45 protein-coding genes and 2 pseudogenes are annotated in these 44,622 nt (G+C 58.9%); 17 read left to right on the forward strand and 30 right to left on the reverse strand.

Annotated features, from left to right (window positions below):
* Nucleotides 1–468, forward strand: a pseudogene (locus tag AS026_RS41885) (hypothetical protein); the annotation flags it as partial.
* Nucleotides 469–845: 377 nt separating this feature from the next.
* Here the strand turns inward: AS026_RS41885 and AS026_RS41575 are convergent.
* The 7 genes from AS026_RS41575 to AS026_RS00455 form a co-directional block, all read right to left on the reverse strand.
* Nucleotides 846–1,040: a KUP/HAK/KT family potassium transporter gene (locus tag AS026_RS41575; protein WP_131815260.1), complete on the reverse strand. Its 195-nt coding sequence runs from the start codon at nt 1,038–1,040 to the stop codon at nt 846–848.
* Between the two features lie 22 nt (nt 1,041–1,062).
* Nucleotides 1,063–1,296 (reverse strand): DUF6429 family protein, encoded by a 234-nt coding sequence (locus AS026_RS00425; protein ID WP_062368289.1) that lies wholly within the window; start codon nt 1,294–1,296, stop codon nt 1,063–1,065.
* Between the two features lie 1,057 nt (nt 1,297–2,353).
* Entirely contained in the window at nt 2,354–3,178 is an 825-nt protein-coding gene (locus AS026_RS00435) for a hypothetical protein (RefSeq protein WP_062368291.1), read from the reverse strand.
* Nucleotides 3,179–3,478: 300 nt separating this feature from the next.
* Nucleotides 3,479–3,733, reverse strand: a complete 255-nt coding sequence (locus tag AS026_RS00440; protein ID WP_062368292.1) for a DUF2934 domain-containing protein — start codon at nt 3,731–3,733, stop codon at nt 3,479–3,481.
* A 111-nt stretch (nt 3,734–3,844) separates the two neighbouring features.
* A complete protein-coding gene (locus AS026_RS00445; protein WP_062368293.1) occupies nt 3,845–4,258 on the reverse strand; it encodes a VOC family protein in 414 nt (137 codons plus the stop codon).
* Nucleotides 4,259–4,261: 3 nt separating this feature from the next.
* The gene (locus AS026_RS00450; RefSeq protein ID WP_062368331.1) at nt 4,262–5,359 is read right to left on the reverse strand and encodes a Gfo/Idh/MocA family protein; all 1,098 of its coding nucleotides are present in this window, start codon (nt 5,357–5,359) and stop codon (nt 4,262–4,264) included.
* A gap of 10 nt (nt 5,360–5,369) precedes the next feature.
* Nucleotides 5,370–6,380 (reverse strand): Gfo/Idh/MocA family protein, encoded by a 1,011-nt coding sequence (locus AS026_RS00455; RefSeq protein ID WP_062368294.1) that lies wholly within the window; start codon nt 6,378–6,380, stop codon nt 5,370–5,372.
* 1,223 nt (nt 6,381–7,603) lie between these two features.
* On the opposite strand from AS026_RS00455, the gene AS026_RS00460 reads away from it, so the two are divergent.
* Nucleotides 7,604–7,855, forward strand: a complete 252-nt coding sequence (locus AS026_RS00460; RefSeq protein WP_062368295.1) for a helix-turn-helix domain-containing protein — start codon at nt 7,604–7,606, stop codon at nt 7,853–7,855.
* A gap of 434 nt (nt 7,856–8,289) precedes the next feature.
* Here AS026_RS00460 and AS026_RS00465 read toward each other — a convergent pair whose 3' ends face one another.
* From AS026_RS00465 to dgoD, 4 genes are all read right to left on the reverse strand, one after another.
* Nucleotides 8,290–9,051: a FadR/GntR family transcriptional regulator gene (locus AS026_RS00465; protein WP_062368296.1), complete on the reverse strand. Its 762-nt coding sequence runs from the start codon at nt 9,049–9,051 to the stop codon at nt 8,290–8,292.
* A gap of 110 nt (nt 9,052–9,161) precedes the next feature.
* Nucleotides 9,162–9,941, reverse strand: coding sequence for an SDR family oxidoreductase (locus AS026_RS00470; protein ID WP_062368297.1), 780 nt, complete (start codon nt 9,939–9,941; stop codon nt 9,162–9,164).
* 94 nt (nt 9,942–10,035) lie between these two features.
* On the reverse strand, nt 10,036–10,926 hold the full coding sequence (locus AS026_RS00475; RefSeq protein ID WP_062368298.1) for an aldose 1-epimerase: 891 nt from the start codon (nt 10,924–10,926) through the stop codon (nt 10,036–10,038).
* A gap of 76 nt (nt 10,927–11,002) precedes the next feature.
* Nucleotides 11,003–12,151 carry a galactonate dehydratase gene (gene dgoD / locus AS026_RS00480; protein ID WP_062368299.1) on the reverse strand — a complete coding sequence of 383 codons (1,149 nt, stop codon included), beginning with the start codon at nt 12,149–12,151 and terminating at the stop codon, nt 11,003–11,005.
* A gap of 187 nt (nt 12,152–12,338) precedes the next feature.
* Here dgoD and AS026_RS00485 point away from each other — a divergent pair, with 187 nt between their 5' ends.
* The 10 genes and pseudogenes from AS026_RS00485 (at nt 12,339) to AS026_RS00530 (ending at nt 21,456) form a co-directional block, all read left to right on the forward strand.
* Nucleotides 12,339–13,322: an arabinose ABC transporter substrate-binding protein gene (locus tag AS026_RS00485; protein ID WP_025660836.1), complete on the forward strand. Its 984-nt coding sequence runs from the start codon at nt 12,339–12,341 to the stop codon at nt 13,320–13,322.
* 65 nt (nt 13,323–13,387) lie between these two features.
* Nucleotides 13,388–14,914 (forward strand): L-arabinose ABC transporter ATP-binding protein AraG, encoded by a 1,527-nt coding sequence (araG, locus tag AS026_RS00490; protein WP_062368300.1) that lies wholly within the window; start codon nt 13,388–13,390, stop codon nt 14,912–14,914.
* Nucleotides 14,915–14,916: 2 nt separating this feature from the next.
* Nucleotides 14,917–15,867, forward strand: a complete 951-nt coding sequence (gene araH / locus AS026_RS00495; protein ID WP_062368301.1) for an L-arabinose ABC transporter permease AraH — start codon at nt 14,917–14,919, stop codon at nt 15,865–15,867.
* 453 nt (nt 15,868–16,320) lie between these two features.
* Complete coding sequence (locus AS026_RS00500) at nt 16,321–17,193, forward strand: LssY C-terminal domain-containing protein (RefSeq protein WP_062368302.1); 873 nt, start codon at nt 16,321–16,323, stop codon at nt 17,191–17,193.
* A gap of 167 nt (nt 17,194–17,360) precedes the next feature.
* The gene (locus AS026_RS00505) at nt 17,361–17,687 is read left to right on the forward strand and encodes a hypothetical protein (protein ID WP_062368303.1); all 327 of its coding nucleotides are present in this window, start codon (nt 17,361–17,363) and stop codon (nt 17,685–17,687) included.
* Nucleotides 17,688–18,128: 441 nt separating this feature from the next.
* Nucleotides 18,129–18,413 carry a helix-turn-helix transcriptional regulator gene (locus AS026_RS44105; protein ID WP_062368304.1) on the forward strand — a complete coding sequence of 95 codons (285 nt, stop codon included), beginning with the start codon at nt 18,129–18,131 and terminating at the stop codon, nt 18,411–18,413.
* Nucleotides 18,403–18,576, forward strand: a pseudogene (locus tag AS026_RS00515) (type II toxin-antitoxin system HipA family toxin); the annotation flags it as partial. The gene AS026_RS44105 and the pseudogene AS026_RS00515, both read left to right, overlap by 11 nt.
* Nucleotides 18,577–18,913: 337 nt before the next feature.
* A complete protein-coding gene (locus AS026_RS00520; RefSeq protein ID WP_245307276.1) occupies nt 18,914–19,480 on the forward strand; it encodes a TadE/TadG family type IV pilus assembly protein in 567 nt (188 codons plus the stop codon).
* Complete coding sequence (locus tag AS026_RS00525) at nt 19,467–20,060, forward strand: TadE/TadG family type IV pilus assembly protein (protein WP_062368307.1); 594 nt, start codon at nt 19,467–19,469, stop codon at nt 20,058–20,060. Before AS026_RS00520 ends, AS026_RS00525 begins: the two co-directional genes overlap by 14 nt.
* 22 nt (nt 20,061–20,082) lie before the next feature.
* Complete coding sequence (locus tag AS026_RS00530) at nt 20,083–21,456, forward strand: Tad domain-containing protein (RefSeq protein ID WP_062368308.1); 1,374 nt, start codon at nt 20,083–20,085, stop codon at nt 21,454–21,456.
* Between the two features lie 277 nt (nt 21,457–21,733).
* Here AS026_RS00530 and AS026_RS00535 read toward each other — a convergent pair whose 3' ends face one another.
* The 3 genes from AS026_RS00535 to AS026_RS00550 form a co-directional block, all read right to left on the reverse strand.
* Entirely contained in the window at nt 21,734–22,027 is a 294-nt protein-coding gene (locus tag AS026_RS00535; protein ID WP_025660846.1) for a type II toxin-antitoxin system RelE/ParE family toxin, read from the reverse strand.
* Nucleotides 22,027–22,281 carry a type II toxin-antitoxin system ParD family antitoxin gene (locus AS026_RS00540; protein ID WP_062368309.1) on the reverse strand — a complete coding sequence of 85 codons (255 nt, stop codon included), beginning with the start codon at nt 22,279–22,281 and terminating at the stop codon, nt 22,027–22,029. Before AS026_RS00540 ends, AS026_RS00535 begins: the two co-directional genes overlap by 1 nt.
* Nucleotides 22,282–23,094: 813 nt before the next feature.
* Nucleotides 23,095–23,547, reverse strand: a complete 453-nt coding sequence (locus AS026_RS00550; RefSeq protein WP_062368332.1) for an MEKHLA domain-containing protein — start codon at nt 23,545–23,547, stop codon at nt 23,095–23,097.
* A 208-nt stretch (nt 23,548–23,755) separates the two neighbouring features.
* Here AS026_RS00550 and AS026_RS00555 point away from each other — a divergent pair, with 208 nt between their 5' ends.
* Complete coding sequence (locus tag AS026_RS00555; protein WP_245307279.1) at nt 23,756–24,040, forward strand: hypothetical protein; 285 nt, start codon at nt 23,756–23,758, stop codon at nt 24,038–24,040.
* Nucleotides 24,041–24,275: 235 nt separating this feature from the next.
* On the opposite strand, the gene AS026_RS00560 is transcribed toward AS026_RS00555, so the two are convergent.
* From AS026_RS00560 to AS026_RS00625, 14 genes are all read right to left on the reverse strand, one after another.
* On the reverse strand, nt 24,276–25,016 hold the full coding sequence (locus AS026_RS00560) for an MOSC domain-containing protein (RefSeq protein WP_062368312.1): 741 nt from the start codon (nt 25,014–25,016) through the stop codon (nt 24,276–24,278).
* A complete protein-coding gene (locus AS026_RS00565) occupies nt 25,017–26,030 on the reverse strand; it encodes a GlxA family transcriptional regulator (RefSeq protein ID WP_062368333.1) in 1,014 nt (337 codons plus the stop codon).
* 16 nt (nt 26,031–26,046) lie between these two features.
* Entirely contained in the window at nt 26,047–26,898 is an 852-nt protein-coding gene (locus AS026_RS00570) for an ABC transporter permease (protein WP_062368313.1), read from the reverse strand.
* On the reverse strand, nt 26,895–27,743 hold the full coding sequence (locus tag AS026_RS00575) for an ABC transporter permease (RefSeq protein ID WP_062368314.1): 849 nt from the start codon (nt 27,741–27,743) through the stop codon (nt 26,895–26,897). Before AS026_RS00575 ends, AS026_RS00570 begins: the two co-directional genes overlap by 4 nt.
* A gap of 23 nt (nt 27,744–27,766) precedes the next feature.
* Nucleotides 27,767–28,858, reverse strand: a complete 1,092-nt coding sequence (locus AS026_RS00580) for a quaternary amine ABC transporter ATP-binding protein (protein ID WP_062368315.1) — start codon at nt 28,856–28,858, stop codon at nt 27,767–27,769.
* Between the two features lie 83 nt (nt 28,859–28,941).
* Nucleotides 28,942–29,793 carry a glycine betaine ABC transporter substrate-binding protein gene (locus tag AS026_RS00585; RefSeq protein ID WP_062368316.1) on the reverse strand — a complete coding sequence of 284 codons (852 nt, stop codon included), beginning with the start codon at nt 29,791–29,793 and terminating at the stop codon, nt 28,942–28,944.
* An 81-nt stretch (nt 29,794–29,874) separates the two neighbouring features.
* Entirely contained in the window at nt 29,875–31,221 is a 1,347-nt protein-coding gene (locus AS026_RS00590) for an NAD(P)/FAD-dependent oxidoreductase (RefSeq protein WP_062368317.1), read from the reverse strand.
* Entirely contained in the window at nt 31,218–32,735 is a 1,518-nt protein-coding gene (locus AS026_RS00595) for an aldehyde dehydrogenase (RefSeq protein ID WP_062368318.1), read from the reverse strand. The genes AS026_RS00590 and AS026_RS00595 overlap by 4 nt, the downstream gene beginning before the upstream one ends.
* The gene (locus tag AS026_RS00600) at nt 32,728–33,642 is read right to left on the reverse strand and encodes a dihydrodipicolinate synthase family protein (RefSeq protein WP_062368319.1); all 915 of its coding nucleotides are present in this window, start codon (nt 33,640–33,642) and stop codon (nt 32,728–32,730) included. Before AS026_RS00600 ends, AS026_RS00595 begins: the two co-directional genes overlap by 8 nt.
* Nucleotides 33,639–34,355, reverse strand: coding sequence for a GntR family transcriptional regulator (locus tag AS026_RS00605; protein ID WP_062368320.1), 717 nt, complete (start codon nt 34,353–34,355; stop codon nt 33,639–33,641). The genes AS026_RS00600 and AS026_RS00605 overlap by 4 nt, the downstream gene beginning before the upstream one ends.
* Nucleotides 34,356–34,741: 386 nt before the next feature.
* Nucleotides 34,742–36,088, reverse strand: a complete 1,347-nt coding sequence (locus AS026_RS00610; RefSeq protein WP_062368321.1) for an NAD(P)/FAD-dependent oxidoreductase — start codon at nt 36,086–36,088, stop codon at nt 34,742–34,744.
* A 1-nt stretch (nt 36,089) separates the two neighbouring features.
* The gene (locus AS026_RS00615; RefSeq protein ID WP_062368322.1) at nt 36,090–36,977 is read right to left on the reverse strand and encodes a dihydrodipicolinate synthase family protein; all 888 of its coding nucleotides are present in this window, start codon (nt 36,975–36,977) and stop codon (nt 36,090–36,092) included.
* Between the two features lie 155 nt (nt 36,978–37,132).
* Nucleotides 37,133–37,840, reverse strand: coding sequence for a GntR family transcriptional regulator (locus AS026_RS00620; RefSeq protein WP_062368323.1), 708 nt, complete (start codon nt 37,838–37,840; stop codon nt 37,133–37,135).
* A gap of 244 nt (nt 37,841–38,084) precedes the next feature.
* A complete protein-coding gene (locus AS026_RS00625) occupies nt 38,085–38,972 on the reverse strand; it encodes a LysR substrate-binding domain-containing protein (protein WP_192303475.1) in 888 nt (295 codons plus the stop codon).
* 108 nt (nt 38,973–39,080) lie between these two features.
* Between AS026_RS00625 and AS026_RS00630 the strand changes: the two genes are divergently transcribed.
* From AS026_RS00630 to AS026_RS00645, 4 genes are read left to right on the forward strand one after another with little or no spacing between them, the layout of a single operon-like run.
* Nucleotides 39,081–40,334 (forward strand): aromatic ring-hydroxylating oxygenase subunit alpha, encoded by a 1,254-nt coding sequence (locus AS026_RS00630; RefSeq protein ID WP_062368325.1) that lies wholly within the window; start codon nt 39,081–39,083, stop codon nt 40,332–40,334.
* On the forward strand, nt 40,324–41,412 hold the full coding sequence (locus tag AS026_RS00635) for an FAD-binding oxidoreductase (protein ID WP_062368326.1): 1,089 nt from the start codon (nt 40,324–40,326) through the stop codon (nt 41,410–41,412). Before AS026_RS00630 ends, AS026_RS00635 begins: the two co-directional genes overlap by 11 nt.
* Before the next feature lie 51 nt (nt 41,413–41,463).
* Nucleotides 41,464–42,738 (forward strand): M24 family metallopeptidase, encoded by a 1,275-nt coding sequence (locus tag AS026_RS00640; RefSeq protein WP_062368327.1) that lies wholly within the window; start codon nt 41,464–41,466, stop codon nt 42,736–42,738.
* Nucleotides 42,739–42,796: 58 nt separating this feature from the next.
* Complete coding sequence (locus AS026_RS00645; protein ID WP_082728398.1) at nt 42,797–43,291, forward strand: DUF1643 domain-containing protein; 495 nt, start codon at nt 42,797–42,799, stop codon at nt 43,289–43,291.
* A 43-nt stretch (nt 43,292–43,334) separates the two neighbouring features.
* Here AS026_RS00645 and AS026_RS00650 read toward each other — a convergent pair whose 3' ends face one another.
* Both AS026_RS00650 and AS026_RS00655 read right to left on the reverse strand, forming a co-directional pair.
* Nucleotides 43,335–44,276: an electron transfer flavoprotein subunit alpha/FixB family protein gene (locus tag AS026_RS00650; protein WP_062368328.1), complete on the reverse strand. Its 942-nt coding sequence runs from the start codon at nt 44,274–44,276 to the stop codon at nt 43,335–43,337.
* A 25-nt stretch (nt 44,277–44,301) separates the two neighbouring features.
* Nucleotides 44,302–44,622, reverse strand: a 321-nt coding sequence (locus AS026_RS00655; RefSeq protein WP_425349738.1) for an electron transfer flavoprotein subunit beta/FixA family protein, incomplete at its 5' end; no start/stop codon positions are given.

The raw sequence follows: 44,622 nt of genomic DNA on the forward strand, positions 1-44,622 counted from the left end.
AACGACAATCCCGGCAAGGACCACCAGGGCGACAGCGGCCGCCATCGCGGCAACGACAATCCCGGCAAGGACCACCAGGGCGACAGCGGCCGCCACCGCGGTAACGACAACCCCGGCAACGACCACCAGGGCGACAGCGCCCAGGGTAACGATACTGCAAGCGGCGGCAATTCCAGCGAAGGCAACAGCAACAGCAACGATGGAAATTCTGGAAACGGAAATGCTGGCGGCGCGGATGCGGGCAACGGAACCTCAAGCGGCGGTGGCAGCTCTTGCGGAGGCAACTGCGGCAATGGAAACGGGAACGGTGGCGGCAACGGTACCGGGAACGAAGGAAACGGCCAGGGTCCGAGCGACAATAACGGGAACGGAAATTCCGGGAACGTCAATTCGGGTAATGGCAACTCAGGAAACGCTAATTCCGGCAATGGAAACAGCGGCAACTCGGGCCACAAGGGCAATCATTAGCGCCTTTCGCTATACCCGCCATTCAAGGTGAAAAGGGGCCGCTCCAGGCCTCTTTTTTAATATTCCGACCTGGGTCAATACATGATCCCGAGATCACACAACTAGTTGGCACTCGGCAAGAACCTTTTGCCATCCGACCGGCGTCGGAAGAAAGAACAAACCACCTCCAGCCGGTCGCGATAGCCACGATATACGGTCAGGATCCCAAGGGCGAGGAAGACGAGATTGACGCCGACGTAAACGAAGGTGTCCCACCACAAAAGGACCTTGATCGGGACGATCCCCGTTCCGGCCCCTCAGATATCGAAACAACAACTCCAACCCGTCCTTACAGTTTCCGCGACAGTTTGAATGATACGAACGGGTATGCAACGATCTCAGATCAACATCTGCTCGCCGAGCTTCACAACGCGGTTGGCCGGAAGCTGAAAGTGTTCAGAAGGCTCGATGGCGAAGCCGGCCATGGTGATGAACAGCTTGTCCTGCCAATGCGGCAGACCGGTGTTCGGATCTCCGGCGAGCTTTCGCCCGTGATGAGCCAAACCAGAGCCCCAGCCAGCACGAACTGGCAATGGAAGTCGCTCAAAGGGACCGCTATTGCGGCGGTCGCGTAAACAGCTCCCGGAACAATGCTTCCGAACGCTCCAAGCCTTCGTCGGTCAGGATCAATGACTTCGACTTGTTGACTGGGTCGCCGATCATGCCCTTCTTGTGGAGCCGATCCGTCGCTGCCCAGTCGAAACCCTTCCAGGCACAACGCTCGTTATGCAGCGTCAGCCATAACAGCGCCAAAACGGCATCGTCGATCTTGTCCTCATCGATTTCCATGAACCTACCCTACCACGCGCGGCGCCCAAAATCCCGCGGCTCCGCTGGTATGGGTACTCTATTCCGGCACAGCACTCCGGAAGGCGGATTGGTTCATGGATTATAACGAAATTCATCCCCGTTAAGCGCGGAAAATTGCGTCCCCAAGGTCGTCAAAGCATTATCTCAATATCTGAACTGGTCGGGGAAATGGGGCGTTTTGCCACCCAACGTCGGTGAGACTGCGGTAGGATTGTCGCCCGCCCTCTCCTGCGCGGTATGGCTTGCGCAAATACGAAATTACCCAAAAGCCTCTGGCCTCGGTCGCGTCGATCTTGGAGCCGCGCCCCAGCCCTTCCGAGGTAATGAGCGTTCGGAGTTCTAGGCGAATTTTCTCCGGTCTGCGCTCCCGAGGCGAACGTACGCCTCGCCCAGACTATGTTTCATCACGTGGGTTCCTGATAGCCAATTGTCGCTGCAGCCGAGCGCTGGCCCCATCGCCGTCCTCGATCGCAACAATTTCGACGGTTTGACCGTAGCGGGACACGAAAAATGCGCGCTCCCTCTCTGCTTTTGCGAGAGAGTCGGAAACCATGCATACGTCAGACCCTTTTAGTAATGCGTATCGCATAAGTCTGCCCTCAATTGCCGGCTTCACAATCATAGATTGGCATTCCGGAAAATCAACTCTAGTCAGCACTGCTGGCGAACTTTGACGCAGCGATCCGCTCAGTTCTCTCCAGGACCCCATTCGAAGAAAAGAGGCACAGAGAAAATCAGCTCCCCTATGCCGATGGCAATGCATACGAGAGAAATCGCGATCAGGAGCTTTTCCATGCGCGACCTTAACCGCTAACCCGCACATGTGCGAGCAGAAGATTCCGCGCCCGTCTGCTGTTATCCTGAAAAGGAGAGAACCATGACCGATCCCCGGACCAATTTTCTCGACCTGAGCTTGGACGGCAATGATCGTCGGCGAGAGTGGCATTTCTGGCATTCAGAAGATGACAAGCCGATCGAGATCGAGACGCTGGCTTTTGAATGGCAGAAGGTGCTTGGGTGGCTCTCTCCACAGGCATCACCGCCAGATACCGAAATGCTCCTGCAAATACTCAATGCATCGACGGTTGGCTTCGGCGCGATTTGCACCCTCAATCGTTGCCCTGTAGAGCGAAGAAACCTCATGGGCGCCGGTCGAAAATGGCTCTGCGAGCCCGGCAGGAAGATAAATCGCGATCCCCTTGACCGCGAGCATGCCGGACAGCCAGTAGTCGTCGACCGTCCAAAGAACGTTTGGAATGTCGTAGGCGAGATCGCCGAAGAACTCGGGCCGGACGACAACACCGCCGAGGCCCTGGAAAATATCGGCATACCCGCCCCTTTCTATGAGGGTCGGCATCGGCCGGCGCACCTCAGCCCCGAAAACCTTCGTGGCGACCTTGTAGTGAAGCCTGCGGGCTCGAAGCGCCAACGTTAGCTTTCGCTTGCGCACTGCCCTAGGCAAAAACGGGGTCGAGGTTGCAAAGGCTTTCGGAACATCTTTACCGATCAGCGCGACACACTCGTTCGGCCGCTCTTTCTGCGCCAGGAACAGTCGCGAGGCCCAGTCGGGCTCGAAGACCTTATCGTCGTCGCAAAATAGGATCTGTGCGTCCTTCCCGCGAAATTCACGGGTAGCAAAAAGCACCTTGGACGCCGGCCCCATGTCATCGTCGGGCCGCACAATCGTAATCCCGTCAGGAACGGCAGGAAGTGACCCGTCATACTCCGGAAACCGCCGATATCGCTTTGGAATGTAGAGCCGTATTTCGTTGATCGGGCCGATCTGATCAACGAGACTCTTTAGGGTCGGAGCGAGCTTGGCGAACCGAGGGGGAATGCTGGAGAGTGATATGATCCGCAATGGGTGCTCGATGAAAATGTAACCCGCTGATCAAATTCAGGTGTCGCTACCGTGCCATTTCCGGTCACGGCTAGTCAAGATCAGAACACCTGTGAAGCGTCATATGCGGATCACGGCAACTGACGAAGCAAATTGGCCTCGTATTCTGACTTGGAACGCATTGCTAGGGGCCTACCGGCCGAATACTACCATCACGACTCGCCGGCCGAGGTAGGGCGCGCCTTTCTTGAAGCGACATACACAGCGAGAAGCCCTGCCGCGCACGCATTCTTCCGGGCTCTGCCATAAGGTGGGTGTTGCTCAGGCAGATGCCTTTTGCTCCTCAGCGCGGACACCGACGCCGATTTCAACGTCGTTCGGGTGCATCAAGCGGCGCATGGTCCGCAGCCGCTCGATGAGGTCGGTACCGTCGACCGAGGCGCGGGTCAGTTCGAGCTGCTGATACTCGCGTGCCGCCTGCTGCCAATGTTCACCACCGCGCCCCTCCGGCCGTCCTTCGGCTTCCCAGAGTGCGTAAGCGCGCTGATTGATCCAGTCGTCTTTGCTGCGTGACATAACAAGCCCAACCGTGAAGGAACGTATGTTGCCTTCAGGCTGACAAACGAGCATTACGGAGTCGTTACCGCAGTGCAAAAAAATATGCTTCGGGGGCCTTCTCGTTTGCGATCAGGCGAGCTTCCGTTCATCCCGGCGTTCGGCGAGCTCGACGATGATACCGTCGGGGTCACGAAGGAATGCCACCCGGTCCAGCACCTCCGAATTGACGGCTGGACGCGGTCGCTCCTTGATTGCCACACCGGCAGCCTCAAGCTTCGCGAAGCTTTCGTCGACGTTATCGACAAGGAAGGTAATGTGCAGCACGCCCGATGTTGCGGCTGGAAGATCAGAGGCAGGCCCCGCGCCGCCGGGCGGCGCAAAAATCTCAAGCATGCCATTGCCACTATCCAGGAATGCCACTTCAGTGCCGTTGGCCATCGTCTTCCGTAAATGAAGGCGCAGACCCAGGAGGCCGCGGTAAAAGGCCAGTGACCTGTCCATGTCGCCGGTGACCATGCCGACATGCTCGAAGCTCTTGATCATGGATCAGGCCCCGGCCGCCAGACGCCGCTCTTCTTCCGGCAACCAGGAATGGTAGAGCGGATGATCGGAAAGGATCGGCAGCGGTGTCGGCTTGCCGGTGCGCTGCGAATGGTAGGCCGCGGTGACGAGCTCCAGTGAGTTGCGGGCATCCTCCAACGTCACCGGCGGCTCGCCTCCCGATGTCAGCGCATGGTGGAACAGTTCGAACTGTCTGGTATAGCCGTCTTCCTTGACCACATAACCGGCCAGCGCCTCATCGACACGCTGCTGATGCTCCTCGGTCCCGGCAACGAAGCTCCAGGGGTCCCGGCCCATCGTGTAGGGCTCGAGAATGCTTTCCGCGACGAGATCCGAAAAGCAGAACCGCAGACGCGAGATTTCTTTCCGTGAGCCAAGTGTCATTGACAGCGTCGCCAGCGAGCCGTTCTTCATCTTTACCGAAAGGGCTGCCGTATCCTCGACCTGGATCGGGTTTACGAGTGTCGCCCCGTAGGAAAAGATTTCGGCGCAGGCGCCGTGAACATAGTTCAGCATGTCATGCGCATGGATCGCGTGACCAAGCAGACCGCCGCCCAGCTCGGTCACCCATTTTCCGCGCCACGGGACGGCATAATAGTCGGGGCCGCGCCACCAATGTGTTTCGATCGTGGTGAGGAACGGCGTCCCGGTCAGGCCAAGATCGATCAGCATTTTCAGCTTCTGAAGTCCCGAGCCATACCGGTACTGAAATATCGGCATCAGTTGCGGACCTTCGGCGCGCGCTACGATCCTGGCCATCTCGTCCACTTCGGCGATAGAGCCGAAAAGCGGCTTCTCGCAGATGACATGTTTTCCCGCCTCGATTGCCTTGCGGCAGAGCTCGAAATGCGAACTTGGCGGGGTGCAGATATCGATGATGTCAAGATCCGCACGAGCGATCATCGTCTCGGCATCCTGGGTATATTCGGGAATGCCAAACTCCTCGCAAAGCGCCTGGCCGCGTTCCTCGTCCAGCGAACAAAGGACCGCAACCTCAAACAGATCCTTGTTCCAGGCAAAGCCTGTCAGGTGGCGCGAGGCGATCCCCGCTCCGATGATGCCGACACGAAACTTCTTGGACATGGCGGATACCTCAACGATGACCCAGGCGCGCTGCCCTTGATTGTGCTTCCAGCGAAAGGCGGCAGACTTCGTAAACATGAGCCTGGGACATCGCCGTCTCCGTACGGTCGCGCACGTCGGCGGAGAAGGCATCGAAATAGTCGAGCTTTTCGCCGCTGCAATCGATGTGCGTCATCTCCGTGCCGTTGACGAGGAAGAGGTGGTCCTTGCCGGGGCGTCCGGCGATATCGATGTATTTGCGCAGTTCGATGTAGCCTTCGGTGCCAAGGATGGTCAGGCGACCATCACCCCAGGTCGGCAGCGCCTCCGGGGTAAACCAGTCGACACGCACATAGCCTGAGGCTTTCTCGGAGCGAAGCAGCACCTCGCCGAAATCCTGAAAAGCCGGCTTGTCGGACATGCCGAAGTTTCCGACCGTGCTTGCGACAACCTCGGCGCTGGTCGAGCCCGTATAGAAGAGAAACTGGTCGACCTGATGCGAAGCAATATCCACGATGATGCCGCCGAACTGCTCCGGATCGAAGAACCAGGCGGGGCGTGTGGGCAACTGCAGCCTGTGCGGCCCCATGCCGAGCGTCTGGATCACCGTGCCGATCGCCCCCTCCTTGACGAGCTTGCCTGCCTTGACAGCGGACCGCACACAATGGCGCTCGGAAAAGCAGATCGAAAAGATGCGACCGGTGTCCGCGACGGTGCGCTTGACTTCCTCGAGTTGGGCAAAAGTCGTCACGCCTGGCTTGTCGGTCATGACATCCTTGCCGGCCTTCATCGCACGGACGGCCAATCCGGCGCGGTCGCGCGGGATTGCGGCGATGCAGATCACGTCGATCGAAGGATCAGCAAAGATCCTATCGCGATCGATCTGCGGCGTATCCGGATAGGTCTTCTTGAAGTTTTCCAAGAGCGCTGGCACTGAGGTCTGCGGGCAGTATCCAACGAACTCGGCACCGGCCGCAAGCAGGCCCTTCACATGATCAAACGTGTGCCCATGATCGATCCCGACGACGGCAAATCTCAACATAACAGCAATGTCCTCCTGGAAATTTCTAGCGTGCAGTCTTGAGCCCTGCGCGGTCTCCTCTGTCGAAGCAGACAGCGAAACTCAGAGGCTGTCAAGCTTGGAAAGGCAGTGGAACATCGGAAAAATCATGCTAACCATAGGAAAATACTTAAGGAATTTTTGTATCTAAATAGTTATTTAATTCATTGAGGTGAGCTAAGGCATGTCGGCGCGGCGCTGCTGCTGCCTGCCTGTAGCGACGTCCCTCAGAATCTTCCAGATGGTGCGGTGGTTGACGCCAAAGTGCCGTTAGCTCTGGTCAGCTCGGTTTTACGGTTATGAACCGCGCATGGCCGCTGATACTGGTCCCCGGGCAAAACCAAGCTCAGAAACGGCAGTGCTTATCTCGGTAGTTTGCGCCCAGGTTTTGCAGTCGGCGAAAGCTTTGCTTCCTGCGCCATGGCGATTGTCCAAGGCATCGTGAAGGGGGCTCCACACGTGCTGCGGAGCCATGGTGGCGAAGCTGTCGATCTTGCGCCATTGGCCGCTTGTGCGAGGCACAAGGCGGTGGACGCTCGTGTTCCGTTCCAAGCGTTGCGTTAACGATATCTTAACGTGAAATTTGACGCCGCCTTAATTTCTGCGATGTTCACCCCGGGGGCATTTGAGGGGTTTTATCACAGTGAAAATGAATAAATTGGCTCGGCGTCTCGGCGCCGTGGCGATCTCGCTCGCGCTGGCGAGTTGCACGACAACGCCAGCTGAATTTAATAAAAAGCCGTCCGCCGTTAGCAAGGCTGCGCTCTGCAAGACGGCACTTGAAACGCAAGACCCATTATTTCAGCAGCAATTGGTTACGGAGCTGGGCAGGCGCGGCCTAGATATGCCGGCGTGTGAGAAGATGGTTCTGCAGCAAAAGCAGGCAGCGGCGGCGCTGGTAGCGGTCGCATTGGTTGGAACCGCTGTTGCCGTCTGTGCGAACGGCAACTGCGGAGGAGGAAGTTACTATAGCCCTCCTCGGCGTTATCCGGGGAACTGCTATTCCAATTACGATCGAGCAGCGGACGGCTCGCTTTGCGGTGACAGAAGCGCGATGTCTCGGCCTGGCGGATGGTGATCAATCACTCTTTCGCGACCACGTAAGGCGCCAAGAGTCAGGCTATTTGTCGAAAGAAAAGCGAAAACACAGGGTTAAACTCTATCCTTAGTCCTTTATGAGAAAACCACCACGCGAAAAGGAAATCATGGATACGACTGTACGAAAATCCGGCGACACGGACAAGGAGATGGGCGAGCGCGTTCGGGCGATGAGGTTGCGCGTTGGAATGACGCAAACGGAATTGGGCACTGCGCTTGGGGTCTCATTTCAACAAGTTCAGAGATACGAACGCGGTGTAAACCGGCTCTCCATCGGCATGTTTATCGCCGTCTGCAGGACACTCAAGGTCGATCCCATGGACTTGCTTGGCCATTATTTCTCTGAGGGGACCGTGTAAAACTCGTCCCCTAGGAATAAAAATGAGGATCTGTTGGAGCAAGTACCACGTTCGAGCGAAGTGATCGTGGCCACCAAGTCGCTCCGGTCCAAGTTGGATATCGGAGCGAACTGGGGGGCGTTTCCGTTATTGTTCGAAGCGCCGTGACTTCTGTAGCGGAAACGGAATTTCTCCACCTCAGTCAGACGCAGCTCGACTTCGGGTGAAAACTGGGCATGTTTCCTTCTCTTAGAGAAGCCGAACAAAGCCGAACATTCACGCCTCGCTCTCTACAGCGGATACCGCCGCTAATGCGCTGAATTCTAAGCTTATTCATGCTTCGATGCCACCAACAATTGGAAGTCGTTTGCGACGCCGCCGACGACACAACGACCGGGGCTTCCCGATTGGACCTCCTCGATGCGCGCGCCGCTCGCGACGTGTGAGTCAGGTCGCTAGTCTTCGCCCTTTGAATTCTTGGCCTTGCGTCCGGCAAGATCGATATCGTGGGCTGCCTGTTCTATGAGCTTGCTCGCGGCCGCTCCGGCACCATCTACATCGCGCATGCGTAACGCTTCCACCACGGCGTGATGACACCGAACGGCATCATCGCGATTGAAGACGGTCTTGTTGGAGGTCTCGAACGAGTAGGTGAGGGCTGCATCGATCAGGCTGCTGATCTGCCGCAGAACGGGATTGTGGCTGGCTCGATATAGAATACGGTGAAACTCGACATCGGCAGATGAGAACTTCTCGACGTCCTCGCTGGCTTCTTTCATGAGTTGCCAAGCGCCATCCAGATCAGCGATCTCGCGGAGGGTCGCACGCTCGGCGGCCAGACTGGCGGCGAGCGGCTCAAGCACACGTCGGGTTTCCAGGACCGCGCCAAGGAGGTTAGCATCGAAGAGCCCTGGTCCGTGCCAGCTGATCACCTGAGGATCAAGCAGGCTCCAATTGTCCGGGTCAGAAACGACCGTACCCACCCGGGGCCGCGTCACCACCAGACCCTTAGCGGCGAGAACCTTGATCGCCTCTCTTATGACCGTGCGACTGACTCCGTACGCAGTCCCCAATTCGTTTTCAGTGGGAAGCGCAGTGCCGGGAGCGTATTTTCCCGACAAAACTTCCTCGGCTAGCGCTCTTGTCACATCGGGCATCACCCGGGGGCGCTGGCCTCCAGAAGCGCTCGTTTCTCCGATGTTTTGCGCCGAGCGCATCACGATTCTCCTCACTCTTTGACGCCACTTTTCTATCAGATCGCGGAGTCGGGAAACAAGCTAGTTAGGCCAGCGATACAAATTCATCGGACAAGCCTGACTGCGGGGACTCACGCCGGATGCTGCTGGACACTCAAGCCCCCATCTACGGTCAGGCAGGTAGCGTTCATGAACGGGCACTCGTCGGAGATCATAAAAACCGCCGCCATTGCAATCTCTTCAGGAGATGCAATTCTTCCGCCGGGATGAAGCTTCATCGTCTCGGCCTTCGCAGCCTCCGGATCAGGAAAGCTATTCCAGTAGTCGATAACCTTCTGCGTGGCGACATAGCCAGGAGCCAGCGCATTCACGCGAACGTTCTTCGCCGCATATTCCAGTCCCAGCGACTTCGTCATGCCGAGAAGCGCGTGCTTGGCCAGGGGGTATGGAAACGTATGTGGAATGATCGTGAAGGCATGGGTGGACGCGATGTTGAGGATCACCCCACCCCCCTGCTCGATCAGTCCGGGTAAAACCGCCTTCGAGCAGTTCCACGCCCCTTTCAGGTTGATGTCGAAGCAACGGTTCCATTCGTCGTCTGTCGTTTCCAGCGGCTCCGAGAAAACATTGACCCCGGCATTGTTCACCAATGCGTTTATCTGGCCAAAATCGTCGGAAGCTTGGCTGGTAGCCTGTCTGATCGCGGCGGCATCCGTGATGTCCACCGCGTGTGCTATCACTCGATAGCCCTCTTCTCGCAGCTTCAATGCCTCGGCGTTCAGGAGAGCCTCGTCACGGTCGATGAGAAGCAGGCTTGCGTCTTCTCGGACAAATCCTTTGGCAATGGCAAGGCCAATGCCCTGTGCCGCGCCCGTTATCATGATGCGCTTGCCTGACAGCCGCTTCGACATGAATGCTTACTCCTCCGACTTTCCTGTAATGCCGCCATCCCGGTTCACACCTGCTGTACGGCAACCCTTGTATGCCTGTACTGTATGCCATCCGTCAGCCTGTCTCGACCCGCAAACGGAAACCTCCCATAAGCGACTCGCCCGGTGCGAGAACCGTAAGCCCACCAAGGCCCGGTAGATTGTGCCCGTTCGCCAGGTGAGACATGGGCTCGAAGCAGAAATAATCCCGCTTGAACCCGGGATCGAAGGTCGTGTCCGACAGGAAAAGGATAGCGTGCCGAAGTATCGGATCAGCCTCCATACGGAGAGAGATGCCATGCTCGGGCCACGAGATTCTCGCGTGGCCATTCCAGTTCTCAAATCCGTTGTTGACCCATCGATGAGGCAGACCGATGGCTCGGCTGAAGTCCAGATCCGCTGGTATGCTCGTCCGCTCCCCCGGCAGCCATCCCTCGACCTCCGTCCAGAATGCCTCGGCGCAAGCTTCAAGTGTGGTCTGGGGCGTCAGCGGAAAATATGGATGCCAGCCGAGACCGAATGGCAATCTTTGACGACCGCGATTTTCGACCGTCATAGCGATTGTCAGGCTGTCGTCGTCGATCGTAAAGCACTGGCTTGCCAGATACTCATAGGGCGTGTGCCCGCCCCTGTGCTCGAAGCTCATCTCGATCGACCTGTCGGTCTGCCCGCCGAGGCGCCAGTCAGCGAGCCAACCGTCTCCGTGGAGGTAGTGAGGGTCCCATTCGGTATTCGGGCTAAGGGTAAACACAGCTCTGTCGAAGACAAACCTGTTGCCCCTAACGCGATTACCGAAGGGGACAAGCGGAAAGCAGGACGCTTCGGGTGCGCCTGCATCGACTCTGGGTGCAGGCCTGAGCAGCGGCACTCTCCGGCCGTCGCCCTGCTTCCAGAGGCCAAGGATCGATCCCCCATGGGTGCTTACCCGAAGCGAAAGTGACCCTGAGCCGATATCCACAAGTGTCACAGCTTAACCCTCTGGACCCTGATCCATACCCGTCGATCGGGAAGTGTCCTCAGCTGGGCTTGAGAGATGCGCACGATCACCACTCGGCAAAGCTGCCGTCTTCGTGACGCCAGATGGGATTGCGCCAGCGATGACCTTCCTTGGCACGCTCGATCACGTACTCCTCGTTCACCTCGACACCCAAACCTGGGCCTTGCGGAATGCTGACGAAACCGTCGGCATAATGGAACACCTCCTTGTTGGAGATGTAATCCAGAATATCGTTGCCCGTGTTGTAGTGGATACCCAGGCTCTGTTCCTGGATGAAGGCGTTGTAGCTGACAGCATCGACCTGGAGGCAGGCAGCAAGAGCGATCGGACCGAGCGGGCAATGCGGCGCGACGGCGACATCATAGGCTTCTGCCATCGCGGCGATCTTTCTACACTCTGTGATACCGCCAGCGTGGCTGAGGTCCGGCTGTATGATATCGACATACCCGTCCGCCAGCACGGACTTGAAGTCCCAGCGCGAATAGAGACGTTCCCCAAGCGCGATCGGGGTCGAGCAATGGTTGGCGATTTCCTTCAGCGTCTCGCGATGCTCGGAGAGCACGGGCTCTTCAATAAACATAAGCTTGTAGGGTTCCAGTTCCTTGGCGAGAACCTTTGCCATCGGCTTGTGAACGCGACCATGGAAATCCACACCGATTCCGATGTGCGGGCCGATTGCTTCCCGGATTGTCGCGATTGTCTGGACAGCCTTGTCGATTTTCTCGTTCGTATCGACGATCTGCATCTCTTCGCAGCCATTGAGCTTGATCGCTTTGAACCCGCGAGCGACGACGTCCCTGGCATTTGCTGCAACATCTGCCGGGCGGTCCCCACCAATCCAGGAGTAGACCTTGATCCTATCGCGTACCTGGCCGCCGAGCAGCGAATGGATCGGCTGCCCCAACGCCTTGCCCTTGATGTCCCAGAGCGCCTGATCAATTCCCGCAAGCGCCGACATGTGGATGGCTCCGCCGCGATAGAAGCCGCCGCGGTACATCACCGTCCAGTGGTCCTCGATCAGGAACGGGTCCTTGCCGATGAGGTAGTCTGCCAGCTCATGCACTGCCGCCTCGACGGTTAGAGCACGCCCTTCGACGACCGGTTCACCCCAACCGACAATGCCCTCGTCGGTCTCGATCTTCAAAAACAACCAGCGCGGCGGGACCATGTATGTCGTCAGCTGTGTAATCTTCATCCGTACTCTCCTCAGCGCGTCGAAGTCAGCTCAAACGCGGTTCTATGGCACATCGACGCGGCATTCCGCCCGCTACCAAGGCATGTAGCCAATTTTTCATACAATAGCAATTGACTGGTATGATAAATTGAAATAGTTCATCTACATGCCAGGGAGGCATAGTGTTTCCACCAGGAGGGAGAGAGAAATGCGCATTTTTCGTGCAGCAGTTTTGTTCGGGACCGTGGCGCTGATGGCCGCAAGTTCGGCTTTCGCGGCCGACGTCAAGATTGGCTTCATCGTTAAGCAGCCCGAAGAGCCGTGGTTCCAGGACGAGTGGAAGTTCGCCGACGTAGCAGCCAAGGAAAAGGGTTTCACGCTCGTCAAGATCGGTGCTGAAGATGGTGAGAAGGTTCAGTCCGCCATCGACAACCTGGGAGCACAGGGTGCTCAGGGCTTCATCATCTGCACTCCTGACGTCAAGCTTGGACCAGGCATCGTAGCCAAGGCCGCGGCCAATGACCTCAAGATCATGACCGTCGACGACCGCCTGGTAAACGCCGATGGCAGCCCGCTTGAGGACGTGCCTCACATGGGTATCTCGGCGACCAAGATCGGTGAGGCCGTTGGCCAGACGATCGCCGATGAGGTCAAGAAGCGCGGTTGGGACGTGAAGGAAGTGGGCGTAATCCGCGTCTCCTACGACCAGCTTCCGACTGCCGTTGACCGAGTGAACGGTGCCCTCTCTGTGCTCAAGGCTGCCGGGTTCCCGGAAACCAACATCTTCGACGCCCCTCAGGCCAAGACCGACACGGAAGCCGCCCTCAACGCAGCCACGGTCGTGCTCAACAAGAACGCTGGTATCAAGAAGTGGGTCGCAGTCGGCCTCAATGACGAAGCCGTGCTTGGTGCTGTTCGCGCCACCGAGACGGTTGGCATCCCCGCCGACAGCATGATCGGCGTCGGCATCGGCGGTGCGGATTCGGCAATCAACGAGTTCAAGAAGCCGACGGCAACGGGCTTCTTCGGCACTGTGATCATCTCGCCGAAGCGCCATGGCTACGAAACGGCACTCAACATGTATGAGTGGGTAGCCAACGGCAAAGAACCTGAGAAGCTGATCCTGACGGCTGGCCAGCTCGCGCTGCGCGACAACTACGAGGTAGTCCGCAAGGAACTGGGTATCGAATGATCAGCTACTAAGATGAATTCAGTCCGGCGGCTTTCTGTCGCCGGACCTTCTCATGGGATGCTGTCATGCAGGACTTTCTCGAATTCAAAGCGATATCCAAGGGATATCCCGGCGTGCAGGCGCTCGCCGATGTTTCGTTCTCTGTAAAGAAGGGAGCGGTCCACGGCCTGATGGGCGAAAACGGAGCTGGCAAGTCAACGCTCATCCGCGTTCTCTCAGGTGACCAATCCGCCGATAACGGCGAAATCTCGATCGATGGCTCGACCCAGCACTATCGCTCGGTTCGTGATGCCTTCGATGCGGGCGTTATTGTCATTCACCAGGAACTGCAGCTCGTCCCCGAACTGACGGTAGCGGAAAATCTCTGGCTCGGGCGCTTTCCCGGGAAGGCCGGAGTCATCGACCGCAGCCGCCTTACGAACGTCGTTCGAGAAAAGCTCAGCGAGATCGGGATTGAGATCGAGCCTGGTGCCAAGGTGGCCTCGCTATCGATCGGCGAACGCCAGATGGTGGAAATCGCGAAAGCCGTGATGGCGGATGCTCGCGTGATCGCACTCGATGAGCCGACGTCGTCGCTGTCCTCGCGGGAGAGCGAAATTCTGTTCTCCCTGATCGAACGCCTACGCTCTCAGGGCAAGGTCATCCTTTACGTATCGCACCGCCTCGACGAGATATTCCGTCTTTGCGACAGCCTAACGGTCCTCCGTGACGGCAAGCTTGCAGCACATCACGCCGACATCACCGCTGTTACCCGCGAGCAGATTATTTCGGAAATGGTCGGGCGCGAGATATCCAACATCTGGGGATACCGGCCGCGCGAGTTCGGCGAGGTCCGTCTTGAGGTCAAGGACATTGCAGGCCGCAAGCTCCGCACACCAATCCGCTTCTCGGTTCGCCAAGGAGAAATTCTCGGGTTCTTCGGCCTGATCGGTGCTGGCCGCAGCGAGATGACGCGCCTCGTGTATGGCGCGGACACACGCTCGCAAGGCACTGTCAGTGTCGACGGCGTAGAGGTAGTGGCCGACAGCCCTCCGCACGCAATTCGCGGGGGAATTGTTCTATGCCCGGAGGATCGGAAGTTCGACGGCATCGTGCAGGGCCGCAGTATCGAAGAGAACATGGCGATCTCCTCTCGCCGGCACTTCTCGCCGTTTGGGATCCTTCAGCCCAAGAAGGAAGCCGAACTCGCCGAGCAGTTCATTGCCAAGCTGCGTGTACGCACTCCGTCCAGGAAGCAGGACATCGTCAACCTGTCCGGCGGCAATCAGCAGAAGGTGATCCTTGGCCGCTGGCTCTCCGAACAGGGCGTGAAGGTGCTGATCATTGACGAACCAACGCGCGGTATCGACGTCGGTGCGAAGTCTGAAATCTATGAAATACTCTACGAGCTTGCTGCACAGGGCATGGCAATAGTCGTTGTCTCAAGCGAATTGCCGGAAGTGATGGGCATCACCGACCGCATCGTCGTGATGTGCCAGGGTCGCGTCGCAGCAAATATCGAGCGCGACGACTTCGATGAGCGGCGAATTCTCGCCGCCGCCCTCCCCGATGTGGCCAATGCCAGCGAACTCCCCAACCAGCAGGTCCAGTAGCGATGACGTCTTTGAAAAAACTCCTACTCGGCGAGCAAGGCCTCGTCGTTATTTTTGCCATCGCTTTCGCCATCGTGGCAGCAACTGTTCCAAACTTCCTCACCGAGCGAAACATGCTTGGGCTGCTGCAGTCGGTCGTCACCATCGGCATTGTCGCCTGCACCATGATGTTCTGCCTTGCATCCCGCGATTTCGACCTTTCGGTCGGATCGACCGTCGCGTTCTCGGGGATGATAGCCGTCATGGCCTCGAACGCCACCGGTTCGATCGTCCTTGGACTTATAGCAGCGCTCCTCTGTGGTGGTGCTGTTGGTCTCGTGAACGGTGTGGTTATCGCCCGTTTTCGGATCAACGCCCTTATCACCACGCTGGCGACGATGCAGATCGTTCGCGGCTTGGCGCTGATCGCATCCGATGGCCGCGCAGTCGGTATCAACGATCCCGGCTTCTACCAGTTGGCACTCTCGAAGTTCTTGGGCATCCCAACTCCGATCTGGGTCATGGCGATCTTCTTCGTGATCTTTGGCTTCCTACTAAACCGGACAGTCTTCGGGAAGAACACGCTGGCGATCGGCGGCAACCCGGAAGCGTCGCGTCTCGCTGGTGTCAATGTCTCCAGAATGCGCATCTGGATCTTTGCGCTGCAGGGACTCGTTTGTGCCGTGGCGGGTGTCCTGCTTGCGTCGCGCATCACATCGGGTCAGCCGAATGCTGCAACCGGGCTGGAACTATCGGTCATTTCGGCCTGTGTTCTGGGTGGCGTGTCGCTCGCGGGTGGTCGTGCAGCTATGACCGGAGTGATCGTCGGTGTCCTGATTATGGGCATTGCAGAGAACGTGATGAACCTCCTCAATATCCAGGCCTTTTATCAGTATGTCGTGCGTGGATTGATCCTTCTGCTCGCCGTTCTGTTGGACAACCTGAGATCCGCTGCGGCTGGGAGGCGCGGCTGATGTGAGGCGGCGCATTGCGGCAATCTCAGACCGATTCCAGCGTAAACCAACCACGGCACCGCGTCCGAAAGTCTTTTGTGGTGAACAAGGTTGTTAAAAGCGCACGTTGGAAACGGGCGTATCGAAATCGCCGCCACCCCATATCCGCTGGGCCTTCCAACTCCGGCGAGAATTCCTGCCACGAAGGTGACCGCTGCCCTCAATCTGCATTGGATTCCCGTTACCTCTAGGGTGCAGTAACTGCGTCCTTGCTCAAGCATGGCTCTGCCATTTTTTTGCCGCGTTATGGCAAGTGCCGCAGGGTTTCGGCGGCGTGTGGCGGGGCCCGCTCGATATTGCCCACAATGAGCGACGGCGACGCTATCATTTGCATACTCTCGGGTGCTAAAATCCCCGCGACGAACAGCGAGGGTTATTGCCAGCCCATCAGGCGCCAGACGAGGAGCCCGTGTCTTGAGATTGCTGACGCGCCTTTTCCGGAGGTTTCTGGTTTTCTGTCTGGGTGTACTCAGCGTTTGGCTGATCGTCTTCGTTGTTTTCGATACTGCGGACCACAGGTTTCCATGGCTCGTTGCGGTGTGCCTCACATATGGCCTGGCTGCTTACGTCATTCTTCCGAACGTGGTCCGATTGTCCCTGAAGGTTCTTCATCGGGGGCTGATCCCCAGATACACGATCACGGCGGATGGCCTGCCCGGCGATCCTATAAATTTCGCCCTCATCGGTAATCTTCAACAACTACGCGAGGCCTTTGCCACGGCGGGCTGGACTACGGCCGACCATTTGGGGATCGCAAGCACGTTGCGAATGATACGCGCCTTCCTGATGAACTCTGCCTATCCCACCGCACCTTTCAGCACCTTCTATCTCTTTGGAAGACGGCAGGACATAGGATTCCAGGAACCCATCGACGATAGCCCCCGCAAGCGCCATCACATCCGTTTCTGGGCCCTTAGTCTTGCCCATTCCGAGGACGACATGAGCACGGCGAGCTTCTGGCTGAATACCGACAGGCCATCGCCCGAGGAGCGCGTCCTGTGGGTTGGAGCGGGCACCAAAGATACCGGGCTTTCTCTGACTTGGCTGACATTCCAGGTCACACATAAGACCGATTCCGATACGAACGCCGAGCGCGACTACATAGTCAATGAACTGAGGGCAAAGCAAGTAATCGGGGAGGTCGCGCGGCACCAATCCGGCTCTCGTTTGAACACCGGAAAGGTCAACCATTACATTACCGATGGTGAGATCGCGTTTGCCACCTTGACTGTCAGTGTCAGGGGCGCCGGTCACGCCGGTGCCGTTGTCGGGCCGGATACACCCTGATCCGACCAACCAGACCGAATGAGTTCAAAGTGCCGGGCGCTCTTGATCGAGAGAAAGACCGAACTTGACTAAGACTTGACAAGAGAACAAAATGTGAACACACCTAATTAACTTGACCGGTCGACTGCATTCTCCACGAGAGCGCCGTCGCGGCGACGGAGTTTCCCATGCTAATGCGCGTTCAAAAACGGACCACGGAAACGGAAACAGCCTTTAACGACTGGTGGTCGGCGCAATCCAGCGATTTTAAAGCGCTTCACAATATGGATGAACTCCTGCGTGGTTTCAAAGCTGGCTTTGCTGCCGGGCGGAGAAAGAAGGTTCGCCGCTTCACGTTCACTGCCGGTAAAATGAGGGTCACCGTCTGGGCCGCGAACCAGGCCACGGCAAAGGCCATGGCAATGAGGGAGGCAGACAAAAGAGCGCGGGCCATCGGTATTTCACCGCCAAAGGCTGGTTGGACATTGCGCATTGTTGGGATCGGCGCGCCGTGAGTATCGACGGACGCAGCAGCGCGGCAGCAGCAACCATTCACTTGAACCATTGGTGTTCCGTTGCTGGCTGCGAGACATGGGGCGGTTTTGGCCATGCTTCATCGAAGTCGATTGAGACGCAATGGTGGTGCTGGGAGCACTATCCCTACAAACCTAGTGCAACGACAGCTGTTTTAGATGACCTTGCCACTCAGTTGCAGCAACCTGGCGACTGACAATTTTCTCGTCGTTTCTTTTTTGCTGCTGCAACGAGTCATCGGACATCTCGACGGGTTAGCCGTGCCCGGTCGGCCATCAAGTCCATCGACCGACAATGTTCGGCGCCCATCATGTACAAAATTCTGGGCGCGAACGGCCTTTATGACCAATCAAATGAACAAATCAGGTATTACTGTGCCCCGTCAGAGAAGCTACTCTAGAGTCACGCGCCAGGCCCTCACGATGCTCGGCAAGCTGATCCGCGTCGCCCGCGCCAAACGGGGCCTAACCGCGCAGGAACTGGCCGACCGCGCCGGCATCAGCCGTACAACGCTCTCCAGCATTGAAAAGGGCGCGCCGGGCCCTGAGATCGGTATCGTCTTCGAAGTCGCTTCGCTAGTCGGCGTTCGCCTGTTCGACTACGACGAGCGCACCCTAGAGATGCATAATGCCCGCCTCGACGAAAAACTGACCCTGCTGCCCAAGAGCGTCCGCTACGCCGTGAGGGAGGTCGATGATGACTTCTAAGGCGGATACTACCGAAGCCTTTGTCTGGAATAGGCTGCCGGGGGCGACGAAACCGGTGGTCGCGGGCCTCCTCGATCAGGACGGCGATCGCCTGCTCTTCACCTATGGCGCCAGTTGCCGGCGCCGTAAGAGCGCCATTTCCCTCTATTCTCATTCGCTGCCGCCCGGGCTGCGCTGATCGCCAACCGAGGCGTCCAGAGCTGAAACGCCCAGCCGGCTCAAAGGACGCGCTTGGCCGGGAGCCCTTCCCCACGAGCCCGCTGCTTGAGGTCGTTGTGGATACCTCGGGAGGCATACCGGGCACGAACTTGGATTTTCATGGGAGGTTCTCCCGTGAAACCGATCGCCATACTCAGACGCCTTCAGTTCGGCCGGCATGTCGCTAATTGCTGATAAAAGGCACAGTTGCATAGAATTTTATCTATCGCGTTACATTCCTATGAAAGTTTCGGCGCTAGAACATCCAAAAGATCGCGGAATGGATGCGAATGGGGTGTTTCGTGAGGGGACTTGTATTGACGCGCTTCCGCACCGCGGTGGACGGAGCGACCGCAGTCGAATTCGCAATCATCGCTCCCGTTCTTATTTTCCTGACATTCGCTATTGTCGAGTCCGGCATTGCCTTTGCTGCCGATATCGTTCTCAAAAACGCTACCTATGACGCAGCGAGGACCGGCCGAACGGGGTTTGTGTCGGAGAACTCGACACAGGATGCGACCGTAAAGGCGAAAATTCGCAACCAGGCGGGCGTATTCATGGATGCCGACAAGCTCGTCATCACCAGCCTGTCCTACAAGGGCTTCGATGCTCTCAAAAAGCCCGAGCCATTCACAGACAAGAACGGCAACGGCGTTCGCGACGATGGCGAAAACTTCACCGACGTCAATGGGAACGGTGTCTACGACATCGACCAGGGGGCGAACGGCTACGGCGGTACGGCACAAGTCGTCCTCTACACCGTAACCTACCCGTGGACCTTCCACACTCCCGTCCTCAAGCAGCTCGTTGGCAACGACGGCACCGTCGAACTGACGGCAACAGCGGTGGTGCAGAATGAGCCGTACTGACCTGATCTCCAAGCCCTTGCGCGTTCTCTCTTCCATAGCTCGTCGGCTGGCGGTAAACGAGGAGGGCGTTGCAGGCATCGAAATGGCGATCATCACGCCCGTGCTGCTACTCCTTCTCTGCGGCGGCAGCGAAATCAGCCTCTATGCCCGCTCGCACTTCCAGACAGCGCAGATGGCATCGACGGTAGCGGATGCGGTTGCGCGATACGAAGCGATCACGTCGTCGGACATCACTTCGATCTTTTCGGTTTCATCCGAGGTCATGGGAAACGAAGACTTCAAGGAGAACGGCTACGTGATCCTGACGTCGGTTTCCCGCACGGGCGGCGCGGCACCGGTCGTTGCGTGGCAGTGCAAAGGCGGCTCTGACGCCCAGACGAGCAAGATCGGTGTCGTCACCAAGGCCGCCACACTTCCGGGCAACCTCACCCTCGATGCGACCGACAATGTGATCGTCGCCGAGGTCTTCTATCGCTACACCCCGCTATTTTCCAATTTTATGCCGGTCGAGACGCAACTCTACAAGACAGCGGTCTTTCGCCCCCGTCTCGGCAGCCTCACGAGCGCGCCCGGTTGCTAGTCCACAAGGAAAGGATGATCCAATGTCGTTGATGTCCATGATCTCCCGCTTCCGCAAGGCCGAGGAAGGTGCCGTCCTCCCCTTCGTCGGCATCGTCAGCCTGGCGCTGATCGGGGCAACGGGGTTCGGCATCGACGCGGCCCGCCTGATGCTTCTCCATTCGAGCCTTCAGCGCGCCATCGACGCCGGCGCTCTTTCGACCGTTGCCAAGCTGGACACCGCCACCATCGACGTGGAGCTGCGAAAGTTTGCGGTCGCCAATTTCAACAATGGGGAGATTGGCGGGACGCTCGACAGCCTGACCTGGACCATTAGCTCGGACAACAAGACACTGACCGTCAAGGCATCGGCCAGCGCTCCCGCGACGTTGATGAAAATCCTCGGCGTCCAGACGATCAGCACCAGCGCGGAAAGCGTCATCGAACGATCGACCAATGGCCTTGAACTGGCACTTGTTCTCGACAACACCGGCTCCATGTCCGGAACGCCGCTCGAGAGCCTCAAGTCTGCGGCCAACACCCTGGTGAACATCCTCTATGGCGACGACGCAGTTGCCGAGAACCTCTATGTGGGCATCGTTCCGTTCTCGCAGTCGGTCAATGTCGGCACGAGCCATGCCGGCTGGATGAAATCGGGCTCCATCGCCGCGCACGATTGGGGATCGACATCAACGGGTGGCTCATGGGGTGGCTGCGTCGAGGCGCAGGCCGTCAAGGCCGACGACATTTCTGACGCGGTTCCCTCCAGCAAGCCAATCACGCCCTACTACTGGCCAGACGGCACGGATAACAACTGGATCAGAAAGGGTAAATACTCCGACCCTCTCACCACGTCCCTCGGCCCCAACAAGAACTGCCCCGCCGAAGTGACGCGCCTGACGCCCAAGAAAGCAACGGTTGTTGCCGCCATCGCGGCAATGAAGGCGGTGGGCAACACCCACATCAATTTCGGGGCCGTGTGGGGCTGGCGGATGCTGTCTCCCAAATGGCGTGGCCTCTGGGGCGGCGACATGTCGACCTACAATCTGCCTCTCGACTACTACTCGAAGAACATGAACAAGGCGGCAGTCATCATGACCGACGGCGAGAACACGATGTCGGCAAACGTCTACAGCGCTTATGGCTGGCTGGCCGACAAGAAACTTGGGACGAGCAACGAGACGGCCGCGGAGACGGAACTCGACAACCGTCTGTCCTCGGTCTGCACGGCGATGAAGAACTCCGGCATCATCATTTACACGATCGCCTTCAATGGGCCCAGCGAAGCCACCCAGGACCTCCTGCGCAACTGCGCCAGCCAGAACGCCTTCTTCTTCAACTCGCCGACAACGGCCGCGCTTCAGTCGGCCTTCAAGCAGATCGGGGATTCACTCTCCAACCTCCGTGTCAGCAAATAGAAATCGTGCGATAGTGTCGAATGCCTCTCCATCAGACGCGGATCCACATGTCCGACTGTAGGAAACAGATGCTGTCTGCCGATAGGCACTCTTCACCACTGAGAGCAACACGGTCACATCTTCGGCTGTGTTATCCGGCTGTCCCTTTGGCAAGATCGTCCTGATCAGTGTTGGAGCGGATCGACGTAAGTCGAGGTGGCATCCTATAGTTGCGGTTGGGAAGCTCTGCTACCGGGAAGTCCAAAGCCTTAGTTGCAAAACGCGATACTGCGGCGCGTTAGAGGGAGTCTCCAATCCAATCTTCGTGACCATGACGGATACGGATCACGAGAACGCTCCCATCATCGTTGATCCGATAGATTACCAGGTGAGCCTTGAATGTATGGATTCTGACAGGCGGCGAAATCTCATGGCGCTCACGCGTCATTCGAGGACTCGCGGCTATGAGATCGAGCACATCAAAAAGCTCATCGTGATATCGTTTGGCGGCCAAGGATCCGAAGTTGCGGATACCTTGTTCGGCGATTGAGACGATATCCTCTTCCGCTTCAACAGAGAGCCTGAATGGCATCAATCACGTCTGCGGGTGATCTCGGCACGCGCAACGGCAGCGGAAAACAACTCGTCCTTCGAACGGCCTCCTTCGCCGCTTTTGATTCCGTCATCGACGAAACGTTGCATCTCCGCAATTTTGTTAGTCCGGGCCTGGTCTCTGCGGATAAGGTCTCGAACGTAGTCACTCGCGTTCGAGTATCGACCGGTCTTGGCTTGCGCTTCGACCCAGTCTTTCATCGGGTCCGGCAGGGATACATTCATGGTTGCCATTAGAGTCTCCTTGAGGTCTCAGGCTACCCTGTGATGGCAAAGTTTGTCAAACTATTGAAGCCCACTAAGAAAGCTCCTGAAAGGGGTTCTGCGATTGGCGGCCTAACCCCAACTGCAAGTCCAGCGCATTCCGCGGCCAGGACGGCGACAAGAAAGGTCGCGGCCACAGGAATGCGTAAAGGTCATTGCGGTTCGCCCACGTCCACTGCCGCGCGGAAATTGCCTCGCGTGCAGCGATGTGAGCGTCCGCGGGGCAGGTGCCTGAGCTTGCCTTTTGAGTTTTTGTCGGTGGGGTGACTGGGTTTTTAATTGTGCGTTTTGCGGGTGCTGTTATTGCCACGCAAAGACCGTCTCGTTCTTGGTAATTTTGGGCACAGACGAGCGGGCAGATCCTGATCTTCTGCATGCGAAGTTGCTCAAGGACCACCGATTCTTGACCCATGTGTGTCAAAGCCTCTTGCGCGATTTGCAATGCGTTCGCGCCGAGGGCTACGCCGCACGCCTTCTCATCGTTCCCGGCGCCATCAACCCCTACGGCAGGCACGTTGCTGATCCGATCACAACCGCCTCGATCTCGACTCCGTTTCCGTAAATTCTGCAAAGGCGTCTCGATCGCACTTTCGACGTGGCGTGGTTGGTAAAGCAAGAAGCAGGGACGCAATCGCAATGCACGAGGAGACGAATGGGTAAGTGCCGTCTCGCGAGTTTCATGCCGACATCAACGGCGCAAACACCAGGTGATTGCCGTGGAACTCCAAGTCACTGGCCAGGCAATCCGGCATGCCATTGGTCCCGGTGCGCTCCCCAATAAGCTTATGCTTCCGTCCAGCTGGAGAACGTGGCAGCCTGCCCCAGCCGAATTCCGGCTTCTGACCGCAGTTCCCAGACGAGCCCGTCCTCCATCCAAAAATGCGCGCCGGACTTGCGAACTCTAAGCCCACGATAATTCGCGATAAATCCTTGCCGTGCGACTGCATCGAGAAGTGCCTGGCGCGCCAGTCGATCCGGAGCTTCAGCAGATAATCGAGAAGGTAATTTCGTAAACTCGTCCCACGAGTATCCGAAACATCGCTGTGCCGTGAGATTTGCATAAATGAACCGAGGATCCGGCTCGGTATTGTGAGCGACAACCACAAAAGGGGCGTCAAGGTAGAGCCATTCGGCTCCCTGCCCTGGCTCAACAAGCGGTCGGCCGACAGCACGCAGAAAGCTTTGCGCAAGGAGTTCGAAGAAGGCTTGACTGGTTGAAGGCTCATCAGGCGACATTTGGCTATCCTTACTCCCGTTTGGGCTCTTGTTGAGGCGCGCCATGATGCCGCCGACTTTGACACCAAGAACCAGGATAAGGTCGCTGGTGTGTGATCCGGCCACCTTAAGCAATTTTTCAAATCCACTACCCGATATCGGAGTTGCAATGAAAACGATACTTACCTGGGCAGTCATGGCCTCTTGCGGCGTTGCCGCTCTATTGCCGATGGCAGCGCCTGCGTCTGCCCAGGAGTGGCGAAGGCCACATTATGACGATCCGCCGCCTCCACCGCGACGCCATCACCATCACGACAATGGCGCCGCGATTGCCGGTGGTCTGGCTGCCGGCGTCATCGGTGGGTTGATCGGTGGCGCGATCGTAAACAACAGCGAGCCGCGCTACATCGATCCGCCGCCTCCACCACCGCCGCGTTGCTGGTTCGAAGACCGGCGGGTGCCGAATGCCTACGATGGTGGATGGCATATGGAGAGCATGCGCGTTTGCCAGTAGCAATTGGCTGATGTTTCTCAGGTCTCAGCGCCTCGTTGCAACGTCAACGTGGCGCTGGCCACGGCCTTGGCGAGGACTGCAAACGGGTGTGAGCTTGAAAACTACTCATTCGCCAAGGCGAAGTTTCAATCCCGCTGGTTTCTCGTTCAGTGTTGATCGGTCATGTCGGCCTTCGCTGGCGGCCCAAAGGTTCAACGAGGATGACAGCCTTAAGCTGAGGGATGCAGCCGGACGGTCATGCGGAAATGAAAACGGCATCTCCAACACGGACAACCCCTGGCTCGTTGGGTCGGCAGTAGACGCCCATGTTGCGGTTACCAAACTTCATCACATTTCGGAGGATTTCCGGATCGTTCTCCAGTCCGTCCTGAGCGATGATCGTAAACCCGCATCGTTTGGTCGGTGCAATCACCGTTGCGCGGACATGTCCGAGACGGACAGGTGCATCGACCCACTGCAATTCGGCGAAGCCGGAGAGATCCGGCTCGGTTTCAAGAAAAATGTTCGGGCGAAATCTGCGCCGGTCGGGATCTCCGTTGGGATGGATGGCCTTCAATTGGTCGACCGACGCGCTTGTCAGAAGGTGAAGCGGTGAAACGTCATACCGGTCGATGGCGAAGTTGGTTCGATCATCCGCCGGCCTTGCGCGTTCATAGGGCTTTACAGTTACCTCGAACTCGAAGAACCCCGTGAGAGCTTCCGTCAGCCCCGGCGCATCGACGGACAGCCAGTCGTGGCCCGGCAACTTGATTTCCACGGTGCCATCCCAGATGGTCCTCGATCTGACGAAGATCGCTTTCTGCCATCGCTTGTCGCGCTCAGGATGAGCAGCGACACCCGTCGCTGCATCAACGAGCGCAAGCCGGCGATCGCCGACGACACCGGTCGCCGTGACCTCGCATTGCTCGATCAGTTCGCCTGCGGTGGAACTGACTGGGTAGCGCCACAACTCGCTGATTGTTCCGACCTTGCGCATCTATTGAAACCCCAGTGCAGAGGCACGAAGTTGCGTTGGCGTCTGGCCGAATATGCGTTTGAACGTGCGGGTGAAGTGGGAGGCGTTCTCGTATCCGACATCGAGCGCGACTTCGATCAGGGAGGCCTTCGATTGCACAAGCAGCGCGCGTGCCCTCTCCATTCGAACGCGCGTATAGGCTTTCGCGGGAGACATCCCCGCCTTCTCCAAAAACAGTCTCTCGAGCTGTCGCCGCGACAGGCGAACCGACGTCGCGAGCCTGGGAATGGTCATGCCCCCCTCGACATGCTGCTCCATCAGGATCATTGCCGCCTTGACGCGGTTATCTTCGTAGTCGTCGTGTAGCGGGCGCCGGGGTTGAATGTCGCCGGCGGACCGCGCCTTCTCGATCTGGAGGACCTCCAAGGCATTTCTCTCGGCCTCCCGGCTGATGTACCGCCGCACCAGGGTTGCCGCGATATCGGCCGCACTGCTGCCACCGGCACAGGAGCCGCGTTGCCGATCCAGATTGAATATCCGATCCGACCGCACGGCGAGGTCGGGAAAGCGCTCGCGAAACTCCTTGTAGTGGAGCCAGCTCACGCAGGTCTCGTGGGCGGCCATCAGTCCCGCATCGGCAAGAATGAACGATCCGGTGCAGAGACCGATCAACGGGATTTTGGCGGCATCCGCACGCTTGAGAAACCTGATCGTATCGTGGTCGACCGGATCCTTCGCCGTGAGAAGCCCACCAACGACCACAATGTAATCGAACCTCGCCGGGTCCACGAAATCCGACGTCGGGGCCACCTGCACGCCACAGCTGGAGGCGATCAGGTGCCTCGTACTTCCGAGCACCTGCCAGTCCGCCATCACGCGTCCGGAACGATCATGCTCGTCGCTGGCAAGCCGCAGCGTATCGACAAAGAGCGCGAACGCCGAAAGCGTGAAAGACCGGGCAAGAACAAAACCAACCTTCAGTCGGCTGGCGGATTTGCCGACGGCTCCTGCCTGCCGATAGCCTTCTGGTCGCATCTCAATCTCCTTCATGTCAGGCCGCCCGAGGTCCTCTGTCGCGATCGAAAAGACCACGGCTCACTCGATCGAGCAAGAGAGCAACAGCCACGATTGCGAGACCCGCGCGCAAGCCCAGTCCCATTTCCATGCGGGTCAGACCGCGCGTCACCTCGGCGCCAAGGCCACCTGCCCCCACCAGGCCCGCCAGAACGACCATGGCCAGGGAAAGAAGAATGCATTGGTTGAGGCCGACCAAGAGCGTCTGCTTGGCGAGCGGAATTTCAATCTTCCAGAGCACGGAACGAGGGGGCGCTCCGATGGCGCTGCCAAGCTCGACGTATTCGTGCGGCACCTGGTTGAATGCCAAAGTCGTCAATCGAAGCATCGGCGGTATACCGTAGACGATCGTTGCGATGATGGCCGGCACCCGCCCAAGGCTGAAGATCATCACAGCGGGGATGAGATAGACCCACGGCGGCACGGTTTGCATTACGTCGAGAACTGGGCGCACGAAGGCTTCGAGGGTCTTGTAACGCGAGCAGAGGACGCCAATCGGAAACGCGATGAGGACGGAGATCAAGACGGCGACCGTCACCAGTGCGACGGTCTGCATCGATGCCGTCCAAAGCCCCACGATCAGGCAAAAACCCAGGCACAAGCCGGCAAGGATAGCCGCGCGAAGATTGACCGCAAGGAAGGCCGCGACGACGACAATCGCAATAAGGGCGAAAGGCGGGACGAACAGGAGCGCTGCCTCGATTGCCGACAGGACGGCCTCCACCACATAGCTGATTGCAGCGAACAAGGGGTGCAGGTTCGTGTTCAGCCAGTCGACCGCCGGAGCGAGGAAAGCCCCGGGCGAAAACTCGAGTATCGAAGGGTTCATGAATGCCTCCCTGCGCCAAGCCGGCCCGCACTTTGGGTCATGCGGTCGATGACCATGGTCAGAACGACGATGGCGATCGCCCCGTTGATGGATGTCGCGATGTCGAGCGTGCGGATCGCGCCGTAGATCGTTTCGCCAAGGCCGCCGGACCCGACGATGCCGGCGATGACGACCATGCCGAACGCCATCATCAGGCTCTGGTTGATGCCAGCCATGATACTGGGAAGAGCAAATGGCAGGCGGATCTTGAAAAACATCTGGCTCGGGCGCATTCCGCTTGCCTCACCAAGCTCGATGAACTCCCTTGGCGTCATGCGGATACCAAGCGAGGTCAGCCGGATTGCCGGCGGCATGGCAACCACGATGGTGGCGATAAGCGCTGTCGCCGGGCCGTAGCCCAAGAGCGCGATGGCAGGCAGGAGATAAATGTACGGCGGAAGCGTCTGGATCAGGTCCAGACCCGGTTCCATGAACCGGTCGAGTGCCGTAAAGAAGCCTGCCAGTATCCCGACAGGGATGCCGACCGCGAGCGCAATCACCGTCGCCGTCAGAACCAGTGCCAGGGTGCTCATCGTCTCGGACCAGAGCCCCATGGAAAAGCAGAGGAAGAGCGCAACGCCACTGAGGATCGCAAACCAGGCGTTCACCAGCCGCCAGCCCACCAGCGCCACCACGATTGCGACGACGTAGAATGGCGGAAGCTGCAGCAACCAGAGGATCCCATCGTAGAGGCCCTCAAGAACCCACCTGACGTAGTCGAAGAGGGATTCTCCGTTTTCGCTTACCCACTCGAGCGCGGTGTCTGTCCATTCGTCGAAGATGTCTGTGAAGCTTGATATGTCCATGTCACTCAGCTCCCGTTCTGCGATCAGGCGGCCACGCGATCGCTGTTGGAGGTGCCCTTGACGCCCATGAGGAGGCTGCGCGGCGTGACGACGCCGACAACCTGATCGTTGTCGACGACGGCGATAGCGTCGCGGTCTGTCTGCATGGTCAACGTGATCAGTTCGTCGATGTCGGCGTCCGGCGTGGTTCGTACCAGCGATGAGATGTCGTTGTGTGGCTCCCTGCGCTGAAACTCGCTGACGCTGTGCATCACGGAGTGCGCCTTGATCAGGTGAAGTCGCGATATGCCTGCGACGAACTCGGCGACATAGTCATCCGCCGGATTGAGAATGATCTCCTCGGCGGTACCTGTCTGGATAATGACGCCATCCTTCATGATGGCGATGCGATCGCCGATGCGGATCGCTTCGTCGAGGTCATGGGTGATGAAGACGGCGGACTTGCCGAGCGATTTTGTGAGTTGGCGAAACTCGTCCTGAAGCTGGCGACGGATCAGCGGATCAAGCGCGCTGAAAGGTTCGTCCATGAGGATGATTTCCGGATCGGAGGCAAGCGCGCGGGCCAGGCCGACGCGTTGCTGCATGCCGCCGGACAATTCCTTCGGGTAACGGTCGACCCAGTCTGCCAGGCCGACCGTCTCCAGCGCAGCCTTGGCGGTCTTGTTGCGCTCGGGCTTGGGGATGCCCTGAACTTCCAGCCCAAAGGCCGCATTTTCGAGCACCGTACGGTGCGGGAGCAGAGCAACGCTTTGAAATACCATGCCGATGTTCTTGGCGCGCATCTGCCGGAGGTCGCCCGGAGACAAGGCGGCAATATCCTTGCCCTTTACGAACACCTTTCCGGCGCTTGGCGTGATCAGCTTGTTGAGTAATCGGATGAGCGTCGACTTTCCACTGCCGGACAGGCCCATGATGCAGAAGATCTCGCCGCGCCGGACCTGCAGGCTGGCGTTGGAAACGCCGACGACGCAGTTGAACTCCTTCAGCACGTCCTTCTTGCCAAGGCCGCGCTCGGTGATCGATTTCATGGCGGCGGCAGACTTGTCTCCAAAGACCTTCCAGAGGGATTGGCAGTCAATCAGGACTTCATTGGTATCGGCATTTGCGGCTTTCATAGCGATCCCCTTGAGCCAATTGGTGCTGGCTTTTCTCGTTGGGCTTCAAAGGCCGTCCGACCGGATCGGACGGCCCTGCGCAACTAGTTCTTCTTGATGTTTTCCCAGCGTTTGATCAGGTCAGCGTGCGCTGCGATCCAGCCCTCGACGGCCTGATCCATTGTCTTGCCGTCCTTGACCTCGCCGTTGATGGCGGTGATGTCGGCGATCGGGACGTAGACGCTTGCCATGACCTCACGGGCGTGAGGGTTCTCTTCGGAAAAGCCTTTCTGGCCGATCCAGTAGTAGCTCTGCGGCGGAGGGAAGACGCCCTTCGGATCCTTGAGATACTTCACCTCGTATTTCTGGACCATCCATGACGGCTCCCAGATCGTGACGGCGATCCATTCCTTGCGGTCATAGGCCGACTTGAGCGCCGCCGTCATTGCAGCCGTACTGCCTTCGACAAGCTGCAACTTGATATCGTAGTCTTTGACGGCGTTGGAGGAGTCCCGCATCAGGCCGGCGCCCGGCTCGATGCCGATGATCTTGCCGCCAAACTTGTCGGCGTTCTCATTGAGCTGTTCCAGAGAGTCGATCGGAACGTATTTCGGGACGGCGATGCCCTGGTAGAGACCGTGCGAAACCGGTGAGATCTTCTCCAGACGGCTCTTGTTCTTGTTCCAGTAATCCTGAGCGACATAGTCTGTCTGCGAGGTGAGAACCTGGATGTCGCCCTTGGCAAGAGCAGCATAGGCGATGCCCCATTCGGAGAACTCGGTCACCTTGACGGTATAGCCGGCGTCTTCGAGAACCTTCTTGGTGATACCGGTGATGGGCGTCAGGTCTTCCCATGACATCGTGCCCATCGTAATCGTCTTTTCTTCCGCCCGGGCAGGAAGAATGCTGATCCCGACCATCGCAGCCGCGCAGAGCGCTTTCCACAAAGCCTTCATTGCTCTTACTCCTAGTTCTTTGTTCCCATTTTCATTGAAGACGTGCGGGTAGCCTCAGTCTTCACATTGCGCGGCGAGGGATCATCCCTCGCGGCCTGCACGCAATTCCTGCAACCGGATCACAGAATTGATCCCCAGCCATGCCAGCGGCTCGGGCGGCAGTCTCGTGGGCGCCGCATGATCCATGTATTTGTCGAGTTGTTCCGATCCGGTTCCTGTCGCCAGCTCGGCCGCCAGCACGCCGGCAAGCGTGCTCTTCACGGTCCCGAGGCCATTTTCGCAGCAGGCCGAGAACAAGCCGTCGTCGATTTCGCCGAAGGCCGGCACATGATTGCGACTGAGGCAGAGACGTCCGGCCCAACTGTATTGGAACGGCAAATCGGTCAATTTCGGAAAGCGCGCATCCAGCGACCGACGATGAGCGGCCGCGAGCTTGGCAAGGCGCTTGTCGGTGACGGTGATCGTTCTGTCATAGGTGTATTTCGTCCGAAGCACGATCCGCGAAAGGCCGTTCGATGTGATCTTGCGAACCGTCGCTCCCATGGCATCGGCCGGGAGCAAGGCCCACCGGTCTTGTCCGGAAGCTGCGTGCGCAGCATCGTCCGCGGCAAACGGTGCCGTCATCGAGGCGTAGGCAAATATATGGATCAGCCGTCCGCGAAAATGGCCAAAGTCCTCGATATGTCCGTTGACGCCCAGGATGACCTTCGGCGCTGTGACTGCCCCGTTTGGCGATTTGGCGGTCCAGGTCCCTCCCTCACGCCGCAGTTCCGTCACAGGCGAGCGCTCGAAGATCGTCACACGTTGCCCGACCCCGGCCGCAAAGCCGCGGACGTAGTCAGCTGGCTGGATCATGACCGCACCGGGCGTGTAGAGGCCGCCAAGGTAGTAGTCCGAGCCTGTGAGCTCGCGCATTTGGGCTCGATCGAGAAACATGTGCTTTTCGCCGATGCGCCGGAGCGACTCGCCATAGCTGACGTTCAGCCTTATTCCCCTCGCCGTTGCAGCGGCATTGATCTTGCCCGACGGGTCGAATGTTTCCCGGGACATCCCGTATTCGTCCGCAGCACTTTTTGCGAAATCGATCGCAAAGCGGTTTTGCGCCATCTCAAGCGTCGTTGCCGCTTCGCTGGCGCCGGAATATTCGCCCGCCGAGAGGTTGTGCGGCACATCGATCATGTAACCGGAATTTCGGCCTGCCGTGCTCTTTGCCACCTCGCCGGCTTCCATGACGACGATCTTGTCGTGCGGTCGGATTTGCGAAAGTCGTCGCGCCGCGGACAATCCGGCAAACCCCGCGCCGACGATGAGCCAGTCGGCCGCCACGCTGCCTTCGAGCGTCCGCATGGGGGCGATGCGGTTGCTGATCGCCTCCCAGCCAGAGACGCCGGATTCAGCAGGAAGCCGTCTGACCACAGTCTTCGTCATCGGATCGTCTCGTCGACCGAGCGATCGGAAACGTCGATCCAGATCGTCTTCAGCTCGCAGTAATTGTCGTGGGCGAAGATGGACTTGTCGCGACCGCCGAAGCCGGACTCCTTGTAGCCGCCGAACGGAGTCGTCGCGTCCCCTTCCCCGAAGCAGTTGACTGTCACAACGCCTGCGCGGATTTCGCGTGAGAGCTTGATCGCGTTCTTGAGACTTCCGGTATAGATCGAAGCCGTCAGACCGTAATTCGTGTCGTTGGCGAGGGCGATCGCCTCGGCGATGGAATTGAAGGTCGTCACCGAGAGAACCGGCCCGAAAATCTCCTCCTTGAAAAGCCGGCTGGACGGGGTGACGCCTTCGACCACCGTTGGCTCGACGAAGATGCCGTCGCGCGTCTTGCCGCCGTGCGCGACAGAAAGCTTTTCCTTCTTCGCATCGTCGAGGAAGGAAGCGACCTTTTCGAAATGAGCCTTGTTGACGAGGGCACCGATGCGGTTTTCCGGGTCGAGTGGGTCGCCGGTCTTCCATTCACGCATGTAAGCGCCGATCCGGTTGAGCAGCTCGTCCTTGACCCTTTCATGCACGATCAGCCGCGATGTGGCCGAGCAATTCTCGCCCATGTTCCAGAAGGCGCCATTGACGACCTGCTCGGCGACAAGGTCGAGATCTTCAGCGTCGTCGAGAACGACTGCCGGATTCTTGCCGCCGCATTCGAGTACCACGCGCTTCAGATTGGAGTCCGCCGCATAGCGCAGGAAGCGACGCCCCGTCGGCGTCGAACCCGTAAAGGCGATCATATCGACGTCCATGTGCATGCCGAGTGGCTCGCCGACATCCTTGCCGCTTCCGGTGACGACGTTGAAGACGCCGGCGGGGATGCCCGCCTCATGAGCAAGCTCGGCGATGCGAAGCGTCGTCAGCGTCGTGTCCTCAGCGGGTTTGACGACGACGGAGCATCCCGCAGCGAGAGCGGGGCCGATCTTCCATGCAAGCATAAGGAGGGGAAAGTTCCAGGGCAGAACGCAGCCGACGACGCCGACAGGCTCACGCACGATCATTGTCAGCGCATTCGATCCGACGGGCGCCGTGTTGTCGTAGAGCTTGTCAACCAGCTCGGCATGCCAGCGCAGCGTATGAATGGTATCAGGCACGTCGACTGTCTGGCACTCGCGGATCGGCTTGCCGCTATCGAGGCTTTCCATCACGGCAAGCTCGTGACGATTGCGCTCAATCAGCTTGGCAAGCTGCAAGAGCACGCCTTTGCGCTCGGATGGCGAGCGCAGCCGCCAGCGGCCATCATCGAACGCCTCCCTCGCCTTGAGTACGGCATAATCGACGTCCGTGCTGTCACAGGCTGCAACTATGGCAAGGGTCTCGCCGGTTGCGGGATTGCTGGACTTGAAAGTCTTGCCAGAGCGTGCCGGACGGAATGCGCCATCAATGAACGCGTTCGTCGGAAACTGTATGTCGGCTGCGATCGCCCTGTATTCGGCGGCGGTCAATGGTTCATGCATGACAATTGGCTCCCGACGTGATCTGGCCGACCGTGCGCTTCAAGGTGGCAACGACGGTCTGGAGTGTTCGCTTTTCTTCCGAATTGAGCGGGCGAAGCGGCGCGCGCACCGAACCGGCCCCAAGGCCGATGATCTCGCAGCCGTGCTTGATCGACTGGACGAACTTGCCGCATTCGAGGAAGTCCATCAGCGGCAACATCGCGGCCATGATGGCGCGGCCCTTGTCGAAATTCCTCTCGACCACACAGGCCTCATAGAGAGCGACATGCTCTTTCGGCAGGAAATTCGATCCCGCGCAAACCCAGCTTCTTGCGCCCCACGCGAAGAACTCCAGCGCCTGATCGTCCCAGCCACAGGAAAGCGCGATATGCGGGAACTTCCTGGCGAGCAGATGCAGGTTGCTCATGTCGCCGGAACTTTCCTTGATGGCGACGACATTCCTCGACTTGCCGACGCGCGAGAAATACTCCTCGCCCATCACCACGCCCATACGAGCCGGGTAGTTGTAAAGCATGATCGGCAGATTGGCCGCACGGTCGATGGTGAGCGCGTGAACCGCATTTTCCCGCTCGGTCGGGAGCGCATAGGGAGGCGTGGAAACGAGGATAGCATCGGCGCCGATTTCCTTGGCGGCCTTCGCGTATTCGACGGAATCCTCAGTCCTGGTCGCGCCCGTTCCGATGATGAGCGGCAAGCGGTTTGCGATGACGTCCTTCGCATGGGACGCCAGGTCGAAGCGCTCCTGGCTTGTCTGGGCGTAGTACTCGCCGGTCGATCCGCCGACGATAATCCCGTGAACCCCGGCCTCGATCAGAGACTCCAGCACCGCCGCGAAAGCCTTCCGGTCAATCTGTCCGCTTGCATCGAGCGGCGTGATGGCCGGGGTATAGATCCCCTCGAACTTCACTGTGATTTCTCCAATGTTTTGGCGGCGGGACTGCCGATCAGGACGTCCGCCTTGAGCCCCTGCGGCGCGATGAACATCTCCATGTTCTCGCGGGACAATTCCCAGTGCTCGAAGACGAGATCGACGACGGCATCTTCGTCGTGCGCCGAAAGCGCTTCGATGAATGCATCATGGTGTTCGACCGCCAGCTGAAGTCTGCGCTTCATGTCTTCGTTCTTCGGTCGGAAGAAGGTGTGGCCAATTCGGGCGTGGTCGATGAGCAGACGGCCGAGGCTTGGCTGCAAGTACACGTTTGCCGACATCTCACCGAAGATCTCGTGGAAACGATTGTTCTCGAGGACCATGTCCAGCGCATCGCCGTTCGCGCTCGCCTTGCGGAAGCGATCCTGCGTCCGCTTCAAGTCTGCCAGCTGCTGTGACTTGAAGTTCTGCACCGCCAGACGACCGATGGCCGCATAGATCATCGGCGCGACCAGGAAGAAGTTTCTGAGGGTGGCGTGGTTCATCGGAATGACGCGCGCGCCGCGGTTCTCGCGAATGTCGACATAGCCCTCGCCCGCCAGCCGCCTGAAGATGTCACGCACCGGCGTCCGGGAAAGGCCATAGCGTTCGCTCAGGCTGGCTTCGTCGAGATCGGCGTCTGGATCGAGCTCCATCGTCAGGATCTGACGTTTCAAGTCCTCGTACAGGTTGCTCTTCACGGTCTTCGCCATGCGTCACTCCACGCCGTTGGTTGGGCTATGGCTTAAACATGGCACGCATCTAATATGCTGTCAATAAATTGTGTACTTTGAGTACACAATAAAAGTTCCATGGAAATACAATTTCAGAGGAACTTGTATATATGTGATTGATACAACTTCGTATTTTTCCATTTCATTGTCCGCAAAAACGGGAGCGAGGTGTCCAAAATTGGCCTTGGAAAAGCGGGGAAAGGTGCAGATCAACGATGGCGACCGGCTGGGGCTCGCGTCGTCCAAGAGCGAATGATCGAGGGCCACAAGCGGTGGCGCGCACCCAGCTCCAGCGCGGCTTTCTCTAACGAGGCCGATGGCTTGGCGCTTTAGAGTACTAAAAAAATTTAGGACGGACCCGGCGATCACTCTGCCCCGGCACGCCATTCGCGATACGCAAGATGGAGCTTGGCGCCGATCGTTGTGAGCGGCTGCGGCGGCAGTGCTGTCGGCGCGGCCAGTCTGGCGTAGACCCGGCCGAGTTCGGACTCGTGACCCAGAGCGATTTCGGCGGCAGCAATTCCCGATGCCGTCGAGTTCGAGGCCCCAAGGCCGTTGCAGCCGCATGCGGCAAACACGTTGCGCGCGATTTCGCCAAAGGCCGGGACATGATTGCGTGTCAGAGCCATGGCGCCCGCCCAGCGATGCTGCATTCCCACACCATGGAGGCTGGGGAAACGCTGAACAAACTTCCCGTCATGCAGGTGCCCGGCCCGCACGATCGCGGCGTCATTCACCTCTATGCCCGGATTGTAGCTGTAACGCGAGCGGATCAGAATCCGGTCACCGCCTGTCGTGTTGATACGGCGAACGGTGGTTCCCATCGGCAGAGCTGGCGTTGCCGCCCATTTCCGTTCTCCGCCAAGGCGGGAGGGATCGAACTCTTCGGTAAGCGAGGCGTATGTGAAGACATGCAAAAGCTGCCCCCGGAAGAAACCGAAGCTTTCCGCGTGACCATTGTTTGCCAGGATGATCTTTTCCGCCTGCACCGAGCCCTGCGGCGTCTTGATGAGCCAGCCGTTCCCGAAACGCTCGAACGAAAGCGCCGGCGTCTGCTCGTAAAGTCTGATCGGCTCGTTCAAGCCGTCGGCAACAGCGCGAATGTAGGCGGCCGGTTGAACAATAACCGTACCGGGCATAAAGAGACCGGACGTGTAGGCGGACGATCCGGTCACGGCCGCAATGTCGCCGGCACTCAGCAACCGGTGATCCTCGCCCATCCTGGAAAGACGCGCTGCGTAATCCGTGAGGTGCTTGTCGCCTTCGGGACTGATCGCGACACTATATCGCCCGCACGGGTCGAAAATGTCGCCGCCCCAGCCATATTCGACGGCCATTTCCATGGCCAAGGCAATCGCCGAGCGCTGTATCAGCACGGACTGCCTGAACCTGTCCTCGGATTCTCCATTGAAATCGTCGGCGGAGACCTCGTGCGGAAGATCGATGATGAAGCCCGAATTCGCACCTGCAGGCCCCTCACCGACGATCCCTGCTTCCAGGATCGCAACACCTACGGAGGGGTCGAGGCGCGAAATTCGCCGGGCCGCGGAAAGGCCGGCAAAGCCGGCGCCGATGATCGCGACATCAGCGGTAGACGAACCATGCAGCGCTGGATGCGGCCTTCGCGACGGGAGCGTCGCCACCCAGCCTGAAACACCGGCGCATTTCGGAAGCCTGGATGCGACGAAGACCTCGTTGGAAGTGCGCGGCACGTCAAATCGCCTCCCGCTCGATGAGCGTTTCGATCGACTGTCGCAGCGCCGGAATGCAATCGGAAGAAAGCGCGCGCAGGGGCTTTCTCGGGGACCCGGCACCGTATCCGGCCAGATGCGCGGCAGCATAGACGGTTTGAACGTAGTCGCCCTTTGAAAGAAGGGCCATCACTGGCTCGAGCAGCTTCCAGAGCTCACGGGTCTCAGCCCAGTTCCCCCTGGCGGCGGCATCGACGATTGCAAGGCATGTTCTGGGCGCAAAGTTCGCGCCTCCCCAGATCAGACCGTGGCAGCCGGCATAAAGCGCGTAGGGAACGAGATTGTCTGCGCCATTCATGACGAACTTGCCGGTGCGAATGAGTTCCGCCTGCTTGCCGAGATCCCCACCGCTATCCTTGACGGCGCAAAAGCCGGGAATTTCGCTTAACTTGAGCAATAGCTCCGGCGTGATCGCGACACCGACAGCCTGCGGAACGTTGTAACCGATCACCGGAAGGCCAACCTCGGCAACCTCGGCATAGAAGTCGACGATGCCCTGGTCGTCGGTCGGCCCTTCGAAGAACGGCGGAAGAACCATCACGCCTTCGGCGCCGGCATCGCGGGCGCGCGCCGTGCGCTCGACAGCCTCTTCAACCAGAAGCGCAGAGGTTTGGGCGATGATTTTGGCCCGACCGTTCACGATCCGCGCGCCACGTCTGATCAGCCCCTCGGATTCCTCCTTGGAAAGATAGACGTGCATGCCTGTCCCCGAACTGAGGAGGAAGCTGCGAACGCCAGCCGCCAGATATCGCTCAATGTTGTGTTCCAGACTGATGTAGTCGATCCGCCCCGCGTCGTCGAAAGGCGTGGTGATCGCGAGATTGAGGCCTGGAAACTGGAACTCTGACATTCGTTTGATCCTCCTGGGGTAACCTGTCGGAAGCTCGTGCAAGATTGCCGTGAGCAGCCCGCATTGTTCGGCCGCGCGAAGATCGAATGTCGCGCGCCGCTTGATCAGAATCTTACCCCCCGGCAAGCCCGCCGATGAGGTCGCGATGTCGGCCTCTAGAGCGTCGGCGCCTCGAGACCCTCCGGGGTGGCATACATCGCCATGTTTCTGCGAGAGAGTTCGAGATGCAGGCGCGCAAGCTCACCTGCAGCGTCGACGTCACGCCGTTCGACGGCTTCGATCATTTCCTCGTGCTGCCTGGAAGCAAGTTCGAGCTCCTCCTGCATACGCGGCGTATTTGGATGCGTGTAGAAGATCTTCCCGATCCTGGCGTGGTCGATCTGAAGCCTGCGAAGGCTCGGAACGAGATAGACGTTGTGAGCCATTTCGCCGAGCTGGCGATGAAACTCATCGTTGTAGAACACGCGACCTTCCACGTCGTTGGCATCGATCGCCTTCTGGAAGGATTGCTGGATCTGCTTGAGAGCGTCGAGTTCCGCCCGGGTCCGGTTCTCGGCGGCAAGCTTGTTTGCCGTGATGTAGATCATCGGCGCCAGAAGAAAGAAATCCCGCAGGGATTGGTAGCTCATCGAGCTGACCCTAGCGGCCCGGTTGGCCTCCAACTCGATGTAGCCTTCGCCGGCCATCTGGCGCATCAGCTCTCGCACCGGCGGGCGCGACAGGCCGAACTCCTCGCTGAGCGCCACTTCGTCCAGGACCGCGCCCGGAGCAAGCTCCATGGTCAGGATCCGTTGTCGCAGCGCAAGACCGAGGCTCGCCTTGCGGTCGATGTTTGGAGGGTCGGTGATCATGCCGTCAATCATTGGATCTCCTTTTGGAAGACATTATGTAGACATATGATAGACAGTCAAGTCACAGGTCGAATTTCCTCTTCCTGGATCTGCTCAAGGAAGCTCGGACGCTAGATATCAACGACAATTTAGGGATGGCTTCAAACGTGCTCGCAGGTGCCCGGCCAGCGCGCCTGGCTCCGCAAGAAATGGCCGGGTGTCAGATTTCTTGCACGACTGAAGCCAATGGCCATTGTCGCTCAGGACGGCAGCACCATCACTTGTGAAGCGCAGCGGTAAGCCACGACGAGGCCCGGTCGATCGCCACCGTCCTTCTGGATTTCAATGGCAGCAGGACATTGTACCGGCCTTCCGGGGACAGTCTCGTCTCATCGAGTGCCACCAACGTGCCGTCATCAAGGAATGTCTGAACAAGGGTGCCCCAGCCAAGCGCAACCCCCTGACCGGCGCGCGCAGCGAAGATCGTCTCCGTGTAGTGACTGAAGCGCAGAGACGGCTTCACCTCGAAGTGCACGCCAAGTTCGGCGAGCCATTGGCCCCACGACAGCCAGGATCGGTCTTCAGCATCGGTCTCGATGAACTCGTCAGTCGCGGCCAATGGGCCGTTGCCGCGCCGGTCGAGGTAGTCCGGCGAGCAGACGAGCATTATGACATCGCCGCGCGAGGCGATCACCGTTGCGTCGTTGAAAGGTGGCAGCCCGAAACGGATGGCAAGATCGACGGCACCGCTGTCCAGATCGATTTTCGCATCCTGGGAGATCACGCGGATCTGAATGCCCGGATTCTGAGCGCGAAAATCGGCGAGCCGGGGGAGCAACCAGAAAGACGAGAAAGCCACGGTCGCGCCGATGGTGACGACATCCTGGGCCGCCCCCTTGATGGCATCGATCGCATCGGAAATGTTCGAGAAACTCTGCGCGAGCGACGCACCCAGCACGAGGCAGGCGGCAGTCGGCTCGATCGCGCGGTGCTTGCGCACGAACATCGGCTGCCCCAGCTCTTCTTCCAGCAGCGCGATTTGCCTGCTGACGGCCGCCTGGGTAACCCCGAGCTCGCCTGCCGCAAGGGTAAAACTCTTTCGGCGAAGGACCGCTTCCAGCATGATCAGCGCCGTCATCGACGGCAAACGCCTGCGAAACTGCATTTCATGCCCCGTCACATTACCATTCATTATGCGAACGTGAGAATTAATGCCGTTGAAGAGCCTTGGGAGCAAGAGCAGTCTGCATGAAGGCAAGCATAAGGGGCTCTCATGCTAAACAAACTTCCCTCTTCCATCTCCGCCCTTCTCGACGCTCGCACGAACGGGCACTCGCTGCCCGCCGGTCTCTATACGCGTGAAGACGTCTTCGAAGCGGACATCGACGTTTTCTTCCACAAACACTGGATCTGCATCGGTCTCGACTGCGACGTGCCGGAAGCTGGCGATGCCACTGTCATCGACATCGGCAAGACGAGCCTCATCCTTTTGCGAGATGACGACGGCGACATTCGGGTGTTGCACAACGTCTGCCGCCACCGCGGCTCGCGCCTGTTGGACGCAGGAAAAACGATCGTTTCAAAGCTGGTCTGCCCCTACCACACCTGGACCTACGAGCTTACGGGAGAGCTCAGCTATGCTCCCCACATGGGCAAGGACTTCGACAAGGACTGTCACGGACTGAAGCCTGTGACCTTCAAATCGATCGGCGGGCTTATCTATGCCTGCCTTTCCGACACCCCACCAGAGGACATCGACGTCCTCGAACGCACGATGGTCGAGCGCCTTGCTCCCTACGACATCCGCAATGCGAAGGTTGCGCATCAGACAGACGTGATCGAGGACGGCAACTGGAAGCTGACGATCGAGAACAATCGTGAGTGCTACCACTGTTCGGCAAACCATCCCGAGCTCTGCGTGTCCTTCGTCGATCTCGACTTCGGCTTCGACCCGGAAACCTTGAGCCCGGAGGATCGCGCGCAGGCGGAAGAGCATTTCCGGCTGTATGAGGAGCGGACCAGGGCATGGGAGGCGGATGGCTTCCCATCTGCCGCCGTCGAGCAACTCTCCGACTGCGCAACGAATTTCCGCACGCAAAGGCTGATCATCGCCGGCGCAGGCGAGTCCCAGACCCATGACGCCACCGCCGCATCATCGCGGCTGCTCGGCCAGATGACGCGGAAGGACCTGGGGGACACCCATCTCTGGGGTCACAACTCCTGGAACCACTTCATGGGCGATCATGCTGTGATCGCCATCGTGATCCCGCTGTCGGCTGGCAAGACGCTCGTGCGGACGAAGTGGCTGGTGCACAAGGATGCAATCGAGGGCGTCGATTACGATCATGACAAGCTCACTGACGTCTGGATTGCAACAACCGACCAGGACGCTGACCTGGTGGCGCGCTCCCATGCCGGCGCGCTCGATCCTGCTTACCTGCCAGGCCCCTACTCGCAATTCTCGGAGACGAACCTCGACAAGTTCGCAACCTGGTATATCGATCGGATGCGCGCAAATGGATATTGATTTCGCACAGAAGCAGGACGGTTCTGTCTCGCGCGATACATGGGATCCCGAGCACGACGACACACTGGTGTGCCTGGACGTCCATCAGGAAACCCACGACGTCAAGAGCTTCACCTTTGCGTCGCCGCAAGGCAAGCGCTTCAGCTTCGATGGCGGGCAATATTTCCTCTTCGACTTCCCGATTGGCGATGACGCCGAGGCCCGCTGCTACAGCATCTCCTCGTCACCGCACCGCTCCAACGCTTTCACCGTGACGGTGAAGCGCGTCGTGAATGGAAGAATATCGAACTGGCTTCATGACAACATGCAAAGCGGGATGACCGTGAAGGCTCAGGGCCCGCTCGGCTATTTCGTCTGCCCGCGCGTTGCCGCGCCGAAGCTTCTGCTTCTTTCCGGCGGCTCCGGCATTACGCCCGTCATGTCCATTCTGCGCGGTCTGGCGGATCGCTGCGAACCTGCCGACATCGTCTTTCTTCATGCTGCCCGCTCGCCGGTCGACCTGATCTTTCGCAATGAGCTGAGTTGTCTTGCAGCACGAATGAAGGGTCTTCGCCTGCAGTTTCTGCCCGAAAGCGTCGATGGAGAGCCACACTGGCCGGGGCTGACGGGGCGCATCTCGCCCGAATTCCTGAAGCTCGCCGTGCCGGATATCGCGGAAAGAACCGTGATGTGCTGCGGTCCAGCACCTTTCATGGCCGCGGCACGCTCGATCACCGCACAACTCGGCGTGCCCCAGGGGAGCTACATCGAAGAGAGCTTCGATGCCGCCATCATCGAGGAACCGGCGGCCATCGGCGAGGCCACGATGCCAAACAAGGTTTTCCAGGTCGAGTTCGCCAAACAATCGAAAAAGATAGCGGTCGCAGACGACCAGACGGTGCTTTCCTGCGCCAAGAAATCGGGCGTGCGGCTGCCGTCATCCTGCTCCAACGGCGTCTGCGGCACCTGCAAGTCGAAGCTGGTTTCCGGTGCGGTGGACATGAACCACAATGGCGGCATAAGGCAAAGAGAGATCGATGCCGGGTTGTTCCTGCCTTGCTGCTCCAAGCCTCTCAGCGACTTGGTGATTGACCGCTAGGGCCGGCAGAGGTCCGGCACCCTACCCTTCGACAACAATGAGGGATCGACCATGCTGCTCAGCGACGGCATTTCCGACCAGGGCTCCTCGGTATTCAAGGACGAACGCAAGCAGGCCTATCTCAATCCGGCAGGAGCCGACCGGCCGCTCATCAGTCCGATCCCCCTCCAGACGCTCGATACCGCGCGGCGATATCGTCTGAACCGCCTTCGATCGAAAATGCGGGAATGGGATTGTTCGGCGCTGCTCTTATACGATCCCGTCAACATCCGTTATGCGTTCGATTCATCGAACATGAGCATCTGGACGATGCATAATCCCTCCCGATATGCACTCATTCTGGCTGATGGCCCGGCAATCATGTTCGAATTCGAGGGCGCGGAGCACGTCAATGACGGCCTTCCCGGTATCGACGAAATCCGGACGTCGAAATCCTTCCTGTTCTTCACGTCAGGCAATCTGGTCGAGCAAAGGATGCAGGATTGGGCCGACGAGATCGCGGATATCCTGACGTCCCATGGTCGCAACAAGAGGCTAGCGGTCGACAGGCTGGAACCAGCGCCGGCATCCGAGCTTCGAAAGCGCGGCTTTCAGTTGCTCGACGGCCAGGAACTGGCCGAACGAGCGCGCTCGATCAAAAGCCCCGAAGAAATCGAACTGATGCGCTGGACGATCCGGGTGTGTGAAGCCGGCATGGCTCGCATGTACGAGATGTCCGAGCCCGGACGAACCGAGCGTGAAATCTGGGCGGAGCTACACTTTGAAAACGCCCGAAGCGGCGGCGAGTGGCTCGAGACGAAGCTGTTGACCGCCGGCCCACGGACCAATCCCTGGTACCAGGAGTGCTCCGACTACGTGACAAAGCGCGGCGAGATGATCTCTTTCGATACCGACATGATCGGACCGTACGGATATTGCGCCGACCTCTCGCGCTCATGGACCTGCGGCCATGTGGCAATGAATGACAGGCAGAGGGAGCTTTATTCCGCAGCACGGGACCAGATCGAGCACAACCTGTCGATCATTCGTCCCGGCATGACATTCGTCGAATTCAACGAAAGGAGCTGGCGCATTCCTGAAAAGTACCAGCCTTATCGCTATACTCTGGCAGTGCATGGGACAGGAATGGCCGACGAATGGCCCGGCATCCTGCTCCACCCCGATTTCGACCAGAACTTCGGCGGTTTCATTGAAGAGAACATGGTTCTCAATGTCGAAAGTCTGATCGCGGAGGCAGGCTCGGAGAGCATAAAGCTGGAAACTCAAGTGCTTGTCACATCCCGTGGGGCGGAGCGGCTGGACTCTTTCCCCTGGGAGAACATCTGAAGCAGTGGGTGCGCCCGGTCTGGCAACGCATCAGGATTGGCAGATGACGGAAAGGCGAATGAGCGACTTCACCATCTCGTCTGCACTGTTTTCAGAATGTGGCTGCTACCGATACCGGCTGGAGCGACAGTGGGACCCTCGGAAGGAAGCCGTTGGCTTCCTGATGCTCAATCCGTCCACCGCCGACGCCCACAGCGTCGATCCGACGCTTCGCAGATGTATCGCCTTTGCAAAATCATGGGGGTTCGGTGGTCTTGTTATCGGAAATCTCTTTGCTCTCCGATCGCCCAAGCCAAGACTGATCTACGAATGCGCGGACCCCGTGGGGCCGGAAAACGATCGCTACTTGCGTAAAATGCCCGAAAGCTGCGAGCGCATCGTCTGCGGTTGGGGAAGGCATGGCGCCTACCTTGATAGAGCCTCCGGCGTTTGTCGAATGCTTGCAACATCGAAGCTCTACGCGCTTGAGGTCACGGCGGGCGGGTACCCGTCCCACCCACTCTATATTTCCGCCGCAGCCGAGCCAAAGCCATTCCAAATCCTAAACCCGTGATTTTCCCAGCCCCACCCGATCGAAAGGTCGCATTAACGCGCGGCTAGACGGACTGCCCCAGTTCCGGCAGGACGTCGAAGAGATCGGCGACGAGGCCGTAGTCGGCGACCTGGAAGATCGGCGCCTCCTCGTCCTTGTTGATGGCGACGATGACCTTCGAATCCTTCATGCCGGCGAGGTGCTGGATGGCACCCGAGATGCCGCAGGCGATGTAGAGATCAGGAGCGACGACCTTGCCGGTCTGGCCGACCTGCCAGTCGTTCGGGGCGTAGCCGGCATCGACGGCAGCGCGCGAGGCGCCGACGGCAGCCCCGAGCTTGTCGGCGACCGGCAGGATGACTTCCTTGAACTTTTCGGCCGAGCCGAGGGCACGGCCACCGGAGATGATGATCTTCGCAGACGTCAGTTCCGGACGGTCGGAGGCCGACAGCGCGTCCTTGACGAAGCTCGACAGGCCAGGGTTGGCCGCGGCCGCAATAGCTTCGACCGGGGCAGAACCGCCTTCGGCAGCGGAGGCGAACGACGCGGTGCGCACGGTGATGACTCGTCTAGCGTCGGTCGCCTGCACCGTCTGGATGGCGTTGCCGGCATAGATCGGCCGCTTGAACGTGTCTGCGGAGACGACCTCGATGATCTCGGAGACCTGCGCGACATCGAGCAGGGCGGCGACGCGCGGCATGACGTTCTTGCCGGTCGAGGTGGCGGCGGCGATGATCGTATCATAGCTTGCGGCCAGCGAAACGATCAGGGCGGCCAGCGGCTCGGCCAGATTGTTGGCAAGGCTTGCGTCCTCGGCAACCAGCACCTTGGACACGCCCGACAGCTTGGCAGCCTGTTCGGCCGCGGCCTTGGCGCCGGCGCCGGCGACAAGCACGGTGACGTCGCTTCCCTGTTCCTTGGCGATCTGTGTCGCCGCCGTCAGCGCCTTGGCGGTCTGGTCGGAAAGGTGGTTGCCGTCGTGATCAGCCAGAAGAAGAATGGCCATGGATATATCTCCCTTTCTCGAACCTTTAAAGCACGCCGGCTTCGACTTTAAGCTTCTCGACCAGCTCGGCAACCGACTTGACCTTGACGCCCGCCTTGCGGCCGGACGGCTCCTCGGTCTTCAGCACCTTCAGACGCGGCGCGGTGGAAACGCCGAAGTCGGCCGGCGTCTTCTTGTCGAGCGGCTTCTTCTTCGCCTTCATGATGTTCGGCAGCGACGCGTAGCGCGGCTCGTTCAGGCGCAGATCTGATGTGACGACGGCCGGAAGCTTGACCTCGATCGTCTGCAGGCCGCCATCGACCTCGCGCGTCACCTGGGCCTTGCCCCCAGGGCCAGCAACTTCGAT

The organism is Rhizobium altiplani (genome assembly GCF_001542405.1).
Lineage (GTDB): Bacteria > Pseudomonadota > Alphaproteobacteria > Rhizobiales > Rhizobiaceae > Rhizobium > Rhizobium altiplani.

Excerpts from the sequence above, each read along its gene's own strand:
- AS026_RS00425 (WP_062368289.1), bottom strand. The coding sequence starts at position 1,296 with ATGGAAATCGATGAGGACAAGATCGACGATGCCGTTTTGGCGCTGTTA.
- AS026_RS00440 (WP_062368292.1), bottom strand. The coding sequence starts at position 3,733 with ATGTCACGCAGCAAAGACGACTGGATCAATCAGCGCGCTTACGCACTC.
- AS026_RS00445 (WP_062368293.1), bottom strand. The coding sequence starts at position 4,258 with ATGATCAAGAGCTTCGAGCATGTCGGCATGGTCACCGGCGACATGGAC.
- AS026_RS00450 (WP_062368331.1), bottom strand. The coding sequence starts at position 5,359 with ATGTCCAAGAAGTTTCGTGTCGGCATCATCGGAGCGGGGATCGCCTCG.
- AS026_RS00455 (WP_062368294.1), bottom strand. The coding sequence starts at position 6,380 with ATGTTGAGATTTGCCGTCGTCGGGATCGATCATGGGCACACGTTTGAT.
- AS026_RS00460 (WP_062368295.1), top strand. The coding sequence starts at position 7,604 with ATGGATACGACTGTACGAAAATCCGGCGACACGGACAAGGAGATGGGC.
- AS026_RS00465 (WP_062368296.1), bottom strand. The coding sequence starts at position 9,051 with ATGCGCTCGGCGCAAAACATCGGAGAAACGAGCGCTTCTGGAGGCCAG.
- AS026_RS00470 (WP_062368297.1), bottom strand. The coding sequence starts at position 9,941 with ATGTCGAAGCGGCTGTCAGGCAAGCGCATCATGATAACGGGCGCGGCA.
- dgoD (WP_062368299.1), bottom strand. The coding sequence starts at position 12,151 with ATGAAGATTACACAGCTGACGACATACATGGTCCCGCCGCGCTGGTTG.
- AS026_RS00485 (WP_025660836.1), top strand. The coding sequence starts at position 12,339 with ATGCGCATTTTTCGTGCAGCAGTTTTGTTCGGGACCGTGGCGCTGATG.
- araG (WP_062368300.1), top strand. The coding sequence starts at position 13,388 with ATGCAGGACTTTCTCGAATTCAAAGCGATATCCAAGGGATATCCCGGC.
- araH (WP_062368301.1), top strand. The coding sequence starts at position 14,917 with ATGACGTCTTTGAAAAAACTCCTACTCGGCGAGCAAGGCCTCGTCGTT.
- AS026_RS00505 (WP_062368303.1), top strand. The coding sequence starts at position 17,361 with ATGCTAATGCGCGTTCAAAAACGGACCACGGAAACGGAAACAGCCTTT.
- AS026_RS44105 (WP_062368304.1), top strand. The coding sequence starts at position 18,129 with ATGCTCGGCAAGCTGATCCGCGTCGCCCGCGCCAAACGGGGCCTAACC.
- AS026_RS00525 (WP_062368307.1), top strand. The coding sequence starts at position 19,467 with ATGAGCCGTACTGACCTGATCTCCAAGCCCTTGCGCGTTCTCTCTTCC.
- AS026_RS00530 (WP_062368308.1), top strand. The coding sequence starts at position 20,083 with ATGTCGTTGATGTCCATGATCTCCCGCTTCCGCAAGGCCGAGGAAGGT.
- AS026_RS00535 (WP_025660846.1), bottom strand. The coding sequence starts at position 22,027 with ATGCCATTCAGGCTCTCTGTTGAAGCGGAAGAGGATATCGTCTCAATC.
- AS026_RS00540 (WP_062368309.1), bottom strand. The coding sequence starts at position 22,281 with ATGGCAACCATGAATGTATCCCTGCCGGACCCGATGAAAGACTGGGTC.
- AS026_RS00550 (WP_062368332.1), bottom strand. The coding sequence starts at position 23,547 with ATGTCGCCTGATGAGCCTTCAACCAGTCAAGCCTTCTTCGAACTCCTT.
- AS026_RS00555 (WP_245307279.1), top strand. The coding sequence starts at position 23,756 with ATGGCAGCGCCTGCGTCTGCCCAGGAGTGGCGAAGGCCACATTATGAC.
- AS026_RS00560 (WP_062368312.1), bottom strand. The coding sequence starts at position 25,016 with ATGCGCAAGGTCGGAACAATCAGCGAGTTGTGGCGCTACCCAGTCAGT.
- AS026_RS00565 (WP_062368333.1), bottom strand. The coding sequence starts at position 26,030 with ATGCGACCAGAAGGCTATCGGCAGGCAGGAGCCGTCGGCAAATCCGCC.
- AS026_RS00570 (WP_062368313.1), bottom strand. The coding sequence starts at position 26,898 with ATGAACCCTTCGATACTCGAGTTTTCGCCCGGGGCTTTCCTCGCTCCG.
- AS026_RS00575 (WP_062368314.1), bottom strand. The coding sequence starts at position 27,743 with ATGGACATATCAAGCTTCACAGACATCTTCGACGAATGGACAGACACC.
- AS026_RS00580 (WP_062368315.1), bottom strand. The coding sequence starts at position 28,858 with ATGAAAGCCGCAAATGCCGATACCAATGAAGTCCTGATTGACTGCCAA.
- AS026_RS00585 (WP_062368316.1), bottom strand. The coding sequence starts at position 29,793 with ATGAAGGCTTTGTGGAAAGCGCTCTGCGCGGCTGCGATGGTCGGGATC.
- AS026_RS00590 (WP_062368317.1), bottom strand. The coding sequence starts at position 31,221 with ATGACGAAGACTGTGGTCAGACGGCTTCCTGCTGAATCCGGCGTCTCT.
- AS026_RS00595 (WP_062368318.1), bottom strand. The coding sequence starts at position 32,735 with ATGCATGAACCATTGACCGCCGCCGAATACAGGGCGATCGCAGCCGAC.
- AS026_RS00605 (WP_062368320.1), bottom strand. The coding sequence starts at position 34,355 with ATGGCGAAGACCGTGAAGAGCAACCTGTACGAGGACTTGAAACGTCAG.
- AS026_RS00615 (WP_062368322.1), bottom strand. The coding sequence starts at position 36,977 with ATGTCAGAGTTCCAGTTTCCAGGCCTCAATCTCGCGATCACCACGCCT.
- AS026_RS00620 (WP_062368323.1), bottom strand. The coding sequence starts at position 37,840 with ATGATTGACGGCATGATCACCGACCCTCCAAACATCGACCGCAAGGCG.
- AS026_RS00625 (WP_192303475.1), bottom strand. The coding sequence starts at position 38,972 with ATGCAGTTTCGCAGGCGTTTGCCGTCGATGACGGCGCTGATCATGCTG.
- AS026_RS00630 (WP_062368325.1), top strand. The coding sequence starts at position 39,081 with ATGCTAAACAAACTTCCCTCTTCCATCTCCGCCCTTCTCGACGCTCGC.
- AS026_RS00635 (WP_062368326.1), top strand. The coding sequence starts at position 40,324 with ATGGATATTGATTTCGCACAGAAGCAGGACGGTTCTGTCTCGCGCGAT.
- AS026_RS00640 (WP_062368327.1), top strand. The coding sequence starts at position 41,464 with ATGCTGCTCAGCGACGGCATTTCCGACCAGGGCTCCTCGGTATTCAAG.
- AS026_RS00645 (WP_082728398.1), top strand. The coding sequence starts at position 42,797 with ATGAGCGACTTCACCATCTCGTCTGCACTGTTTTCAGAATGTGGCTGC.
- AS026_RS00650 (WP_062368328.1), bottom strand. The coding sequence starts at position 44,276 with ATGGCCATTCTTCTTCTGGCTGATCACGACGGCAACCACCTTTCCGAC.